The sequence below is a fragment of the Amycolatopsis sp. NPDC059657 genome (genome assembly GCF_042734395.1).
In the GTDB taxonomy this organism is placed as follows: Bacteria; Actinomycetota; Actinomycetes; order Mycobacteriales; family Pseudonocardiaceae; genus Amycolatopsis.
The window spans coordinates 46,239-101,373 of sequence record NZ_JBHWEB010000021.1; the positions used below are offsets into that span (position 1 = coordinate 46,239).

A 55,135-nucleotide genomic window follows, 5' to 3' on the forward strand; every position below is an offset into this window, starting at 1 on the left:
CCGCCGCCTCGCCCGGTTGTCACCTTTGGGGGGGTCGACCCACGGACAACCCCTACTCCCGGCGGGGTCCGTAGCCAGGCTCGTGGCCTGGCTCCGGACCCGCCAGATATCGGTCAATCGGTAGGAATGGGCATCATGACTACTTGTTGGTCTTCGCCCATTCGCCGACGTTCCACATCGCACCGAAGTACGACTGCATCCAGACCCGGTCGATACCGCGGAATGCCCACATCGACGGCACCGCGAACAGCGGCAGCGACGCGTGCTGGTCGGCGATCGCCTTGTCGGCGTCCTGGTACGCCTTGGTCGCCGCCGACTCATCGGTCGCCGAGACGGCGCGCTGCAGCGCCTCGTCGATCTTCGGGTCGCTCAGGCCCTGCCAGTTCTGCTCGCCACCCTTGTCGGCGGTGATGTAGATGGTCGAGGCTTCGGCCTTGAACGGAGCGGCCGACCACGCGAACAGCGCGACGTCGTAACCACCGTCGGAGACACGGCCCTTGAGGAAGTTCGGGTCGGTCTCTTCCTTGACCTCGATACCGGCCAGCTTCGCCTGGCTCTGGATGATCTCGACGGTCTTGGTGCGGCGCGCGTTGGTGTTGTGCGTGATCGTCACCGAGAAGCGCTTGCCGTCCTTGGCGAAGATGCCGTCGGGGCCCTTGGCCCAGCCGGCGTCGGTCAGGATCTTGGCGGCCTTCTCGGCGCCCAGCCCTGCCTTGTCGCTGTACAGGTCGACGTAACCGGCCTCGTTCGGGTAGAACTGCAGGCTGCTCAGCGGCTTCGCGTCGGCCTGGACGTTCTTGACCAGCTTGTCGACGATCTCGTTGCGGTCGATGGCCGCCATGAACGCCTTGCGCGCCGACTCGTCGGCGAAGATGCGCTTGTAGTTCAGGTCGAGGTGCTCGAACGAGAGCTGCGAAGCCGAGCCGTAGACGACGCCCTGCGAGGCGAGGCCCTTGAGCTTGTCGGCGGCGGTGTTGTCCGGCTGGGTCGACGCCGCGACGTCGATTTCACCGTTCTGCAGCGCCGAAGCCATCGCGTTGCGGTCCTTGATCGCACGCACGAGGATCTTCTTCGGGCCACCCTTGGCGCCGGCCCAGGTCGGGTTCTTCTCGAGGGTGACGGTCTCCTTGGACTTGTCGACCGCGGTGATCTTGTACGGGCCGGAGGCCGGGCTCAGCTCCGGCTTGAAGTCCGCTGCCCAGCCCTTGTTCCAGAACTCGGCCACCTTGCCGATGTCGGCCGCGTCGGTCGGCTTGACCTTGGAGATGTCCGCGACACCGGTCTGCTTCTCGACGATGTGCGCCGGCATCATCCACGCGGTCGTGAAGAGACCCTTGTAGTCGAGGTAAGGCTTCTCGAACGTGGCCACGAAGGTGGTCTCGTCCTTGCACTGGGCGTCGCTGATCAGGCTGTAGCCACTGGTGGAGGCGGGGTCGAACGCGGCCTTGCCGTCCGCACCCTTCGGCTTGCCGCTCTGGGCCAGCCAAGCGAGGTAGAAGTCCTTGCAGCCCCAGGTCGCGCCGTCAGACCACTTGACGTTCGGCTTGACCTTCCAGGTCACCACCTGCGGGTTCTGCGTGACAGTCACCGAGTCCATCACGTCCTGGTTCAGCAGGACCTTGTTGTCACCGTCCAGCACGTACGGCGTGGCCAGCGTCGTGATCAGCACGAAGCTGTTGTACGACGTGTTGGCGTCCGGCGTGTTCTGGTTGTACGCGGTGAACGAGTCATCGATGGCGACCGTGACCTGGTCGCTTTCCGGAGCGTTGGCCAACTTGTAGTTGTCGCCGCTCTCGGCCTTGCCGGTTTTCATGGTGTTGACGTCGGTGCTGGCGTTCTGCCCGCTCCCGTTATCGCCGCTTCCACCACCGCTGCAGGCGCTCAGAACGAGCGCGGCTGCCGCCACCATGGACCAGGCGGAGACTGCTTTTCTCCTCATGAAGTGTGCCCTCCTAGCACTGGGCCCTCGTAGGGGAACTAGAGCCCACACCGCTCCGGATAGATGGCCGGAGCTTATGACACGCCAAGCGACACTCAATTGGCGCACTGCGGGTGCACGCTAGAAAGGAAAGACACGAACAGTCACCAGTTCCGGGGCGATCGTGACCAAAGGGTGACTTGTACTTGACCGCCAGCGGTGACACCGGAAAACACGGTGGTTACCTGCTGGAATCAAGCGACCACCCGAACGTACGGTCAGGTCACACCGACGCGCCGGAAGTATTGGTCCACCTGGCCCAACGGTTACTTCGTTCCACGCGTCCAGTTCACCGCGGAGCCGAAAGGGCCCACCATCGGAGGACCAGGCGTAACACCCGAAATACCGGCGCCGATAGCTAACGTGTCAGCGAGCTGGAACAACGGGATCACAACATTTTTACGCCACAATTCGGGCTCGATCGCGGAAAGCGCGTCGTCGATCGTCTTGCCGCCTTGCAGCGCGGCGTCGATCGTCGGCTGAAGCGACGGGTCGCACAGCCCGGCGGCGTTCGACGGGACGGCAGGCTTGCTCTTGTCGGCCTCGGCCTGACCGGGCCTGCAGCCGAAGGTGGAGGCGAGCACGGTCGCCACGTCCCCGTCGACCGGTTGCGGCACAACGGCGATGTCCACGCCGACGGCACCGGCCGCGTCCGGGGTGGCCTGCTGCCTGCCGTTCACCACCGGCATGGCCAGCTGAAGGGCGAAAAGCTCCCTTGGCGGCGGCGCGACGGCGTTGACCTCGATCCCGGCCGCGACGAGCTGATCCTTGAGGCTCTTGGCGATCAGCGCGTACGGCTCCTGCTTACCGGGCGAGGCGACGACAACGGAAAGCGCTTTGCCCGACTTGCGCCAGGTACCGGCTTCCTTGGCGTATCCGGCGGATTTGAGCAGTTCCTCCGCCTGCGCGGCGTCCGGCGTCGCGGGCGGTCCGGACGGGATGGTGGCCGCGTAGCCCGGCACCGAGGGCGCGCGCACCTGGGCGTCGGCCTGCTTGGCAGGGCCGCCCGCGATGCCGTCGGAGATGAGCTTGTTGCGGTCCAGCAGCGCGGCGACGCCGGCGCGGACCTTGTCGTCGGAGAGCGCTCCGACCGGGCGGAGCAGCACGTCGGCGACCAGCGGCCGGGCCAGCGTGGTCAGCTGGATCGTCGGGCCGAGCGAACCGAGCCTGGTGACACCGGTCGCGTCCGTCCTGACGATGGCGAACTGGTCGTTCCCGCTGGCGAGCGCGTTCGCGATGCCCTGCTGGTCGGCACGGCGCAGCACCAGCCTGTCGACGGCGGCGGGCTTCTCCCAGTAGCGGTCGTTGCGCTCCAGGATGATCTCGCCGCGCGCGATGTCGATGCCCTTGAGCGAGAACGGGCCGCCGTACGCGGGGAAACTGCTCGCGAGCGCGCCCTTCCAGCTGCCGGGAGCGTCCTTGAGCAGGTGCGCCGGCAGCAGGTCGCCGAACAGCGTCTGCCAGCCGGGGTACGGCTTCGTGAAGGTGACTTCGACGCGCTTGCCGCCCTCACGCGACAGGACGTCCTGGATGAGCCGGTAGCCGGCAGGCGCGATGACCCCGGGCTCGTCCCTCATCGCGTCACGGAGGAACGCGAAGTCCTCGGCGGCGATGGGGGCCCCGTCGGACCACGACGCGTCCGGACGGATCTCGTAGGCCACCGTGAAGGGTGCTTCGGAGATGACCTGCGCCGACTTCATGAGATTCGTGTCGAGCGTGCGCGTGCCGTCGTCCTTGGTACGGAAAACCGAGGGCAGCAGCAGCTGCGCGAGCGCGGTGGTGACCGTGGAGGTGTCGGCGAGGTTGTGCGGGTTGTAACCGCCGATCACGTCGTCGACGCCGATGACGATCTGCGAAGGGGTCTTGGTCTGCGCGACCGTTGACGGGTTCGCGGTGGACGAGACGACCGGCGGCGGAGGCGTCGACGAGCACGCGCTCATCATCAGCGCAACGAGTCCCAGTCCCGCTGCCCTGCTCATCCGCACGCCGCTTACCTCCTGCAAATCGGGTTTGAGCCGCCATGCTGTCACGGCAGGGCTCCGCGTACACCCGAGATTCCCATATTGCCGGTGAACACCTGTTAAGGCGTATGGGAAAGGGCTCGTGAGTGGTATGGCCGGTTAGAACCGGCAATACCACTCACGAGCCCTGACCTGGGGTTTATCAGTCCTTGTCGCGGTTCTTGTTGCGGTTGCGCTCCTTGGCGCGCTGGTTGACGTCCAGCGTGACCTTGCGGATACGGACCACATCCGGCGCGACCTCGACGCATTCGTCGACCGAGCAGAACTCCAGCGCCTCTTCCAGGCCCATCTTGCGCGGGCGGGCCAGCGTCTCCATCACGTCGGCGGAAGACTGACGCATGTTCGTCAGCTTCTTCTCCTTGGTGATGTTGATGTCGAGGTCCTCGGCACGCGGGTTCTCGCCCACGACCATGCCTTCGTAGACCTCGGCGCCCGGCTCGACGAAGAAGGTGCCGCGGTCGGCGAGCTGGATCATCGCGTACGAGGTGATCGGGCCGGAACGGTCGGCGACCAGCGAGCCGCTGTGGCGGGTGCGGATCTCGCCGGCCCACGGGAAGTAGCCCTCGAACACGTGGTTCGCGATGCCGGTGCCGCGGGTCTCGGTGAGGAAGTCGGTGCGGAAGCCGATCAGGCCACGCGCCGGGAGCACGTAGTCGAGCTTGATGCGGCCGGAGCCGTGCCCGCCCATGTGCTCCATGCGGCCCTTGCGCGCCGCCAGCAGCTGGGTGATGCCGCCGAGGTGCTCCTCGGGGGCGTCGATCGACAGGCGCTCGAACGGCTCGTGGACCTTGCCGTTGACGATCCGGGTGACCACCTGCGGCTTGCCGACGGTCAGCTCGAAGCCCTCGCGGCGCATCTGCTCGACGAGGATCGCCAGCGCCAGCTCGCCACGGCCCTGGACCTCCCAGGTGTCGGGGCGCTCGGTCGGCAGCACCTTGATGCTGACGTTACCGATGAGCTCCTGGTCGAGACGGGCCTTCACCAGGCGCGCGGTGACCTTGTCGCCACCGGAGCGGCCTGCCAGCGGCGAGGTGTTGACGCCGATGGTCATCGAGATGGCGGGCTCGTCGACGGTGATCCGGGGCAGCGCCTCGGGGTTCTCGATGTCGGCGAGGGTGTCGCCGATGGTGATGTCGGGGATACCGGCGATCGCGACGAGCTCACCGGCGCTGGCCTCGGTCGCCGGGACGCGGGTGAGCGCCTCGGTGACCAGCAGCTCGGAGATGCGGACCTTCTGCGTGGTGCCGTCCTCGCGCATCCACGCGACGTCCTGGCCCTTGCGGAGGTTGCCGGAGAAGATGCGGATCAGCGCGATACGGCCGAGGAAGTTGGACGCGTCGAGGTTGGTGACCAGCGCGCGCAGCGGGCCTTCCTTGTCGGCGAAGGGCTCGGGCACGTGGCGCAGGATGACGTCGAAGAGCACGTCGAGGTTCTCGGCGTCGGGGATGTCACCGTCGGCGGGCTGCTCCATGCTCGCCTTGCCCGCGCGGGCGGAGGCGTAGACGACCGGCAGGTCGAGGATCGCGTCGTGGTCGGCGTTCTCGATGTCGCTGGCCAGATCGAGCAGCAGGTCGTGGGTCTCCTCGACGACCTCGGAGATCCGGGCGTCCGGCCGGTCGGTCTTGTTGACCAGCAGGATGACCGGCAGGCCGGCCTCGAGGGTCTTGCGCAGCACGAAGCGCGTCTGCGGGAGCGGGCCCTCGCTGGCGTCGACGAGCAGCACGACACCGTCGACCATGGCGAGACCACGCTCGACCTCGCCGCCGAAGTCGGCGTGACCGGGGGTGTCGATGACGTTGATGGTCACCGCGCCGTTCTCGGTCTCGCGGTGGATCGAGGTGTTCTTCGCGAGGATGGTGATGCCTTTTTCGCGCTCCAGTTCCCCGGAGTCCATCACGCGGTCGACGACCTCGGCCCGCTCGGCGAAGGCGCCGGACTGGCGAAGCATGGCGTCGACCAAGGTGGTCTTGCCGTGGTCGACGTGTGCGACGATGGCGACGTTGCGCAGGTCGGGCCGGGTCTTACCGGACGTCGACTTGCCGGTTTCGACCGCGAAGGCGCTGGCTGCGGGCACGCGTGGGCTCCTGAGACTCATTTAAGTGCGGGTGTGGGTGGCCGCGTCACCCGGTCACGGGCATGCAGCGGCCGACTTTGGCCACACGCGGACTACACAAGGATACCTGTTGCCCGATTGTGAGCAGGCCCACGCCCCAAGATCGGTAAGCCTCACCTAACCTGGGTCGACTGCTCAGAGAGGCGACACGTGGGTAAAAAGACCCCGCAGGACATCGTGCGGAAGTGGATGAAGGCCGGCAAGGTCAAGAAGAAGTGCTGCCGGTCGAAGTCGCGCTGCAAGAAGTGCCCGGTGCTCGCGCTGAAGAAGGCCAAGACGAAGCTGGCCGCCGCCGCTTGACGTTTCGTTTCCGGCCGCGGGGCCGCCAAGTGTCCCCGCGGCACACCCCTAGCTCGCGAGCGCCTCGTTGATGATCCGCAGTTCCGGTGCGGTCTTCGTCGGTGAAAACTCGATCACTTCGTACTTCGCCAGGTGCTGCAGCGAGAACGGATCCGTCGCCAGCAGCGCGTCCAGCTTTCCTCGCAGCATCGGCCTGGTGATGATCACCCCGCCAATCCGGGGGTTCCGCCTGCCGGAGGCGAGGAAATGGCCGTGCTCATACTGTTTGGCCAGCCATTCGACATGGTCTGGGAGCACGTAGTCGATCTCTTCGATGGGGGCTGTGTAGTTGAGCAATACGACGAACATCCTCTGACGGTAACCCCGATTTACGCGGTCGGCACACGGTCACCGGCGTGTCGATACGGTTTATTGACGCCGGGTGCCCGGAATGAGTGAAGTGATCGATTTTCCGTTGCGGCGCTTGACTTTCCCATTACTGACACGTGGGGGGGCTTGCCAGCACCGCTAGGATGAAGATCATGCGCACCGTGAGTACCCAGTGGTGGCCGTCGCCAGGCGGCCATTCGACTGTGCGCTGAAACAGACCACAGGCCGCCCGATCGGGCGGCCTTTTTCGTGTCCCCGCTCGGGCAACACCGAGAGGAAACGACCATGACCCGACTGTCCGGTGTCACCCCTTCAGGCCACATCACCCTGGGCAACTACCTGGGTGCCATCAAGCGCTGGGCAGCCGAGGGCACCGAGCACGATCTGTACTTCATGTCGGATCTCCATGCGATGACGACGAGCCATAATCCAGGCAGGCTCCGATCTCTGGCTACAGAGGGACTCGCCGTGCTCATCTCGTCCGGGATCTCGCCGGAGCGGCTGTTCGTGCAGTCCGATATCGCCCGCGAGCTGGGCGCGCTGACCTGGATCCTCGAGTGCACCTGCAGCTACGGCGAGGCCGCGCGGATGATCCAGTTCAAGGAGAAGGCGAAAGGCCAGGCCGGTGTCCGGCTCAGCCTGCTGACGTACCCGACGCTGATGGCGGCGGACATCCTGCTCCAGGGCGCCTCGGAGGTCCCGGTCGGTGAGGACCAGCGCCAGCACGTCGAACTCGCGCGGACCTTGGCGCGCCGGTTCAACACCACCTACGGCGAGGTCTTCACCATGCCGCAGGCGGTGCTCCCACCGGCGGCGGCACGCGTCCGCGACCTGAGCGACCCGACCCGCAAGATGTCGAAGTCCGCCCAGGACACGGCGGGCGTGGTCTCGGTACTCGACGAGCCCGACCTGATCGGCCGCAAGATCCGCCGCGCGGTCACCGACGGCGGCTCGGAGGTCGTCTACTCGCCCGAGGACCGCCCCGGCCTGGCGAACCTGCTGGAGATACTGGCGGGCTGCACCGGCGGCTCCCCCTCGGATCTCGCCGCGGAGCACACCACCTACGGCTCACTCAAGGACGCGACGGCCGAGGCGGTGATCGAGACCCTGCGTCCACTGCGCGAGGCGACGAACGCCCTGCTCCAAGACCCGGCCGAGCTCGACCGGGTCCGCAAAGCGGGCGCGGCCAGGGCCTCGGAGCGCGGCGACCACCGCCTGACCAGCGCACTCCGCCTGGTCGGCGCCGGCTGAACCCTGGGAAAAAAATCCCAATGCGGCATTCGTCAGGTTTCAGCCTCCCAATGCGGCATTCGTCAGGTTTCAGCACGCCAATGTGGCTTTCGTCAGCTCGGAGCTGACGAAAGCCACATTGGGATTTTTTTAGCTGGGCCGGGCAAGGAGGAGGCGCAGGTCGGGGAGGAGTTCCCGGTCGGCGGGGAGCCAGTCGACGTCGGTGAGGTCGTCGGGGGTGAGCCAGCGCAGGGCCTTGTGCTCGACGGCGCGAGGCTCGCCGCTCAGGAGCGAGGCCGCGTAGATGCGCAGGACCTTGCCGCCCGGCAAAGCGACGTCCGGGCCGACGCGGCCGCCGACGATGATGTCGACGTCCAGCTCCTCCTGGCATTCGCGGTACAGGGCGACGCCTTCGGTTTCGCCAGGCTCGACGCGGCCGCCCGGGAGTTCCCATTGGCCCGCGTGGTCCGCCGGCCAGGCGCGTTGCTGGGCGAGCAGGGCGCCATCACGGACCACGGCGGCACCGACGATCACAGTCACGGCGCGCAGCTTAACGACCGGCCCGCCAGGTCACCTGGAAGCGGGCGCCGCCCTCGGGTGACTCGCCGGCCTGGACCTGACCGCCGCGGCGGCGGACGGCTTCCGCGACCATCGCCAGGCCGAGGCCGGTGCCGCCCGAGGCGCGCGCCCGGTCGCCCGAGACCCGGTAGAACCGGTCGAAGACGCGTTCACGGTGCTCGGGCGGGATGCCGGGGCCGTCGTCGTCGACCACCAGCCGGACGGTCGACGGCCTGGCCAGCACCGACACCACGATCTGGCCTTCGGCGTACCGGCACGCGTTGCGGAGCAGGTTGTTGAGCACCAGCTCGACCTCGGCGTGCGTCGCCCACGCCCACACCTGGCCGGTCACACCGCTCAGGCGCGCGTCCGGTGAGCCCTGCGGCAGCCTGTTCAGCGCGGCGCGGGCCTCGGACACCAGCTCGACCGGCTCGGCGGGCGGCAGCTCGCCCGCGTCGGATCTGGCCAGCGAGAGCAGGCCGTCGAGCAGCGCGGACAGTCGCTCGGCCTCGGTGAGTATGTCCGCCAGCGTCTCCTGCGACAGCTCGGGATCCGGGTTGGCCACGGCGACCTCGGCCTGCACCCGGATCGACGCGACCGGCGAGCGCAGCTCGTGCGCGGCGTCGCCGGTGAACCGCCGCAGCCGGTCGTTGGCCTCTTCCTGACGCGACAGCAGCGCGTTGAACTCGGCGGCCAGCGCACGCAGCTCGTCATGCGCCTCGGGCAGCGGCAGCCGCTCGCCGGACGGCAGCGCGTGCAATGTCCGGCCCATCCGCGCGACCGGGCGCAGTGCCGACCTGACCACCAGCCAGGTGGTCAACGTCGCGACGAGCGCGCCGAGCAAAGCCGTCATGAGCAGCCAGAACGAGCCGCTGCGCACGGCGGAGGTGAACCCGACCCTGCCCGCGTAGGCGGCCACCAGCCGCTGCGAGCCGTCGGGCGCGCTCACCACCGCGCCACGCCAGCGCGCGCCATCGGTCTCGACGCGGTCGCCCGCCTTCAGGTCGTGCACGACGTGCGCGGACAGCCCCGGCGACGACTGGCCGTCGACCGGGTCGCCGACCGTGTCGAGCACGCGCACGGTCACGCCGGGCGGCGCCTGCGGCCGCTGGCCCGCGCTCACCGCGGTCGACGCCGAAGCGACCGCGGCGGCCAGCTCGTTGTCGACCGACTCCGTCAGCAGCGGGCCGAGCCCCTTGCCCGCGAGCAGTGACAAGCCCAGCAGGCAGGCGAACGTGATGGCGGCCGCCATCGACGCGATCCGGAACCGCAGTGACCTGCGCCACCACCACGTGCGGATCAACCCGGGCTCATCACTTCGTCCAATTGCGCATCGGAAGCAAGATAGCCGTGCCCCCTGACAGTCCGCAGCAGGGAACCGGCGCCGACCGCGTCCAGCTTGCGCCGCACATACCCGACGTAGACCTCGACGACGTTGCGCGTCGCCGCCTGCTCGTCACCCCACACCGCGCGCAGCAGCTCGTCCTTGGTCACCACGGTCCCCGCGCGCCCGACGAGCACCTCCAGCAGCGCGAACTCACGCGGGCTCAGCGCGACCGGCTCGTCGTTCCACCGCACCTCGCGGGTCGCCCTGTCGACGACCAGCGCGCCGATGCGCAGTGGCCCGCGCGCGCCGTCGGAGGTCGCGCGGCGCAGCACCGCGCGGATCTGCGCGACCAGCACGACGAACGAGAACGGCTTCACCACGTACCCGTCGGCGCCGAGGTCGAGGCCGTCCGCCTGGTCGATCTCGCCGTCCTTGGCCGACACCAGCAGCACCGGCGTCCGCACGCCGCCCGCGCGCAGATGCTGGAGTATCCGGTACCCGGACAGGCCCGGCAGCATGATGTCGAGCAGCAGCACGTCGAACGAGCCGGTCTGCGCGAGCCGCAGCCCGCTCGGCCCGTCCGCGGCGGTGACCACGTCCATGCCCTCCGCGCGCAGCCCGCGCTGCAGCGCCTTGCGCACGCCCAACTCGTCGTCGACGACCAGCACCCGAGGTTTCACATTTCTCAGCATGCACGGTTCTCGCTGCTCACGCGCGTCCTCTCAGCGCCATCTCAGTTCACAGCGCTGAGACTGAGCGGTATCTCAGCCTCGGGAGGGAAGCGTCGTGGCAGGGAGGCGAGCACACTGGAGCTCGTCAGACACAGGGAGAAACGATGAAACCGAAGACGAAGGCACTCACGGCCGCGGTCGTGGGCACCGCACTGGGGGCCGCGGGACTGGCCTTCATCGCGATGCCCGCCAGCGCGGGTGACGCGCCTGTCCTTCCGGCGGTCAGCGCCGACGACCTCGTGCAGTCCGTGCTGACGGCGAAGCAGCCCGCGTTCGACGGCACCGTCAAGGTCTCGGACAACCTCGGCCTGCCGATGCTCAACGCGATCCCGGGCGCCAGCTCGCTCAAGTTCGACGAGGCGCGGCTGTTCAACAGCGGCACCGGCAGCACGAAGCTGTCCATCAAGCAGGGCAACACCGAAGAGACCACGATCAACGACGGCAAGACCGTCTGGCACTACAGCTCGAAGACCAACACCGCCAGCAAGACGGTGTACCCGGTGGAGCCCGGCAAGGTCGAGGACAAGGCGAGCAGCGACCCGACGGCGGTGACCGCCGAACTGCTCGGCAAGGTGCGCGAGAGCAGCATCGTCAACGTCGACGGCACCGCCAGGGTGGCCGACCGCCCGGCGTACGAGCTGGTGCTGACCCCGAAGCCGACGGAAAAGACGCTGCTGCGCGAGATCCGCGTCGCCGTCGACTCCGAGACGCGGCTCCCGCTGCGGGTTTCGGTGCTCTCCAACGGTTCGAGTGAGCCGGCGCTGCAGATCGCGTTCAGCGACATCGAGTTCACCGCGCAGCCCGCGGAGCTGTTCCAGTTCACCCCGCCGAAGGACGCGAAGGTGACCGACGAGCAGCCCAAGCTCGACGACAAGACCTTGGCTCAGGCCGAAAAGGCGAGCAAGGACTTCAAGGTCGTCGGTGACGGCTGGGACACCGCGTTCACCGGCAAGTTCTCGGCAGACCTGCTCAAGCCGCAGCAGCTCAAGCCGTCCAAGGACGGCAAGACCGCCGACCCGAAGGCGCTGCTGTCGAAGCTCGGCAAGCCGGTCAGCGGCACCTGGGGTTCCGGCGTGCTGATCAGCACCAAGGTCGGCACGGCGCTGATCACCGACGACGGCCGCTTCGCCGCGGGCGCGGTGCCGGAGCAGGTCCTGTACGAAGCGCTGGCCGCCAAGTGACCAGTGGCACGACGATGAGCGGTGCGGGCGTTTCGCGAGAGGCGCCCGCCCCGTCGGTCCCGCTGGCCGCGCGGACCAGGGGGTTGCGCAAGGTCTACCGGGGCACGGTCGCGGTGGACCAGGTCGATCTGGAGGTGCCGGAAGGCGCCGTGCTCGGCATGCTCGGCCCCAACGGCTCGGGCAAGACGACCACCATCCGGATGCTGCTCGGCCTGGTCCGCCCGACCGAAGGCGAGGTCGAACTGCTCGGCCACGCCATGCCGGACGGCGCGGGCCAGGCGCTGCCGGACGTCGGCGCGCTCGTCGAGGGGCCGGGCTTCCACCCGTTCCTGTCCGGGCGCGAGAACCTGATGCGGATGGCCGCCGCCGAACCACGGCTGACCTCGGCGGGCATCCCCGGCGCTGTCGAGCACGCGATCGAACGCGTCGGCCTCGCCGGCGCCGCGCATCGCCGGTATCGCGGCTATTCGCTCGGCATGAAGCAGCGTCTCGGGCTCGCGAGCGCGCTGCTGGTGCCGCGCAAGATGATCGTGCTCGACGAGCCGACCAACGGCCTGGATCCCGCCGGCACCAGGGAAATCCGGCGGATCATCGGCGAGCTGCACGCCGAGGGCGTGACGGTGCTGGTCTCGTCGCACCTGCTGGCCGAGGTCGAGGCGACCTGCACGCACGTCGCGGTGCTGCACGACGGCACCGTGGTCGCCCAAGGTGAGCTCGCGGAGCTGCTGGAGTCCGGCAGCCCGTCGCTCGTGGTGTCCACTCCGGACGCCGACAAGGCCGTGGAAGCGTTGCGGGAACACAGGATCACCACCAGGCTCAGCCCCGAAGGCATCCGAGCGGACCTGACGTCCACGACCGCGCCCGAGGTGCTCTCGATCCTGATCCGCGCGGAAGTCGCGGTATACGAGGCGAAACGCGCGCGCACCGGCTTGGAGGATCTCTTCGCCAGGCTCACCCAGCACGACCCCGCCACCCCCGACGGCCTGCCCGTCATCGACGAAGGAGTGACGTCATGACGTCCGCCGTCGCTCCCGCGCGCGCGGGACACGACACGGTCCCGCTGACCAGGCTGCTGCGCGCCGAGCTCCGCTGGATCTTCCGGCGCCCGCGCACGCTGCTGGTGCTCGGCATGCTGGCGGCGATCCCGGTGGTCATCGGCGTCGCGCTCACGTTGGTCGATCCCGGCGCCGGTGGCGCCGGCCCCGATGACAGCGCGGGCCCGCTGCTCACGGCCGCGGTCGGCAACGCCTACGTGCTGCCGATCGCCGCGCTGACCATGACGCTGGCGTTGCTGCTGCCGCTGGCTTCGGCGATGGCGGGCGCGGACGCGATCGCGGGTGAGGCCGCGCACGGCACACTGCGCGGCTGGCTGCTCGCGCCGGTCAGCCGGGGACGGCTGCTGGGGGTCAAGGCGTTCGGCGTCGCGACGGTCTCGCTGGTCGCGGTGCTCTCGATGGCCACGACCGCCACGATCACCGGCCTGGTCATCAACGGCACCGACTCGCTGTTCACCATCTCCGGCTCCACGCTCTCGCTGCCCGAGGCGCTGGGCCGGGTGCTGATCGCGGTCGCCTGGGTGACCTTGCAGCTGTGGGCGGTCGGCGCGGTGGCGCTGGCGATCTCGGCGTGGACGGAACACCCGATGCTGGTGGTCGTCGCCGTGCTCGCCGGTGACGTGGTGTTCACCATCCTGACCTTCCTGTCCGCGGTGAAGTGGCTGCACCCGTTCCTGCTCACGCAGAACTGGTCCAGCGCGCTCACCGAGACGCTGCAGGACCCGATGCCGAGCGGCCAGCTCGCCGAGGGCGCGCTGCGAGCGGCCTGCTACATCGTCATCGCGCTGTCGCTGGCGTACTCCCGGCTCACCACCAGGGATGGCTGAACCGCCACTAGATCATCAGGGGTCGTGCGCCGTAAGGTCGGCGCACGGCCCCTTTGTTCGTTTTGCCTACTAATGCGACAGCGGCGTGACAGCAGAAAACGCTAACTTCCGAATTGGGGGTACTACCGAATACTGGGAGGAAACAGCATGTCCATCATGGCGAAGGCACTCATCGGCGCCGCCGGTCTCGGCCTGCTCATCGCACCCATGGCTTCCGCGAGCATCGAAGCCAAAGGCACGTTCGTCTACGGCGAGACCGTGTATCCCGACCCGGACAACGGGAAATGCCTCGGCCTGTTCAGCAGCAGCTCCACCCTGGTGGACAACGGCACGGACGCCACCGCACATGTGTTCACCGGTCGCAATTGCACCGGAACCGTCACCACGATCCCGCCACACGGTCATGGCAATTTCCCGCAGCAGAAGCTCTTGTCGGTCTATTTCAGCTTCTGACGACCCAGCCTCAGCAGGCATTTTAAAGCCAGCCTGAAATGAATACGGGGAGCAAATAACTCATGTCACCGCGCAAGTTCACCTCAGTGCTCGCCGGCGCCGCCGGTCTCGGCCTGCTCATCGCGCCCATGGCGCACGCGAGCACCGACGCGACCGGAACGTTCCGGTACGACGGGCAGACGATCACCAACCCGATCGACGGCCACTGCTACAAGCTGACCTCGGGGACCTCGGGCATCCACCGGATCAGTAACGCCACCGACAAGATCGCGGCGCTCTCCTCCGGGCCGAGCTGCCTCGGCCCGCGCATCGCCCAGGTGACACCGGGCACGGGAGAGATCGCCACTCAGCAGGCGTACGGCTCGGTCATCTTCCGCTAGTCCGAACGGGTCTCCCTGGTCCGATCACCGCGATCCCGTCCGGGTCGAGGGCCAGGGAGACCCGGTCTCCCACCTTGACGTCCGCGGTCACCGGCGCGACAGCGTCGACGGTCGACTCACCGATCACCACGACCAGCCGCACATGCTCGCGCCGGTGCACGACGGCGGTCACGTCACCGTGGATTCCCTGGTCCGCCAAGCGAAGCGCGTTCGGCCGCAAGCCGAGTGCGAGCTCGCCGTCGTGCACGCCGGGCATGGTCGTCTCGCCGAACGCGCAGCGGACCACGCCGTCTGCCGCGGTGCCGTCGGCGATCGTGGTGACGCCGAGGAACCGCGCGACCGTCTCGTCGGCCGGCCGGCTCCACACCTGGCGGACCGCGCCTTCCTGCCGGATCTCACCGCGGTCGAGCACCGCGACCCGGTCGGCGAGGGTGAACGCCTCCTCCTGGTCGTGCGTCACCAGCAGCGCGGTGATCTTGTTGCGGCGCAACAGATCCGCGACATCGATGGCCAGCTGCTCGCGCAGCCCGGCGTCCAGCCCGGAGAGCGGCTCGTCGAGCATCAGCAGCCGGGGTTCCGGCGCGAGCGCGCGGGCGAGCGCGACGCGTTGCGCCTCGCCGCCGGACAGCTCGGTGACCCGGCGCCGCTCGTAGCCTTCGAGGCCGACCAGCTTCAGCAGTTTCGCGATCCTGGCGGCGTGCTCGGCCTTGGGCACCTGGTGCATGCGCAGCCCGAACGCGAGGTTCCCCGCGACATCGCGATGCGGGAACAGCTGCCCGTCCTGGAACACCAGCCCGAAGCCGCGCCGGTGCACCGGCACCCCGCCGAGGTCCTCGCCGTCCCAGCGGACACTGCCCTCGACCTGCGGTTCCAGCCCGGTGATCGCGCGCAGCAGCGTCGACTTCCCCGACCCGGAAGGGCCCAGCAGCGCGAGCACCTCGCCGTCGGCGATCTCCAGTTTCGCGTCGCGCACGGCGGCGAACGTTCCATAGTGGACGGTCAGGCCCTCGACCTCAAGCGCCATCAGAACTCCCCTACGGCCGTGTGCCCGCGCACGGCGCCGAGCCGGTCGATCGCCGCCACCGCCAAGGCTGTCACGATCATGAGCAGCGCGCACGCGGCGTAGGCCATCTGGTTGTTGAGCACACCCGGCCTGCCGATGAGCGTGGCGACCGCGACCGGCAGCGTCGGCGACTCGGGGCGCGCAAGGAAGCTGGTCGCGCCGAACTCGCCGAGCGCGACGACATAGCCGAAACCGGCGGCGGCGACCAAAGACCGCAAGGTCAGCGGCAGGTCGACCTCGCGCCACACCCGCAACGGGCTCGCGCCGAGCGTGGCGGCGGCCTGGCGCAGCCGTTCGTCGACCGAGCGCAGCACCGGCAGCACCATCCGCACGATCAGCGGGATGATCACCAGCGCCTGCGCGAGCGGCACCAGCAGCGGCGACGTCCGCAGGTCGCCGGGCAGCATGTCCAGCGTCACCAGATAGCCGAAGCCGACCGTCACGGCCGAGACCCCGAGCGGGAGCATCAGCGCGGCGTCCATCGCCTCGCCCATCCCCCGCGCGACCCGGCCAGGCGTGCGGCGCAGTGAAACGAGCACCACCGAGGCGAGCACGCCGATGATCATCGCGAGCATGGTCGCGTCCGAAGCCGTGCGCAGTGAGTTCGACGCCGCCTGCCAGCCGGTGACCTGCAGCGCGCCCTGCGCGCCGCGCCCGGCCAGCCCGGTGTACCCGGCGAAACTCCAGCCGTCCACAGTGGACACCGAGCGGACGAGCAGCGCGATGATCGGCGCGAGCAGGAAGCCGAGCACGACCAGCGCCGCCACGACCACCCACCATTCACCGCCGACCGGCCGTCGCGCGGTGTCAGTACCGGACCTGAGTTTGAGCGCGGTCTCGCGGCGTTTGCGTGCCAGCGCGCCGGCAATCAGCGCGGCGAGCACGGCCGCGAACTGCACCAGTGACAACGCGGCGGCGCCCGAGAGGTCGAGCAGGTTGACCGTGCGGAGGTAGATTTCGGTTTCCAGCGTCCGGTACTTCGCGCCGCCCAGTATCAGCACGACGCCGAAACTGGTGGCACAGAACAAGAACACCACGGCGGCGGCGGACGCGATCGCGGGCGCGAGCGTCGGCAGCGTCACCGACCGGAAGGCGCGCCACGGCGAAGCGCCCAGCGCGCGGCCGGCGTCGGCGGCGCGGGAGTCGAGGTGTGACCACAGCCCGGCGACGGTCCTGGCGACCACGGCGACATTGAAAAAGGCGTTGGCCAGCACGATCGACACGAGCCCGCCGTCCGGCCACAGCGCCTTGAACGCGAGCCCGACGACGACCGTCGGCAGCACGAACGGCACCAGTACCAGCACGCGGACCAGCGCCAGCCCCGGCAGCCGGATGCGGGAAAGCAGGAACGCGACGGGCAGGCCCGCGACCACGGCGAGCACCGTGGACGCGGCCGCCTGCGCGAGGGTGAAACCGGCCAGTTTCCAGGTTTCCCCGGACGCGATGGCCGTCGCGACGCCGCCGCCGGAGAAGCCGCGCCCGATGATCGCGAGCACCGGCCAAGCGAAGAAGACCACCAGGAAACCGACCGGCACCAGCGCGATCAGCGCCAGCCCTGTCGTACGGCGAGTCAGCCCTCGAGCAGCGAGCGCCACTGGCCGATCCACTTTTCGCGGCCCGCCTGCACCTGATCGGGCGTCAGCGACGCCGCCTTGTCCGGCAGCGGCGCGACCTGCGCCCAGCCGGGCGGCAGCTCGACGCCCTGCCGCGAGGGGTAGACGTACATCTTCCCGGCCACGGTCACCTGGAACTGCTGCGTCAGCAGGAAGTCGACGACCTTGCGCGCCTTGTCGACCTGCTTGCCGCCCGCGAGCACGCCCGCGTACTCGACCTGGCGGTAGCAGGTGTCGAGCAGCGCCTTGGTGCGCGACTTGCCGTCCTGGCCGATCTCGGCGGCGGGCGACGACGCGTAGGAGACGACGATCGGGCGCGGTCCCTTGCCCGAGGAGCCGGAGAACTGCTGGGTGTACGCCTCTTCCCAGCCACTGACCGACTTCACGCCGTTTTCCTTGAGCCTGGCCCAGTAGTCCGGCCACGCCGTCTCGCCGTACTTCGCGATCGTGGCGAACAGGAACGCCAGGCCCGGCGACGAGGTGGCCGGGTTCTCGACGACCAGCAGGTCCTTGTACTTCGGGTCGGCCAAGTCCTCAAAGGACGCGGGCGGGGTGAGCCCCTTGCCCGCGAAATACCCGGTGTCGACGTTCACGCAGACGTCACCGAGGTCCACCGCGGACAGCCGGTGCTCCTGGTCGACGGCGTAGCGCTGCGGCCCGCGGTCGGCTTCGGGGCTGGTGTAGGGCTCGAAGACGCCTTCGCTGAGCGCGCGCGACGCGAACGTCGAGTCGACGCCGTAAGCGACATCGCCGATCGGGTTCGCCTTGGTCAGCACGAGCTTGTTGGTCAGCGCGCCGGCGTCGCCCGACTTCTGGACCACGATCTTGATCCCGGACTGCTTCTCGAACGCGTCGAGCACCTCCTGCGGCGCGTCGAACGAGTCGTGCGTGACGAGGGTGACGGTGGTCGGCCCCTGTGCGTCGTTCGACGAGCCGCCGACCAGCGTGCAGCCACCGAGGGCACTCGCCAGGCAGACGGCGGCCGCGGCCCGCACGGCACTGCTTTTCATTTCCCCTCCAGCGAATTCCCGTGGCAGGGGTGCAGCGTAGCTGGCGCTGTCCCACCATGGAGTCATGGCGGAACTATTGAGTGACTCAGAGGTCGACCAAGCACTCGCGAAGTTGCCCGAATGGCGGCGTGACGGCGACTCGATCGGGCGAAAAGCACAGCTGGCCAGCTTCCCGAAGGCCATCGAGGTGGTCGACCGGGTCGCCGACCTCGCCGAGGCGGCCGACCACCATCCGGACATCGACATCCGCTGGCGGACGTTGATCTTCCGGCTCAGCACCCACTCCGAGGGCGGCCTGACCGAGAAGGACTTCCTGCTCGCGGGCCAGATCGAGGAGCTGCTCGCGACGCACGGGTGATTTCGGGCACAGGTGCTAACAAAAGAGGTGATCAAGGCGCTGTGTACTGCGGAATCTCCCCGCGGTTAAAGGACCTGTCATGCACGTGCTCTCCCCTGCCCAGCGCACCTGGGTCACCCTCATCGCGACCGTGATCACCCTGCTCGCGCTCGTCGCGCTGGGCTTCGCGGCCTGAGCTGTCCGGCGTTATTCGGCCGCCTCGAAGGCTTCGCGGGCGGCCATCAGCTCGGGCAGATGCTTGGCCGCCCATTCCCGGCAGGCCGCGATCGGCTCGAACAGCGTGCGTCCCAGCGGCGTGAGCTCGTACTCGACGCGAGGCGGGATCTCGGGATACGCCGTGCGCGTGATCATGCCGTCACGCTCCAGCGCCCGCAGTGTCTGCGTGAGCACCTTGGGCGTGACGCCCTTGATCGGCCCCTGCAGTTCCGAGAACCGCCTGGGGCCGTGTTCCAGGCAGATGATGATCATCCCCGACCACTTGTCGCCGATCCGGAACGGCGTGACGCTCGACGGGCAGGCCGGGTCGAACATGTCAGGGTCGAGTGGCTCCAGCACTCTCCCGAGCGTAGTCAAGTATCGTTGAAGTAACCAGTATCCCGTGGATAGCGTCGTGCTCAGAAGCCATTTTCGAGCAGATGGGGTGTCCACAATGAGCAAGATCGCAATCCTCGGAGCGGGCGGCAGAGCAGGCCGTCGCCTGGTCGCCGAAGCGGCCAAGCGCGGCCACGAGGTAACCGCCTTCGTCCGCGACCCTGCCAAGCATTCGTTCGGCGTACCGGCACGCGCGGCCGACGTGACCAAACCGCTCGACCTCTCGGCCTACGACGTCGCGATCAGCACGGTCGGCGACATGACAGCGGACGCGACGGAGTTCTACACGGCCGCTTCGCGCACCCTGCTGGCCTCGGGGGTTCCTCGGGTCATCGTCGTGGGCATCTCGGTACTGCTCGACGACACGGTCCACTCACCCGAGTTCCCCGCCGAGCACAAGCCGTTCTGCCTCGGCCACCTGGCAGGCCTGGAGGTGCTGCGCGCGTCGACCGGCCCGGACTGGGTCTGGATCGCCCCGGTCGGCGACTTCGACCACGACGGCGAGCCCGTCGGCGGCTACCGGTTCGGCGGCGAACGCTACGTGCCCGACGAGCGGATCACGTACGAGGACTTCGCGCTCGCGGTCCTCGACGAGGCCGAGACACCCAAACACCATCGTCAGGTCGTCTCGGTGCTTTCCACTTAAGCGGAGCCCTACCAGCGCGTTTTCGGTGTAATCATGTAATCATGAAGACTCTGTACGAGTGGGCGGGTGGCGCCGAAGCGCTGGACCGCCTCACCGAGGTGTTCTACCGCCACGTCCACCAGGACCCCGTGCTGGCGCCGGTGTTCGCCCACGCGAGCCCAGACCACCCGCATCACGTGGCGCTCTGGCTGGGCGAGGTCTTCGGCGGTCCCGCTGTCTACACGGCCGAGCATGGCGGTTACCCCGCCATGCTCGGCCACCATCTTGGTCTCTCGATCACGCCCGAGCAGCGAGCCCGCTGGGTCGGCCTGATCTCGGAGGCCGCGGACGAGGCCGGATTGCCCTCGGACCCCGAATTCCGCTCGGCCTTCGTGGCCTACGTGGAATGGGGTTCCCGAATCGGCATGGAGAACTCGAAGCCGGGCGCGACGCCGCCGCCGAAGGCCCCGGTCCCGCGATGGGGCTGGGGCGAGGCTCCGCCCTACGAGGGCTAGTCGTGAGTGGTACGACCGGTTCTAACCGGCCGTACCACTCACGAGCCTTTAGCCATGCAGCCAGCCGAGAACATCGTCCAGCACAAAGCAAAGCGCCGAACTCAAGTCATCGGCGACATCCCCGACGACCCCATGCACGCCAAGCGAACTCCCGAGCTGGCAATAATTACTATGCTCGCACCCTCTGGGATCAGCCTGCGCGGACGCGGCGCCCACGAAAGCGAGCCCCGCGGCGAGTGCGGCGACGGTCAGCATCCTGCGGATCATGATCTCTCCCTGTGGTCCGGCGGGCGCCCTGCCCGGCCGACCAGTCGATCATGACCGTGAAAACGGTATTCATCGCCGAGTTGCCCCGGATCGGTGGTCACCCTCAGCTTTCACAAGAGCACCACCCCGCCAACAGGCGACCGGCCTCCTCGTAGGGAATCGAACCGGTGGCCATGGCGATCACCAGGTCGTAGGCATCGTCTTCGGGGGCGTCCAGGTCGAGCCCGTTCAACCCGTAGAAAACGAAAGCCGACATCCACGAAAGCCGCTTGTTGCCGTCGATCAGCGGATGATTGCGCACCACCGATTCGAGCAGCACCGCGGCTTTCTCATGAATGCCCGGATAAGCGTCCTGCCCCAGCAAAGACGATTGCGGACGATGCGCCGCCGCGTCGAGCAACCCGAGATCCCGGACCTTCGGCACGCCGAGATCAGCCGCGAGCGTCAGCAGATCATCCAGCGCGAGGTACTCGACGGTCACTGCGCCAGTCGATCGAGCAAGGAGGCATACCGCTCACGCCCATCCTGCGACAGCGCCCGAACCCGATCGTCGCGCACGGAACGCGCGGCGGCCTCGGCGATCGCCCGCACGATGGCCTCGTGCTTGCTCACCCCCTGCGCCTCGGCGAGCATCGCGAGCGCTCGCTCCTGCTCGTCGTTCAGCCTCAACGTCATCGCCATGCGGCCGATGATACCGCCGTGGTATCAAGATCAACTACGTCGACGCGCCTAGAGTCATCGAATGCTGAGCGAATGGCTCGGCGTGCGACTGTTCGGCACCCGAGTCCCGCCTTGACGGGACTCGGGCCAGCTAAAACCAGGCGTCGTGACCCATCGCAGAACTGGCCTAGGCCAATTATGTATAGTTAACCCGCATGACCATCGGTGAAATTGATTGCGCGACTACTGTTTCGCAAAGTAGCCTGTTTCGCGTGTCACGAAACACCGCTTTCCGCGAAACAGGGCTGCTTGAAAGGGCGGCGAACCGCCTGCGAGCCACGCTTCCGAGCACCTGGACGGCGGAGCTCGCCGGCGCACGAGCGCCCTTCGACGCCACACTGACGATCAGCAGCGGTTCGAGCGCCGCCACCTTCACCGTCGAAGCCAAGGCGAGCCTTCAGTCGTCCGCCCAGGTCATCGGCCAGCTTCGGCACCTCGCCGAAAGCAGCCCCCACCCGCTGCTGTTCGTCACCGAGTACATCAACAGCCCTCTTCGCAGGGAATGTGAAGCGAACGGGTTCGGCTATCTCGACACCACGGGCTGGACGTATATCGTCAGCGAGGAGCCACCTGTTCTCGTACGCTTGGCAGGGGCCGGCAAACCACCGAATCCTCGCGGTAACGCACCCACCGCGCGCCTCAACGGTCCAGCGGCAGGTAGGACGATCCGCTGCCTCCTCGAACTGACGCCGCCCATCGGCATCCGGCAGTTGGCAGAACGCGCGTCAAGCAGTCCGGCGGCCGTGTCGAAATTGATGCCCGCACTTGTCGAAGCGGGCGCCGTCGACCGTTCGGCCGAGGGCACCGTCATTCAGATACGGCGTCGCGCGCTTTTGGACCGATGGACCGCGGATTACACTTTTTTGAACTCCAATGGCCCGGTCTTCGACTATGTGGCACCGCGCGGCCTACCGTGGCTGATGAACCGGATTCGTGATCGTGACGACCTTTGCGTGACCGGTTCCGCGGCCGCGCGTGAGTATCTTCCGCCCACCACCACCTCCGTTGTCCCACTCACCCTTTTCACGATGTACGCCAAGGACATCGCAGGCATAGCGGAGAGCTTGGGTCTCGTGCGCACCAGCCGCGAAACCAGCAATGTCATCATCGCGGCGCTGCGGGACCCCTTGCTGCTGCGCGAACCCGCGATATCCGAAAAGGGTTTCCCGATCGCCCCCCTTGGCCAGGTGCTGGCAGACCTGCTCTCCCTCCCAGGGCGAATGGCCCAGGAAGCCGAGCAGCTCATCGACACCTTGGCCGTACAAGATCCGGCTTGGAGAGATTAGAAGTGCTTTACCCTGCCGAATACTCGGCGGCACGTACAGTCCTGCTCGACGCGCTGGAGGCGTTGAGCAGTCACCTCCCGAGCATCGTGCTGGTCGGCGCACAAGGGGTGTACCTGCACACAGGGTCCGCTGAACTGGCCCAGCCGCCCATGACAACCGATGCCGACCTCGCTCTCGACACCTCCGCACTGGCGGATGAACCAGAGATCACCAGCGCACTGAAAAGCGCCGGTTTCACACCCGGGCGTAATCCCGGTAGCTGGCTGAGCAGAACCGGAATCGCCGTCGACCTCATGGTCGTCCCAGCACAGTCGGGGACCACGAAGAAGGACGCACGCGCCGCCCGGATCTCGCCGCACGCTCGCGACACGGCACGCATCACACCCGGCCTCGAACCGGCACTGGTCGACCACTGCCTCCAGGTGATTACCGCGCTGGAACCGACGGACCCACGGCAGATCGAATTGAAGGTCGCCGGGCCTGCCGCGTTGCTGATCGCGAAATCGATCAAAATAGCGGAGAGGATCGCGGACGCCGAAGCCGGAAAGAGCGAGCGCCTCAAAGAAAAGGACGCGCTCGACATGTTCCGCCTCCTCCAAGCCATCGAAACCGAAGACCTGGCACGCGGGATTCAAAAACACTTCGCCGACCCGCAGGCGGCCGAGGTGAGCCGACGCGGTTTGGCGGCCATGCGGCACCACGGGACCACCACCAGGTCTCCCATGCCCGAACTGGCAACGCGGGCTGCCTCAGGCGACTCGACGGTCGCGCTCAGCTTTGTCACGCTGACTTTGGATCTGCTCGACGCAGTAAGCGAACTCAAGTGACTGTTCGGGCAGGTGCGCCCGCTACGTTGGGCGCACCTGTCGGCGAACAGTGTCCGAGCTAGACGTTGAAGCGGAACTCGACCACGTCGCCATCGGCCATGACGTAGTCCTTGCCTTCCATCCGGACCTTGCCGGCGGACCGCGCCGCGGCCATCGAACCGGCCGACGTCAGGTCGGCGAACGACACGACCTCCGCCTTGATGAAGCCGCGCTCGAAGTCGGTGTGGATGACCCCGGCCGCCTGCGGGGCGGTGGCGCCCTGCGGGATCGTCCAGGCGCGGGACTCCTTCGGGCCAGCCGTGAGGTACGTCTGGAGGCCCAGGGTGTGGAAGCCCGCGCGGGCGAGCGAGTACAGGCCCGGCTCGGCCTGGCCGACCGACTCGAGCAACTCGCGGACCGACTCTTCGTCGTCCAGCTCCAGCAGCTCGGCCTCGACCTTGGCGTCCAGGAACACCGCGTCGGCCGGGGCGACCAGCTTGGTCAGCTCGGCTCGGCGGGCCTCGTCCGTCAGCACCGCCTCGTCGGCGTTGAAGACGTACAGGAACGGCTTGGTGGTCAGCAGCGAGAGCTCGCGCAGCGCCTCGAAGTCGACCTCTTTCTGGGCCTGGAACAGGGTGCGGCCCGCGTCGAGGATCTCCTTGGCCTTGACCGCGTTGTCGAGCGCGGGCTTGGCCTCCTTCTTGGTCCTGGCCTCCTTCTCGAGGCGGTGGAGCGCCTTGTCGAGGGTCTGGAGGTCGGCGAGGATGAGCTCGGTGTTGATCGTCTCGATGTCGCTGGCCGGGTCGATGCGGCCGTCGACGTGGATGACGTCCTCGTCGTCGAAGACGCGGATGACCTGGCAGATGGCGTTGGCCTCGCGGATGTTGGCGAGGAACTTGTTGCCGAGGCCCGCACCCTCCGACGCGCCCTTGACGATGCCCGCGATGTCCACAAAGGACACTACGGCGGGCACCGTCTTCTCGGAGCTGAAGACCTTGGCGAGCTCGTCCAGCCTGGGGTCCGGGAGCGGCACGACGCCGACGTTGGGCTCGATCGTGGCGAACGGGTAGTTCGCCGCGAGCACGTTGTTGCGGGTCAGCGCGTTGAACAGGGTGGACTTGCCGACGTTGGGCAGGCCGACGATACCGAGGGTCAGACTCACGGCCGCAAAGTCTACGGGCCTGCTGGAACACCTCGTCAGCTAGCCTGGAACGTCGTGGCGGATTTCCGCCAGTCAAGGCCTGGACCTGCTGGCATAGTGAATCGCATGACCGAACTGACACTGTGGCGCGACACCGAGCGCTGCTACCGGGCCGTCGCCTCGCGCGACTCGCGGTTCGACGGGCAGTTCATCATGGCCGTCCGCACCACCGGCATCTACTGCCGCCCGTCCTGCCCTGCTCAGACGCCCAAATCCAAGAACGTCAGCTTCTACCCGACCTCGGCCGCGGCGCAGGCAGGCGGCTACCGCGCGTGCCGCCGGTGCCTGCCGGACGCGGTGCCGGGGTCGCCAGAGTGGAACGTGCGCGCCGACCTGGCCGCCCGTGCCATGCGGCTGATCTCCGACGGGCTGATCGAGCGGGAGGGGGTGCCGGGGCTCGCCAAGCAGCTCGGGTATTCCGAACGCCAGCTCGGCCGCGTGCTCACCTCCGAGCTCGGCGCCGGGCCGCTCGCGCTGGCCAGGGCGCACCGCGCGCACGCAGCGCGGCTGCTGATCGAGATGTCCGAGCTGCCGCTGACCGACGTCGCGTTCGCCGCGGGGTTCGCCAGCGTGCGGCAGTTCAACGACACCATCCGTGAGGTCTTCGCGACCACGCCGTCGCAGCTGCGGACCGGCAGGCGAGGTTACGTCGAGGGCGGCACCAAGCTCACACTGCGGCTGCCCTACCGCGAGCCGTTCGACGACGGCGTCTTCGGCTTCCTCGCCGAGCACGCGGCGCCCGGCGTCGAAAGCGGCGCGTACGGCCGCACACTGCGGCTCGCGCACGGGACCGGCACGGTCCGGGTGCGGCCCGCCGACGGGCACGTGCGCTGTGAGCTGCGGCTTTCCGATTTACGGGACCTCAGCAGTGCCGTCTCCCGGGTGCGCAGGCTGCTCGATCTCGACGCCGACCCCGAAGCCGTGCGGCGCGTGCTGCGCGCCGATCCGGCGCTGGCACCGATGGTCGAGGCAGCGCCGGGGATCCGGGTGCCGGGCGCGGTCGACGGTGAAGAGCTGCTGCTCCGCACCATGATCGGCCAGCAGATCTCCGCCGCGGCCGCCCGCACCACGACCGCCCAGCTCGCCGAAGCGCTCGGCGAGCGGCTCAACGAGCCTGACGAAGACCTGACCACACTCTTCCCGACGGCCGCGAAGATCGCCGAGAACAGCGAGGTCCTGCGTGGACCCCAGCGCCGCATCGACGCGATCCGCGCGGTGGCGGAAAAGCTGGCAGCCAGGGAAATCGAAGTCCACATCGGACGCGACCCCGACGAGCTGCGCGAGGAACTTCTCGCGCTGCCCGGTGTCGGCCCGTGGACAGCGGACTACGTGCTGATGCGCCTGCTCGGCGTCCCGGACGTCCTGCTCAGCGACGATCTGGCGTTGCGCAAGGGCGCCGAGGCGCTGGGCGTCGACGACCTCGGCGAGCGAGCGCAGGCCTGGCGGCCGTGGCGCTCCTACGCCGGAATGTACTTGTGGCGCAAGGCCACCGGGAAAGGAACAGCATGACTGCGCACTGGTCCACAGTGGACACCCCGATCGGCCCGTTCACCGCCGTCGTCGCCGAGGACGGCGCGGTGCTGGCCTCCGGCTGGACGGGCGACGCCGGGGAGCTGTCCTCCCTCATCTCCCCGGCGCTGGCCCCCGCCTCGCTCGCCGAGGCCGCGGACCTCGGCGACGTCACCCGTGCGATCGTCCGGTACCACGACGGCGAACTCGACGCCGTCAGCGAGATCCCGGTCCGCCAGAAATCCGGCGAATTCCGCGAACGCGCCTGGGACGTGCTGCGAACCGTGAAAGCAGGCCATCCCGTGTCCTATGCCGACTACGCGACCCTCGCGGGCAATCCCGCAGCGGTTCGTGCTGCGGCATCAGCCTGCGCCCGCAACGCGGCGGCGTTGTTCGTGCCGTGTCACCGGGTGGTCAAGTCGGGTGGCGGGCTCGGCGGCTTCCGCTGGGGTGTCGACGCCAAGCGCTGGCTGCTCAACCACGAGACCAGCTGACCGTCAGGTCGATGTCGAGCAGGTCGCCGATCACCGGCCGCCCGTTCGGCACCCCGAGCGCGGACCGGCTGACCTGCCCGTGCGCCCGTACGTCCACTTTGGACCCCTGCGTGCGCACCTGGTCCACGATCAGCTCGACATCGGCCGAGTCGCGGAAGGTGAGCACACCGGACACCGTGTCCCGGGAGACCATGCCCTCGAAGATGATTTTCGGATGGTTCGCGGTGTCGAGGAAGCGCCGGCCGCGTACCTGCTTGTCCCGGTGCTTGTTGCCGGTCACGAAGCTCGCGGCGTCGATCTCGGCGAAGACGGTGATGCCCTCTTCGCCGACCACACCGTGGCCGGAGCGGACATCGAAGCCACCGTGGATGGTGAAGATCCCGAGCTTCTTGATCGCGAACGAGATCGAAGACAGGCTGGGGACCAGCTGGTAGGTGCCCACCTGGGGCAGCGTCGCGGCGGTCATGACTCGACCCGGTACAGCTCGACGTGGTCGGGGCCGGGCAGCAGCTCGGGGTCCTCGCCTGGCAGCAGCGGCAGCTCACTGATCCGCTTGCCGCCCTCCTCCAGCGACTCGATGGACGTGGCCAGCACGATCATCACCTGCTGCCGGGCGCGGGGGTCCCACAGGCCCAGCACCCGCACGGTGCCGGGGAAATCCGCCATCGCGGGCGCCACGCGCTCCCGGTGCGCCCGGTCGCCTGCCTGCTTGACCGCGTCGCTCGCCGGGCCCGCGAAGGTCAGGACGGTCGCGAACGACGGCCGCTCGCCCACGTCGCGCATCGGGGTGTCGTCGTCCACCCGGTAGCCGCCGCTCTCGGGCTCGTTTTCCCACAGCCGCAGCGTTTTCTGTCCCGGTCCTGCCACCTGCCGCAGCCGGATCTCCTCGACGGCGGCGCCGCCGGATCCCTTGCCGAATGTCGCGTACATGGTCCTCCTCCTTCGACGAGGACCACGATCTCCGTTCCCGCGCGCGTGCGGATCCGGGTAAGTACGGAGGCGGCTACGTAAGTCCGTGCGTCGCCGCCCACGCGGCCGCCTGCGTGCGGTTCGCGAGGCCGAGTTTGCCCAGCACGTTGGCCACGTGGGTCTCGATGGTGCGTTCCGAAAGCACCAGCTCGCTGGCCATCTCGCGGTTCGACCGGCCGTCCCCGAGCAGCGCGAGCACCTCGCGTTCGCGAGGCGTGAGCTTGATCGAGTGGTCCTTGCGCAGCTCGGCGAGCACTTCCTTCGCGCGCCGCGCGGCCGGTCGCATGCCGATGCGCTCCGCGGTGGCCAGCGCGCGTTCGGCGTATCCGGTCGCGCGGGTCAGGTCGCCGCGCGCGCCGCGTTCGCGCAGCACGTTCGCCAGGTCGATTTCGGACAGCGTCCGGTACGGCAGCGCGCCGACGCGATCTTCGAGCTTCACGGCGTCGGTGAAATGGCGGTCCGCCTCGTCGAGGCTGCCCAGCGCGGCCGAAAGCATGCCGACGACGCGGGACACCGACCCCGTGCACAACACCGACCCCGAGCCACCCGCGATGCACAGGCCCGTGTGCGGCAGCAGGAGTTCGAGGCAGAGTTCCATCGCGTCGCGCTCGCCGAGCGCGATGGCGAGGTCCCCGGCGTACCCCACCGTCGCCAGCCATCGGCCGTCGCGATCCAGTGACCTCAGCACCGGCCGCAGGTCGTCGAAATTCTCGCGCGCGCCCGCCAGATCACCGGCGTCCGCGAGGAAGCGGCCGATCGACGACCAGAAGATCGGCAGCCGGACGATCGGGCGCGCGGCGATGACCGCGTCCATGATCTCGTCGTGACGGCCCTGCAGCAGGAGCATCTCCACGCGGAACGCGGTGTCGACGCCGATCGCGCTCCAGTCCTCGGTGCGCTTGGCCCAGTCGAACGCCTGGTCCGCGGCGGCCTCAGCGGCGGCGAACCGGCCTGCCACCAGTGCGCGCATCGCACTCAGGCGATGGAGGTGCCAATGCGCGAGCGGCCAGCGGATCCGTTCTGCCAGCACCTTGAGCGCGGCCAGTTCGACGTCGACCATGTCGAACTGGCCGAGCTCGCACGAAGCGTCGATGCGCCACAGCCGTCCCCACAGCTCGGCGTCTTCCGGCTCGGGCAGCTCGATCATCCGGCGTGCCAGTGCGAGCCGCTCCCGCAGCCCGGCGGGGCCACTGATCGCGTGCTGCCGCGCGCGGAACGCGTCCGCCAGCGCCAGCGGGTCGCCACTCAGCTCGGCCAGCCGCAGCGCCTCTTCGCTGCCTTCGATCACCTCGGCGAACCCCAGCGCTTCCGAGGCCGCGAGCGCGCGCTGCGCGAGCACCCGTGCCCGGCCCGCCACCGCCTCCTCCGGCAGCACCGCGAGCGCGCGGTCGCACAGCCCGAGCAGTTCGAGGTTCGCCGGGCCGCCGACGCCGTGCACGATGAGCGCCGCGCGGACCCACTGCTCAGGCCGCGTCGCGAGGTCCATCGCGGCACCGCACCTGGCCAGCGCCGCGTCGATCTGCCCACCGCCGTACTCGGCTTCGGCACACGAAAGCAGCAGCTCACAGCGGTCGTCGTGGGCGATCCCCGGCAACGCGAGCGCGGCTTCGAGAATCGTCACGGCCCGATCAGGCGCGAGCCGAACGGCATCGGCGGCGGCGCGGCGGCAGGCTGCGACGGCGAGCTCACGGCTCACGTCATCGATGGCCGACCGCAGCCGGTGCGCGGCGGATTCGCCGGCCAAACCGTTGGTCTCCATGGCTTCGGCCGCGCGCCGGTGCCAGGCCAGACGCTGCTGGACGGGCAGTTGCGTGTAGACGGCTTCGCGGAGCAGCGCGTGGGTGAAGCCGAACTTGGCGGGCATGTCGCCGACCAGTGTCAGCAGACCGGCGGCGGTGGCTTCTTCCAACGCCGTGAGCGCCGTTTCGGGGTCCTCGCCGAGCGCCACGAGTTCGGCGTGTCCGCAGTCGGTGCCCAGCACGCCGGCGATGGCCACCGCACGCTGGGCGGCCGGGGACAGCTCGGCCACCCTGGCGGTGGTGATCGCGGCGAGGGTCTCCGGGATGCCGAAGGGCCAGCCGCCGTCTTCCGGCGCGGGTTTTCCCGCGATACCGGCATGTTCGAGCGCGGCCAGCAGTTCGACCACGAACAGTGGGTTGCCGCCGCCGGCTCGCAGGAGCATCGGGTGCCAGGTCGGATGTGCCGCTTTGGCCGCGGCAGCGACATCCTGGGCCTGCCAGGCGCGGGGGCTGATGCGACTGACCGCGCCTGTTCTGCCCAAAGTGGTCAGAGTCTCGCGAAGTGCCTGGGCCGGCCGGTAAGTCCCCACCAGCAGGAGACCCGGTTTTCCGGCTCCCTGGCAGAAAAGCGTCAGCGTCGCCTCATCGGCCCATTGGAGGTCTTCGAGGACGATGACGAGACCTTGGGTCGCCGACGCGCTCAACGAGGCGAGCACCGACGCGAACGCGAGCATGCGCTGGACACGGTCTTCGCCGACTTCGCGGAGTAGGTCGAGTTCGGGGCGGCCGACGAGGGCCTCCCACCAAGGCCAGAGCGCCGGGGCGGTCTCTTCCTGCAGCGTGCGGCCGAGCAGTACCGGGACGTCCTGGGCCGCCGCGAGCCTGGTCAGCTCGGTGACCAGGCGGGTTTTGCCGATGCCAGGCTCGCCGCCGACCATGACCACGCGGCCTTCGCCGCCGCGCGCCGCGTCGAGGGCCGCGCTCAAAGCCGCCAGTTCGGGGTCTCTGCCGACCAACATGAGGTCAGTATTGACTAGTCGTGAGTGGTAATGCCGGTTCTAACCGGCGTAAACACTCACGACCCCATGCTTTAGGCGGTCTGGATTTCCAGGGTGGAGCCTGTCCGTGCCTTGCGGACCCGGAGGCGCGTGGGGATGCGGTGGCGGAGTTCCTCCACGTGGGACACGAGGCCCACGACACGGCCGCCTGCCCTGAGTTCGTCGAGGACGTTCATGACTATGTCGAGGGTTTCGGCGTCCAGGGTGCCGAAGCCCTCGTCGACGAAGAGGGTGTCGAGAAGCGCCCCGCCCGTCTCGGCGGCCACGACATCGGCGAGCCCCAGTGCCAGCGCGAGTGAGGCCAGGAAGGACTCGCCGCCCGAGAGGGTCTTGGCGGGGCGGACCGTGCCGGAGTAGTCGTCGAGGACATCGAGGCCGAGGCCGCCGCGAGTTCCCCGTGAACCTGCGGCGTCGGAGTGGACGAAGGAGTAGCGGCCCTGGCTCATCGTGCTCAGGCGGAAGGTGGCCGCGAGCGCGACCTCCTCCAGGCGCGCGGCGAGCACGTACGAGCGCAGCGACATCTTGCGCGCGTTCTGACCGCGGCCGTTGACCACCTCGGCCAGGGCCTTGAGCTCGGCGAACTCCTCCTCCACCGGTGCCAGCTCCGTCATCGCCTCACTCATCTTGCCCGCGAGGTCCGACAATTCCCGCGACCGCGACTCGGCGGCCTGGAGTGTGGACACGGCGAGTTCGGCTTCGGCCCGTGCGCGGCGGGCGGCGTCCATGGCGGACTCCAGGTCGACCACGTCGTCGGGTGTGACGCCGGTGAGTTCGGGTTCGGCGAGCACGGACCGCACGTGTGCCTCTTCGGTCCGCGCGCTCGTGATCCGGGCTTCGAGGTCCGCGATGACCTGGGCGGGTTTGGCCGCGGCCTGCGCCTCTTCGAGGGTGGCGAACTCGGCCTGGCGCACCGCGGCGTCGACGGCCTCGCGCTGCTCCTCGCACTCGCGCTCGGCTGTCGCGACGGCCGTCCTCGCCTCGGCCAGCGCGTCCAGCGCGCTCACCACGGACAGCAGATGCGCGCGCCGGGCGCCGACGTCCGCGTGCTCGCCGCGGGCCTCTTCGAGCCGCCGGTCGCGCTCGGCGACCTGCTCGGCCAGGGAGTTCTGGCCGGTTTCGGCCTTCACCACGTCTTGCTCGGCCTGGTTCAGCTGGTCGGCGAGCTGGCCGGACTCGGCTTCGGCCTGACGGGTTTCGCGTTCCCAACGCGCGCGCAACGCTGCCAGCTCGGACACCGAACTGAGTTCGGCACGAGCAGCCGCGACCTCGGCGGCGAGGTCTTCGCGGGTACGTCCATGTAGGCGTTCTTCAAGCGCAGCAACGAGTTTCTCGGCGTCGAGCTTCGCGATCTGCGCGTGTTCGCGGGCGGCTTCCGCGCGCTTCTCGGCTTCTTCGGCCGCTTTTTCCTGCTTCTCGTCGACCAGTGCCAGCATCGGCATCGCGGGCGCGGGGTGCTCGGCGGAACCGCACACCGCGCAAGCCTGGCCTGGCACCAGATCGGCGGCGAGTTCGGCGGCCATGCCATCGAGACGCCGCTCGCGCAGGTTCTGCCGATGGTCACGGGCGTGCTGGTGCGCGTCGACCGCGTCTCGCAGCGCGGTTTCGGCCAAGGCGAAGGACTTCTGGGCACCCGGAAGCTCTTCCGCGTCACGCAACGCCTTGGCGAGTTCCTCGGCGGCCAGACGCAGACCGGCGAGCTTCGCTTCGGCGGCGAGAGCGTCGTTCGCCTTGCCACGTAAGCGTTCCAGACGCGCGGGCAGTTCCTCGATCTTGCCGGTGAGCTCCTCGACGCGCTTGCCCGCGTACCGCGCGGCGTCCGCGAGTTCGCTGATGCGCACGCGATCCTGGCGCTGCTGCTCGGCTTCGGCGACGAGACCGGCGAGCGTGCCCGCTTCCTCACGCAGCGCGCCCGCGGTGGCGCGCAGTTCGGCCGCGGACCCGGTCGCGGACTGGCGCAACGTTTCGAGCGCGCGCTCCTGAACCTGCTCAAGACGACGGGCTCGCGTCAGCTGGTCGGCACGTTTGCGCAGCTGTGCCGCGGCATCCGCGACGCCTGCGGCACGTTTGGCCGCCGCGACCTCGGCACCCCACAGCTCACGCTGCCCCTCGGTGGCGGCCAGCTCGGCCAGCTTGGCGTGCGCCGTCCTGACCCGGCGGACGCGCTCGGCCATCGCCTTGCGCTCGTCGAGGACGGCTTCGGCCTTCTCTCGGATCCCGCGTGCCTGGTATTCGGCGAGTTTGGCGGCCTCGACCTGGGAAACGGCGTCGAGGCAGATGCCGGCGACCCAGTCGATCTGCTCGTCTTCCGGCGCTTCGGCCTTGGCGACCTGGGCGAATCGGGTCACCCAGTTCTGCGTGGCCAGGCGTTGTTTCTGCAGCTCCTGGTACCGCTCGGTGCGCAGGTTCACGAACCAGTGCTCGATGTCGCCGAAGCGCTCGGTGCTGAAAAGCCGCTCGAGCAGGTCCTCACGCTCGGCCGTGTCGGCGCGCAGGAACCGGGCGAACTCGCCCTGCGGCAGCAGTACCACCTGGAAGAACTGCTTGTGGTTCATGCCGAGCAGCCGCTCGACGGTCCTGGCGACCTCGTCGTTGCGGGTGACGCCGTCCGCCGCGTAGCCGCTCGGCGCGGCGCCGACCCAGGTCAGCGACACCTTGGCCTGCTGCTTGGTGAACCCGTCGCCCCGGCGTTTCGGGCGGAGGTACTCGGGATTGCGGACGATGCGCAGGCGTTGCCCCTGCACGGTCAGCTCCAGCGCCACTTCGGTGACCTGGTCGGGGTCCGCGAGATCGCAGCGCAGCCGCTTGGTCTCGCCGCGCGCGCCGGGCACGGAGTTGAACAGGGCGAACGCGACCGCGTCGAGCAGGGTGGTCTTGCCCGCGCCGGTGTCGCCGTGCAGGAGGAAGAGGCCATCGGCGCCGAGCACGTCGAAGTCGACCACCTCGCGCCCGGCATACGGGCCGAAGGCGGTGACCTCCAGCCGATGCAACCTCATTTCGACTCTCCTCTGCCCGCGGCTTCCATGGCCATCCGTAGCAGGCCTTCCTCCCGCTCGTTGGGAGGCGCGCCACGGCAGTCGTCGAGGAAATTGCGGGCGATCTCTTCGTCCGTCCGGTTTTTGACGGCTTCGGCGTACTTCAGCACCGAGCCGATACCGCCGCCTTCCGGCTGCCAGTCGAGGTGAACCGCGTGCGGGAAACGATCTTTGAGCTTGCGCATGGCGTCGATCGGGCGGACGCGGTCGGTCAGCGTGACCGACAGGTAGCACTCGACGAGATCCTCGAACCCGGGGTTTTCGAGCAGGTCCGCGAGCTCCCCGGTGGCGGTCGCGAGCTTGCGCGGGACGGGCAGTTCGTGGCGCCGGACCTCACGCAGGCCATCGGCGTCGAAGTCGATCAGCCAGACGGATTTGCGGTGCCTGGCTTCGGAAAACGAGTACGCGAGCGGGCTGCCAGAGTACCTAAGGTGCTCGGCGAGCACCTGCGGGCCGTGCAGATGCCCGAGCGCGACGTAGTCGATGCCGTCGAAGATCGCTCCGGGCACGTGCTCGACCGTGCCGACGGAAATCGGGCGCTCGGAGTCACTGCCTTCGCCACCGATGACGAACGCGTGCGCGAGCACGACGGACCGCGTGTTTTCCCTCGCGCCAAGGTCTTCTTTGATGCGGCGCATGGCTTCGGAGAGCACCGCGACGTGCCCCTTGCCCTCGATGCCGAGCGCGTTGCGCGCCGGATCCGGCTCCAGGTAAGGGATTCCGTACAGCGCGACCGGGCCGTGCTCGTCTTGGAGCAGCACCGGCTCGTGCAATCCGGCGATGGTGCTGCACAGGTGCAGCCCGCCCGCTCTGGCGAACTCGGCGAACGCGCCGAGCCGGGCGGCGGAGTCGTGATTCCCTGGCGTGAGAACGATGTGTGCCCCGGCCTCGTGCAGCCTCGCCAGCGCCTGCGCGGCGACACGGACCGCTTCGGCCGACGGGACCGCGCGGTCGTAGACGTCCCCGGCGACGAGCACGACGTCTACCCGCTCCTCGGCGACGACCTCCGCGAGATGCTCGAGGACGGCCTGCTGCTCGGCGAGCAGATCGGCGCCGTGGAAGGTGCGGCCGATGTGCCAGTCGGAGGTGTGCAGCAGTCTCACGGTCATCAAGGTAAGCCGCCAGACCGACAACATGTGGGAGGCGGGCACCCGCGTGTCCCCCACATCATGTGCTACCGAAGCGCGTGAAGCCCCACCCCGAACTGCGTGAAGGGAGCCTTCATCCAGCCAGCGTGGATGAAGGCTCCCTTCACACAGGCAGCCCGGAGCACGCCACCTTGCTTTCCGCGCGATAGCCGCGCACCGGAGCGCCCTCCCCGGTTTTGTCGGTGCACTGCGCCATGATGCGTAGGCGGTCGGACACGGATGGGAGTTGTTTCGGGTGACGGTCTTCACCACGGCGGCGGTCGTGGTCGCGGTGCTGCTGGCGGTGGCGGTCGCCTTGCTGTGGCGGCTGTACAACGACGGCATGCGCCGGGTGGACGCGGCGGCCAAGCAGGTCGAGGCCGAGCGCGCCCGCGGCGATGAGCAGCAGCTGTCACTGCGCCGGTACGAGGTGGCGTTCGCGTCGATCAGCGGTCGCGGCGAGCTGGGTGAGCAGGTGCTGCTGGAGACGGCGCGCGCGCTCGGCCTGCGCGAGGAGCTGCACTTCACGCTGCAGACGGACCTGGCAGGCGGCGGTTCGGTCAAGCCGGACATGGTGCTGCACGTCGGCGGCGGCCGGAGCGTTCCGGTGGATGCCAAGGCTTCGATGGCCTGCTGGGCCGAAGCGGTCGAGACCGACAACCCGGACGAGCGCCTCGACGCGCTGCGCGTGCACGTCCGGCACCTGCGCTCGCGTGCCGCGGAGCTGGCGGGAAAGGGTTACCAGCGCTGGGCCGACGCCATCTACGGCACGATCATGTTCGTGCCGTCGGACGCGGCCGTGGTCGCCGCGCTCGACACCGATCCCGAACTGCTGCGCTGGATGCTCGACCGCCGCGTCTTCGTCTGCGGCCCGACCGGCTTCGCCGTGCTGGCCTCGGCGGCCTTGTTCGCGGCCAGTGACCGTGCGCTGCTCGAAGACGTCGAACAGGTCCGCGCGGGCGCCTCTGCCGCGCACCGGGCCGCCGGCAACGCGGTGGACGCCGTCAACCTGTCCAGCACCCACCTCCAGCGTTTCCTCTCGGCCCGCCGCCGCGAACTCGACGCCTTGGAGATGTTCCGCTCCACCGTCGCCCCGCTCACCGACGCCGCCGCCGCGCCCGCCCCGGTCACCCAGATCCGCCGCCCCGACGAACTCACCGGCTGACCCCCTGGTCAGGCGCACGGGCAAGCCAGCGGGAGATCACTATGGGGTGATTCCGGCGCGGGTGTCACACAACCAGGAAGGAGTGCTAGCAGGATCTTCACAACCAGGGGATACGGTGTGGACTTGTGACCGCGATACGCGATCGCCAGAGCGATCCTGATGCCGACGACATCCCCGTTCCGTGGGACGAGCGTCCCATCATCGGCGACCGGCGCGGTCTGCCCTGGTGGGGGGCGGTGCTGGTCGGCTTCGGCATGGCCGTCCTCGGCGCCTTCATCGACCAGAAGCTCCAAGGGCACCTGACACTGCTGTTCCAGGCCTGTTACTGCCTGGGCGCCGTCGCCGCCGTGTGCGCCGTGCAACGCCGTGGGCTGTTCGGGCCGATGGTGCAGCCGCCGCTGGTGCTGGCCGTGACCGTGCCGGGTGTGGTGCTGCTGGCCGCCGACCTCTCCCAAGACACCGACATGCTGTCGAAGGCGCTCAAGATCGGCCGTCCGCTGATCGACGGGTTCCCGACGATGGCCATCACCACCGGCGTGACGCTCGCGATCGGGATCTTCCGGATCTTCCGCGAACGCGACCCGGACGCGGGCGTCAAGGCCAAGAAGGCGAAGCCGGTCAAGCGCGAGGACGACGAGGAGCGCCCAGCGCGCAACACCGCCGCCTCCCGCGTGCCGGCAGGCACCGCGAAGACTCCGGAACGCCGTTCGCGCCGCCCGGCTTCGGAGACCGGCTCCGCGCCCGTCCGCCGCACACGACCGGCACCGGCCGACGAAGCGGCACCGCGACGCCGCACGCCCCGCGAGGAGCCCCGTCAGCGCCCGCGCGCTCCCCGTGACGGCGAAGAGCCGCCACGACGTCGCGATCCCCGCGGCGACACCCCGCCGCCCCGGCGTCGCACCCCGCGCGCCGAGCCACCGCGGAGCGACAGCCCGCCGCGTCGCGCGCCCAGGCGCGAGCCGCAGCGCCGCCCCTGGGACGAGGACTAAGCACACGAAGAGGCCCCCTTGGAACGCTCCAAGGGGGCCTCTTCGTGTAGTGCGGGCTACTTGGCCTTCTCGGCCCGCCGGATCTCCGGGGGCAGCGCGAAGGCGATCTTCTCGTTGGCCGTGGTGACCTCGTCGACGTCGGAGTACCCGTGCTTGTCAAGCCACGCGAGCAGGTCCATCACCAGCACCTCGGGCACCGAAGCGCCGCTGGTGACGCCGACCGTGGTGACGCCTTCGAGCCACGCCTCGTCGACCTCGTGCGAGAAGTCGACCAGGTGCGAGGCGCGGGCGCCCGCCTTCAGCGCGACCTCGACCAGGCGCTTCGAGTTGGACGAGTTCTGCGAGCCGACCACGATCACCAGGTCGCACTCGGCGGCCATCGCCTTGACCGCGACCTGACGGTTGGTCGTCGCGTAGCAGATGTCGTCGCTCGGCGGGTCGGCCAAGCTGGGGAACCGGTCACGGAGCTGGTCGACCCGCTCCATGGTCTCGTCGACCGAAAGCGTGGTCTGGGACAGCCAGATGACCTTCGACGGGTCGCGCACGGTGACCTTGTCGACGTCCTCTGCGGTGTCGACCAGCTGCACGTGCTCCGGCGCCTCGCCCGCCGTGCCCTCGACCTCTTCGTGGCCTTCGTGGCCGATCAGCAGGATGTCGTAGTCGTCCTTGGCGAACCGGTTGACTTCCTTGTGCACCTTGGTGACCAAGGGGCAGGTGGCGTCGATCGTCCGCAGGTTCCGGTCGGCGGCCTCGGCGTGCACCATCGGCGAGACGCCGTGCGCGGAGAACACGACCAGCGCGCCCTCGGGCACCTCGGTGGTCTCGTCGACGAAGATCGCGCCGCGCTCGCGCAGCGTCTCGACCACATGCCGGTTGTGCACGATCTCCTTGCGCACGTAGACCGGCGGTCCGTACAGCTCGAGTGCCTTCTCGACCGCGATCACCGCGCGGTCGACGCCCGCGCAGTACCCGCGCGGCTTGGCCAGCAGCACCCGCTTGCGCCCGTCGGCGCGCGGGACGTCGACGGTGCCTGCGGGCTCGATTCCGGGGCTTGAGGAGCTCATGACCTCTAGGGTACGGGCTCACTTCATGTGCGCGGAGTCACGTCGGTTGGCCCGACACACCCATTCGGTTGGGCAGGATGGCTTAAATGCGGCAGGCTAGGCGTATGAAGCCACTCCCGCTCCCCCTCCGGGTCGCCGCGGGCCTCGCCGTCACCACCGCCGAGCGGGTTCGTGAACTTCCCAAGCAGCTGCTGGGCCTGCCGGTCACGGCCGTGAGCCAGGTGCTGCAGTTCTCGATGCGCGTCCAGCAGCACGTCACCGAACTGGCGATCAAGGGCGACGACGCGCTGTCCGCGCTGCGCCCGGTCGAAGACACCCCGAGCTGGGCGACCTTCGATGAGGACGTCGACGTTCCCGCGCCGCGCCCGGAGACAAACGGTCACGCTCAGCCACTACCCGAGTTCGACGAGTCACCTGATCCGTGGGCCGAGGAGGAGCGCGCGCTCGCCGAGGACCATCGCGACGGCGAGAACGACAGCGCCGAGGGCCCGGCAGGCATCGCGGGCTACGACGAGCTCACCCTGCCCCAGCTGCGCGCCCGCCTGCGCCAGTTCTCGCTGGAGCAGCTGGAAGAGATCCTCGCGTACGAGCACACCCACCAGGCACGCGCCTCGTTCATCGGCATGCTCGCGCGCCGCATCGGGAACGTCCACAAGACCGGCGACGAAGAAGGCCAGTGAGCGAAACCACCGCGGAAAACCCATGGCCGGTCCGCACGGTCGCGCGCAAGATCGGCGATTGGGTGCACCGCCTCGGCGCGGTGTGGGTCGAAGGCCAGGTCACCCAGATCTCGGCGCGGCCTGGCACTTCGACGGCGTTCCTGACGCTGCGCGACCCGTCGGCGGACGTGTCGATGACGGTCACCTGCCCGACCGGGCTGCTGCGCACCGTCGAGCCGCCGCTGCGTGAAGGCGCGAGTGTGGTCGTCTTCGCGAAGCCTGCGTTCTTCCTCGGCCGGGGCACGATCAGCTTGCGTGCCACCGAAATCCGCGCCGTCGGCATCGGCGAGCTGCTCGCCCGCATCGAACGGCTGCGCAAGCTGCTCGCCGCCGAAGGCCTGTTCTCCTCGCAGCGCAAACGCAAACTTCCCTTTCTCCCCAAGGGGATCGGGCTCATCACCGGCCGTGCGTCCGCCGCGGAGCACGACGTGCTCGTCAACGCGCAGGCCCGCTGGCCGCATGTCGCGTTCAAGGTCATCAACACCGCCGTGCAGGGCCCGTCCGCGGTGCCGCAGATCATCAAGGCGCTGTCCACATTGGACAAAGACCCCGCGGTCGAGGTCATCGTGATCGCGCGCGGCGGCGGCAGTGTCGAGGACCTGCTGCCGTTCTCCGACGAGGCTTTGTGCCGCGCGGTCTCGGCCGCGGGCACGCCGGTCGTCAGCGCGATCGGCCACGAGCCCGACACCCCGTTGCTCGATCACGTCGCGGACCTGCGCGCCTCGACGCCGACCGACGCGGCGAAGCGAATCGTCCCGGATGTCAGGGAAGAAACCCAGCGAGTCCGTCAAATGCGGGACCGGGGACGGCGTGCCTTGCACGGCTGGGTGGACACCCAGACCCGGCTGCTGAACCAGCTGCGCAGCCGCCCGGTGCTCGCCGACCCGCTCGGCCCGATCGGCAGGCGGTCCGACGACGTCGAGATGCACCGCGAACGGGCGCGGCGCGCCGTGCTCACCACACTTTCGAGGGAACAGGCCGCTCTGGCGAGTGCCCGTGCGCGACTCACCGCGCTCGGCCCGGCCGCCACGATGGCCCGCGGTTACGCGGTCGTGCAGTTTTACGACGAGGCAGGCAACCCGCACGTGCTCCGATCGGTCTCTGAAGTAAAGGACGGCGCGAAGCTGCGAGTGCGCGTCGCGGATGGCGCGGTGAGCGCCGTCGTCCAGGGTGATCCGGAAAGCGAGTAAGCGTGCGGGAAACCACGTTCCTCCCGCTCACGGTCGACGCGGCCATCAACGCGCAGGCGTCCGCTGTGCTGCGCAAGGCGCTCGAGACCAACAACGCCGCGCTGGAGTGCTGGACGTCACTGCTGGCCGGGTGCACGCAGGGCCGCGATCTCGGGCCCCGGCTGCGGCAGCTCTCCGCGGCGACGTCGGAGCACGTCGGTGCCCGCTGGTGGGCGGCGGAAGGTTCCGCCTATCGGCGCAAGGTCGCCAGCGCGCAGTCCGACATCGAGGACGCGATCGCGGACGGTGACGGCAGCGAGTTCGCGCGTGCCTTCGTCGGGTACGACCACGCGATGGCCAGCGCGGTAGTCTGCGCGAACACCGCGAAGCACAGGAGCCCCCACGCGTGAGCAATCCCGAACTCGGCTACGAGCAAGCCCGCGACCAGCTGGTAGAGGTGGTCCGCGAGCTGGAGGCAGGCGGCAAGTCGCTCGAGGAATCCCTTGCGCTGTGGGAAAAGGGCGAGCGGCTTGCGAAGATCTGCGAACATCACCTCGAAGGCGCCCGCGAGCGGATCGAGACCGCGCTGGCGTCGGTCGAAGAGGGTGACAGCGACTCCGAGTGACCTTCGCCATGCGGAGATCCGGCGGGTATCTGAGAGACTGGGTTCCCCCCGAGCACGGTGAACCCGGAGGCAGGAATGTCCAGCGGCAACGAAGCCAGCACGACCAAGGAACTCCCCGACCGCAACCTCGCGATGGAGCTGGTGCGGGTCACGGAGGCCGCGGCGATGGCCGCGGGCAGGTGGGTCGGCAAGGGCGACAAGCTCGGCGGTGACGGTGCGGCCGTCGACGCCATGCGACAGCTGATCAGCACCGTCTCGATGAACGGCGTCGTGGTGATCGGCGAGGGCGAGAAGGACGAAGCGCCCATGCTGTACAACGGCGAAGAGGTCGGCAACGGCGACGGGCCCGCGTGCGACGTGGCGGTCGACCCGATCGACGGCACCACGCTGATGGCCAAGGGCATGCCGAACGCGCTGGCGGTGCTCGCGGTCGCCGAGCGCGGCGCGATGTTCGACCCGTCCGCGGTGTTCTACATGGAAAAGCTCGCCGTCGGCCCCGAGGCCGCCGGGCTGGTGGACCTGTCGGCGCCGATCGCGGAGAACATCCGCCGGGTCGCGAAGGCCAAGCACAGCGGCGTGTCCGACGTCACCGTCTGCATACTCGACCGGCCGCGCCACGAGCGGATCATCAAAGAGGTCCGCGAGGCGGGCGCCCGTATCCGGTTCATCTCCGACGGCGACGTCGCCGGCGCGATCGCGGCCGCCAGGCCGACCACGGGCGTCGACATGCTGATCGGCATCGGCGGCACCCCCGAAGGCATCATCGCGGCCGCCGCGATGAAGTGCCTCGGCGGTGAGCTGCAGGGCCGGTTGTGGCCGAAGGACGAGGCCGAGCGCGAGAAGGCGCTGGCGGCGGGCCACGACCTCGACCGCATCCTGTTCACCGACGACCTCGTGACCGGCGAGAACGTCTTCTTCTGCGCCACCGGCGTCACCGACGGCGACCTGCTGCGCGGCGTCCACTACCGCTCCGGCGGCGCGACGACCCAGTCGATCGTGATGCGCTCGAAGTCGGGCACGGTCCGCTTGATCGACGGTTATCACCGCTTGAACAAGCTGCGCGCGTACGCTTCCATCGACTTCGACGGCCACCTCGACGCGGTGCCGGACGATGAGGCCATCGTCCCGCCACTGCCTTAGGAGACCTTGTTCTATGAAGAAGCGTGCTCTGGCACTCCTTCTCGCTCTCGTCGCCATGGTCGGCTTCGTGCAGCCCGCTTCGGCGGCGCAGCCGGACATCGTCGGCGGCGGTGACGCCCCCGACCAGGCGTACCCGTTCTCGGTGGCGCTGCTGCGTGCTTCGGGCAGGCTGTTCTGCTCCGGCTCACTGGTGGCGCCGACCTGGGTGCTGACCGCCGCGCACTGCGTGGACGGCAAGAACCCCGAGGTGCTCAGCGCCCGCGTGGGCAGCAACGACGCGACGGCAGGCGGCGAGATCGCGCAGCCGGTCGAGTTCGTCATCCACCCGGACTACAACGCGGTCGCGGGCGGCGACGTGGCGCTGATCCGCCTGGAGAACCCGGTGAAATCCGCGCCGATCACTCTCGGCGCGGTCACCGTGCCCGGCACACCGACGCGCCTGCTCGGCTGGGGCCAGACCTGCCCGACGCTGAGCTGCGCGCCGACGCCGTCGAAGCTGCAGCAGCTGGACGCTTCGATCGTGGAGCCGACGGACTGCACGGCGGCGTTCGACCTCGACCACGAGCTGTGCACGGAGAACCCCGGCGGCGACAAGGGCACCTGTTACGGCGACTCCGGCGGCTCGCAGGTCGGGAACGTCGACGGCGTCTGGGTGCTGCTGGGTGTCATCAGCCGCCCCGGCAACGGCGACCCGGTCTGCGCGACGGCCCCGTCGATCTCGTCCTCGGCGGTCGCCTACGCGGAGTGGATCAAGGGAAAGATCGCACCGCCCGCGGTTGCTCCATAAAGGTGAAGGTGTCTTAGGGACCCCCGAATTCAACGTTACCTCGGGGGTCCGACAACTTTTGGCTTACTCGGCGTTGCTCGAGTGCCCCGGGAACAGGTGGGCATCGGGATCCAGCTTGACCGCGATGTTGTTGACCGCCGTCGCCGCCTCGCCGAAGCCCGTCGCGATCAGCTTCACCTTGCCCGGGTAGGACGCGACGTCGCCAGCCGCGTAGACCCGCTCCCGCGCCGTCGCCATGGTCGAGTCGACGGCCACCGCCCGGTGATCGATCTCCAGGCCCCAGCTTTCGATCGGGCCGAGATCCGCGGTGAAGCCCAGCGCCGCGACCACCGACTGCGCGGGCAGCACGATCGGCTCGGACCCCTTGACCGCGATCTCGACCGCGTCGAGCGCGCCGTCGGAGTCGATGAACCTGGTGACCTCGGCGTCGGTGATGATCCGGACGCCGAGTGCCCGCGCCTCGCGCACGATCGACTCGGCCGCGCGGAACTTGGCGCGGCGGTGCACCAGCGTGACGCTCGCGGCCACCGGGTGCAGCGCGAGCACCCAGTCGAACGCCGAGTCGCCGCCGCCGACCACGACCACGTGCTGACCGGCGTGTGCCTGCAGCGAGGGCACGAAATGCACCATGCCGCGGCCGAGCCAGCCGTCACCGGCGGGCAGCGGGCGCGGGGTGAACTCGCCGATGCCCGCGCTGATCAGGATCGACCTGGCCCGCACGATCTCGCCGCCGTCGAGCACGACGTCGAAGCCGTCGCCGTTCTCCGTGACCGTCTCGGCCTTGCGCCCGAGCAGGTACGTCGGCTTCCACGGCGCGGCCTGGTCGACCAGTCCCTGCACCAGATCACGGCCGCGCACCGCGGGGAACCCGCCGACGTCGTAGATCATCTTCTCCGGGTACATCGCGGTGACCTGCCCGCCCGCCTCCGGCAGCGAGTCCACGATCGCCGTCGACAGTCCGCGGAACCCCGCGTAGTAGGCGGCGAACAGCCCGGTCGGCCCGGCGCCGACGATCAGGATGTCAAAAGGATCCCCCGTGGGCATGGGTGTGCCCCTCTCAGCCAGTGGTGGTTGGCGGTGTGATCGAGAACACGGCAATCCTATAGTGGCCAGGGGTGCTCAAGGCCACCACGCACCACCCCCTGACTTGCGCGAAACTTGAGTCATGGCTGAACAGGAATACCGGATCGAACACGACACGATGGGTGAAGTGCGGGTGCCCGTCGACGCTCTCTACCGGGCGCAGACGCAGCGCGCGGTCGAGAACTTCCCGATCTCCGGCCGGGGCCTGGAGCGCGCCCAGATCCGCGCGCTCGGCCTGCTCAAGGCGGCCGCCGCGCGGGTCAACGCGAAGCTCGGCGTGCTCGACGCCGACGTCGCCGAGGCGATCGCCACGGCGGCCGACGAGGTCGCCGAGGGCCGCCACGACGCGCATTTCCCGATCGACGTGTTCCAGACCGGGTCCGGCACCTCGTCGAACATGAACGCCAACGAGGTCATCGCGACGCTCGCGTCCCGCGCGCTGGGCCGCGACGTGCACCCGAACGACCACGTCAACGCCTCCCAGTCGTCCAACGACACGTTCCCGACGACCATCCACGTCGCCGCGACCGAGGCCGTGCTGAGCGACGTCATCCCGGCGCTCGACCACCTCGCGTCGACGATCGAAGCGCGTGCCGCGGAATGGGCCGACGTCGTGAAGTCCGGCCGCACGCACCTGATGGACGCCGTCCCGATCACACTCGGCCAGGAAGCGGGCGCGTGGGCCTCGCAGGTCCGCTTCGGCATCGAGCGGCTGCGCTCCGGGCTGCCCAGGCTGGGTGAGCTGCCGATCGGCGGCACCGCGGTCGGCTCCGGCCTCAACGCCCCCGACGGCTTCGGCATGGCCGTCTCGCTGGAACTGGCTTCGGTCACCGGGTTGCCGCTGACCGAGGCACGCGACCACTTCGAGGCGCAGGCGACGCAGGACAGCGTCGTCGAGACGTCCGGGCACCTGCGCACGGTCGCGGTGTCGCTGAACAAGATCGCGAACGACCTGCGCTGGCTGGGTTCCGGCCCGCGCACCGGCCTCGCCGAGATCGCGCTGCCGGACCTGCAGCCGGGTTCGTCGATCATGCCCGGCAAGGTCAACCCGGTCATCCCGGAGGCGACACTGCAGGTCGTCGCGCAGGTCATCGGCAACGACGCGGCCGTCGCGTTCGCGGGCGCGGCAGGCAACTTCCAGCTCAACGTGAACCTGCCGGTGATCGCCCGCAACGTGCTGGAGTCGGCGCGGCTGCTCGCGGCGGTCTCGCGTTTGCTGGCGGACAAGGTGTTCGCGGGCATCACGGTCAACACCGACCGCACGCGCACGTACGCCGAGGGCTCGCCGTCGATCGTCACGCCGCTGAACAAGTACATCGGCTACGAAGAGGCGGCCGCCGTCGCGAAGCAGGCGCTCAAGGAGCTGAAGACGATCCGCGAGGTCGTGCTGGAACGCGGCCACGTCGCCAGCGGCAAGCTGACCGAAGCCCAGCTGGACGAGGCGCTCGACGTGCTCCGGATGGCACGCGGCGGCAAGTGAGGTCGTGAGTGGTATTGCCGGTTAGAACCGGCAATACCACTCACGACCCCAGGGTCCGGATCGCGGCCGTCAGCGCGGGGGCCAGTGCCCGCACGGGTCCCATGGGTTCGCCGAGCAGGTGGATCCAGGTGTGGACCGTGCCGAGCAGGATCGCGTGCACCGCAACGGGATCCGGGCGCCGGGCGAGCTCGCCGCGTGCGACCGCGCGGTCCAGCATCTCGATCAGGTAGGCACGCTCACGGCCGATGAAGCGTTCGCCGAAACCCGCCAGCAGATTCGGGTCCGCGCGCAGGTCGGCGACCAGTCCCGGCAACGCCTCGCGCACTCCCGGTCCGTCCAATGAGGACTTGATGACCGCGAGCACCTCGGCCACATCCCCTTGCAGCGCACCGGTGTCCGCCGGGCCGGCCATCGCGTCGTCGTGGACGACGGCCGCGAACACCAGCTCGGCCTTCGATCGCCAGCGCCGGTAGAGCGCGGCCTTGCCGACACCCGCGCGCCCCGCGATCGCGTCCACGGTGCACTTGGCGTAGCCGGCTTCGGCCAGCAACTCCTTGACCGCGCGGCGCACCGCGCCGTCGATGCCGTCTTCCCTGGGGCGTCCTCGCATGAACCCAGTTTACGGAACTGTCAGTTCCGTATATGTTCGGGGTCATGAACTGGACCAGAACGTCACGCAAGACCATCCCGCTCGCCCCCGAAAGCCTGTGGGCGGTCATCGGTGACATCGAAAACTGGCCGGACTGGGATCGCGACCTCACCAGCGTGAAACTCGACGGGCCCGCCGAAGCGGGCACGACGGGCTTCATCGTGCCCTCCGGCGGTTTCCGTGGCCGCGTGCACTCACTGATCGCGAAGCCGTTCACGATCACGAAGTACGAGCCCGGCCTCGGGATCGGCATACGCCAGCCGATTCCCGGCGGGAACATGGACATCACGCTCACCCTGGACGAGGGCGAGCTCGTCCAGGAGGTCACGCTCGACGGGCCGCTCCGGAAGCTGATGGTCAAGATCATCGGCGAAGACGTCGTCACGCACTTCGACGACAAGTGCGCGCGGCTGGCGAAGGCCTGCCACAACGCCTAGCGAAACCAGCCCGACCCCGACCAGCTGGGCAGGCCGAAACGCTTGCGTGCCAAGGACAAGCGCGACGGCCAAGCCTGACGCGGGCATCAGCCCGATCAGCAGCCCGGCGCGATCCGCACCCAGCTGCGATACCGCGAAGTACCAGAGGCAGAACGCCACCGCGGTGACGATCACGGCGAGCACCAGCAGTGCCGCGAGTTCCCGGCCGTCCGGCGCTCGCCAGCCACCGACGAAAGTGCCCAGCACCGCGCTGCCGATCGCGGCGGTCAAGCAGCTGCTCGCAGCCGTGCCGAGCGGACCCATCCGCTTGACCAGCACGGCCGCGAGCAGCGTGAACGACGCCTCGCACAGCATCGCGAGCACCGCCAGCGCCAGGCCGGGACCGTGGCTCGCGCCGCCACCGGCGAGCACCACGATCCCGGCGGCGGCGAGCACGGCGCCCACCACGGGTGCCGCTGCCGGACGCCTGCGTTCGAGCACCGGCGCCACGAGCGCCAGCACCAGCGGGCTTCCGCCGAGCAGCGCCGCCACGAGCCCCGGTTCCGCGTGCCGCTGCGCGAGCAGCAGGCAGGCCTGGAACCCGACCATCCCGGTCACCCCCAGCGCGACCAAGATCGGCAGATCCTTCAGCCCCGGCAGCGGCAAGCGGATACCCCTGAGCCACGCGTAGCCGAGCAGCAGCACCCCGCCGAGCGCGTAGCGCAGCGCTTGCCCGGTGAGCAGCGGATACGCGTCGAGCAGGCCGGTCACGGGCACCGATCCCCCGACGATCACCGAAGCGGAGATCCCGGCGAGCAGTCCACGTGCGGCAGGCGTCATGCGCCCAGCCTGGCGCGCCGAGTGGTCGAGATGTCAGAGCCAATCGCCGCACTCGAAATTGGACCACTTAGCGACGACGCAACGCCTTGTCAGCCAGCGCGGGCGGCGTGTAGTCGGCGTCGAGCCGGTTGAGGTCGGTGCCGGGCGGCACGATCTCGTCGATCCGGTCGAGCACGTCGCCGCTGAGCTCCAGATCGGCGCCGTCGAGCAGGTCGGCGAGCTGCTCGTGGGTGCGCGGGCCGATGATCGCGGACGTCACGCCGGGGTGCGCGCGCACGAACGCGAGCGCGAGGTGGGTCAGCGGGCGCCCGAGGTCGCTCGCCAGCTTCTTCAGCTCGGCGACCACCTCCAGCTTGACCGCGTTCTCTGGCAGCGCCGGGTCGAACTTGTGCTGCTGCAACGCCTTACGGCCCTCGGTGAGGTCCACATCGGACGCCTTGTCGTACCGGCCGGACAGCCAGCCGCTGGCGAGCGGGCTCCAGGTGAGCACGCCCATCCCGTACTTCTGGGCCGTCGGCAGCACGGCGGCCTCGATGGCGCGGTTGAAGATCGAGTACGGCGGCTGCTCGGTGCGGAACCGCACGAGCCCACGCTTCTCGGAAACCCATTGCGCTTCAACGATCTGCTCGGCGGGGAACACCGAGGACCCGACAGCGCGGACCTTGCCCGACCGCACGAAGTCGGTCAGCACCGACAGCGTCTCCTCGATGTCGGTCGTCGGGTCGGGCCGGTGAATCTGGTACAGGTCAACGTAATCCGTGTCGAGCCTGCGCAGGCTGTCGTCGAGCGCGCGGGTCAGCCAGCGCCGCGAGTTGCCGCCGTGGTTGGCGTCCGGCCCCATCGGGAAGAAGCCCTTGGTCGCGAGCACCACGTCGTCGCGGCGGCCCTTGAGCGCCTTGGCGACGATCTGCTCGCTCTCGCCGTCGGAGTACATGTCCGCGGTGTCGATGAAGTTGATGCCGCCGTCGATCGCGGCGTGCAGCATGCGGATACCGTCCGCGTGATCCGGATTGCCCCATTTGCCCAGCATCATCGCGCCGAAGGTGTATTCACTGACGGAGATGCCGGTACCACCGAGAATTCGTCGTTTCATGCCACCGACTTTGCTCCGCGCCCACGACCTGAACCAGGTCGTGTCCAACCCTGGGTCTGTCAGTACCAGGCAGGCCGCTTGCGTTTCCTGAATACTCGGAGTCATGAAAGAACTGGGCGATTTCCTCAAGACACGCCGCGCGGCGCTCGACCCCGCCGAGCTGGGCCTGCCCCAAGGCGTCACCCAGCGTCGCGTGGCCGGGTTGCGCCGCGAGGAGCTGGCGCAGCTGGCCGGCATCAGCGTCGACTACTACACGCGCCTCGAACAGGGCCGCGCCCGCAACGTGTCCCCCGCCGTGCTCGAGTCGCTCGCCCGCGCGCTGCGCCTGCACGCGGACGAGGAGCGGTACCTCACCAACCTCGCGGCCCCGAAACGCAAGCGCGTCGCCAAGCCCAAGCCGCAACGCGTCCGCCCCGAGCTGCAGCTCCTGCTCGACACGATCCAAGCGCCCGCGTTCATCTTCGGCCGCTACCTCGACGTGCTCGCCTGGAACGCGCTCGGCGCCGCGATCGGCTTCGACTTCGCCGCGGGCGAGCGCAACATCCCCAAGGCGTTCTTCCTCGACGAAGCCGCCCGCGAGATGCACCCCGAGTGGGAATCGGTCGCCAAAGAGGTCGTCGCGAACCTGCGCTCGGAGGTCGGCAAGTACCCGGACGACCCCCGCCTGGCCCAGCTCGTCGGCGAACTTTCCATGCACAGCGCGGATTTCCGCAAGCTGTGGGCCGGGCAGTCGGTGCGCGAGAAGGCCAGCGGTGTCAAGGTGATCAACAACCGTATCGTCGGCGAGCTCCGGCTGAACTACGAGACGATGCGCCTGCAGGGCGACACCGACCAGGGCATGGTGATCTACACGGCCGACCCCGGCTCCGAGTCCGAGAACGGCCTGCGCCTGCTCGCGAGCTGGATCGCCGCTCCGGACGCGCCCAGCCCGGCCCACGAGACCGCACGCTGACTTGCGCCGGGGTCGTGAGCGTTGCGGGCGGCCAGAACCCAATGCTGGGTAGTTGAGGCTTGGCCTGCGTTGTCAATCGGCACGTGAGCACGCGAAACCCGAGTCGGTCAGGCCGTCGTCGGCGGTCCGACCGCATCTAACGTCCACAAAGGACTCAAGCGACTGAATTTCGCCCCGCAATGTCGCATTTGCCTGCTTTGTGGGGTGGGATGGACGGAATGAACGGGGCGTATGTGTCGCTCAGCGTTGCGAACGCCCCGTTCGCAACGTTCAACCACCCCTGCGGCACCCGCCGGGCAGCGGGCTCGACCAACCTGCCCGACCCTTAACTACCCGGCATGGATCTAACCGCCCGCAACGCTCACGACCCCGCACTAGTGGTCCAAGAGTAGATTCAAACTCGATGGCGACCGAATGGACCACTTTGCACGAGCTGCTCCTGCCCGCGACGGCAGGCGCCGGTGGCAGGCGGGGCAAGGCGGTCGAGTCCGCGCTGCGGGAAGCCGTGCGTTCCGGGGTGCTCGCCGCCGGGACGCGGCTGCCGTCGAGCCGTGATCTCGCCGGGCAGCTGGGTCTGTCGAGGGGCACCATCACCGCGCTGTACGAGCAGCTCGTCGCCGAGGGATACCTGATCGGCAAGCACGGCTCCGGGACCACGGTCGCCGAGCTCGACCAGCCGGAGCGGGCGGGCCCGCCCGCCGCGGAACCGGCGGCGACCTGGGCGTTCGATCTCAGGCCCGGACTGCCCGCGCTCTCCGCGTTTCCCCGTGCCGAGTGGCTGCGGCACGAACGCGAGGTGCTCACCACCGCGCCCGACACGATGCTCGGCTATCCCGATCCGGCCGGGCATCCCGAACTGCGGGCGGAGCTCGCGAGCTATCTCGGCCGGGTCCGCGCGGTGCCCGCGAGCGCGAGCGACATCGTCATCACGAACGGGGCGGCCGAGGCACTGTCGCTGCTCGCCACCGCGCTCCACGCACGCGGGCAGCGCCGGATCGCCGTCGAGGACCCCAGTCACCGCGGCCAGGCGGAACTCCTTGCCGCGCATGGTTTACGACCGATCGGGATACCGGTGGACGACAACGGCATCCAGCCGGATCATCTGTCCACATCGGACTGCGGAACGGTCATGGTCACCTCGGCGCACCAGTTCCCGCTCGGCGTCCCGCTCGACCCGGATCGCCGCCACGCGCTGCTGAAATGGGCCAGGGACACCGACGGACTCGTCATCGAGGACGACTACGACGCCGAGCACCGCTACGACCGGCCCGCGCTCGGCGCGATCAAGGCGCTCGATCCCGATCGGGTGGTGTATCTCGGCAGTGTCAGCAAGGTGCTCGCGCCCGCGCTGCGGATCGGCTGGCTGGTGCTGCCGCCCGCCATGAGGGCCGAGATCGTCGCGGCGAAGTACACGCACGACCTCGGCTGCGCGCCACTGCCCCAGGCCACGCTCGCCCGCATGCTGCGCTCCGGCGGTTACGACCGGCATCTGCGGCGCACCCGCCGTCTCTACCGCCAGCGCCGCGACGCGCTGCTCGACGCGCTCGCCACCAGGTTCCCCGGCTGGCAGCCGATCGGCATCGCCGCGGGCCTGCACGTCGTCGTCCGGCTCCCCGACGGCATCGACGACGTGGAACTCAGCCGGGAGCTGGCCGGACGCGGCGTCAACGCACCGAGCCTGGCGAGCTACGCGACCGGCAGGCTCTTCCCCGGCCTCGTGCTCGGGTACGCCGCGCTGACCCCGGACCGGCTGCGTGCCGCTGTCGACGCGATGGCTTATTGAGGCCCGGCCCGAGCGAGTGGCCCTCACCCGGTGACCTGCTTAACAAGCGTCTTCGATGAGAACCTTGGCGACCGTCTTGGCCTGCGCCACCGCGCCGGGCACGACGCCGAGCGACGCCGTCACCGTGGCGCCTTCCATCAGGATGAGCAGCGAATACGCCAGCCGTCGCGGGTCGCGGGCGCCTGCTTCTCCTGCCAGCGAGCGCAGGCAGGTGAGCATCCAGACCTTGTTCGCGCCGATGACATGGCGGCCGGGATGCGCGCCGTCCGGCAGCTCCGCGTGCGCGTTGACGAAGGCGCAGCCGCGGTGGTTCTCGAGCGCCATCCAGGCGTCGAGCGCGTCGAACACCCGCAGCAGGCGACGGGCGGGCGGGTCGCGCGGGCTGCGGTCGAGCACCTTCGTGACATGCTCGCGCCAGTGCTCGTCGCGGCGGACGAGGCACTGCTCGACCAGCTTGTCCTTGGAGCCGAAGCGCGCGTACAAGGTCTTCTTGGTGACCCCGGCCCGCTGGGCGATCAACTCCACCCCGACCGCGTGGATCCCGTTCTCGTAGAAGAGCCGTCCAGCGACGTCGAGCACCTTTTCCGCCGCCGGAGTAAGAGCCGAGCGCTTCATAGCGCACCTCCGGTCATCTGAAATTGTCGGTGCCGAGGCGCATGATGTCGAACATGCTGCTCACCGACGTCGTCTCCGCGTCAGCCGCGATCGCCGCCACGCGCTCGCGCAAGACCAAGACCGAGGTCATCGCCGGGGTGCTGCGGGCCGCCGAAGCCGCCGAGCTGCCCGCGGTCACGGCGATCCTCACCGGCCAGATCCGTCAGGGCCGGATCGGCACCGGCTGGCGCAGGCTCGCCGAGCTGGGGATGACGCCTGCCCAGGAAGCGTCGCTGACCATCGGTGAGGTCGACGCCGCGCTGGCCGAGCTGTCCGTCACGGCGGGGGCCGGCTCGGCGAAGCGGCGTACCGAGGTGCTCGGCGAGCTGTTCGGGCGCGCGAGCGCGGACGAGCAGAACTTCCTGTTCCGGCTGATCACCGGGGAGCTGCGGCAGGGTGCGCTGGAGGGGGTGATGGTCGACGCGGTGGCCGCCGCCGCGGGTGTTCCCGTGGACGCGGTGCGCCGGGCGTTCATGCTCTCGGGTGAGCTGCCGGTGACCGCCGAAGCCGCGATCAACGGCGGCGAGGCGGAGCTGGCCGGGTTCCGGCTCCGGCTCGGCAGGCCGGTCCGGCCGATGCTGGCCTCGCCTGCCGAGTCGATGGACGAGGCGATCGCCGAGCACGACGGCAAGATCGTCGAGTACAAAATGGACGGTGCGCGGATCCAGGTGCACCGCGACGGCGACGAGATCCACATCTACACCAGGACCTTGCGCGAGATCACCGGCAGCGTCGCCGAGCTGGTCGAGCTGGTGCGCGCGCTGCCCTGCGAGTCGGTCGTGCTCGACGGCGAGACGCTCGCGCTCACCGACGACGGCAGGCCGAGGCCGTTCCAGGAAACGCAAAGCCGCTTCGGCAGCACCCGCGAGGAGCAGGTCCGCGCGCTCCTGTTGCGGCCGTACTTCTTCGACTGCCTGCACCTCGACGGCGTCGACCTGCTCGACGCGCCGCTGGCCGAGCGCAACGTCGCGCTGCGCAAGGTCGCGGGCGAGCATGTCATCCCCGGCGAGATCAACCCGGCCGACCCGCAGCGCGTGCTCGACGAGGCGATGACCGCCGGGCACGAGGGCGTGATGGTCAAGGCGCTCGGCTCGCCGTACGCGGCGGGCCGCCGCGGCCGCGCGTGGCTCAAGGTGAAGCCGGTGCACACCATCGACCTGGTGGTGCTCGGCGCCGAATGGGGCCACGGCAGGCGCACCGGCACCCTGTCCAACCTGCACCTCGGCGCCCGCGACCCCGACGGCGGCCCGCCGATCATGGTCGGCAAGACGTTCAAGGGCATGACCGACGAGCTGCTCGCGTGGCAGACCACCCGGTTCCAAGAGATCGAAACCGGCCGTGACGACTGGGTGGTCTACGTCCGCCCCGAGCTGGTCGTCGAGATCGAGCTCGACGGCGCGCAGGCCAGCACCCGCTATCCGGGTGGCGTGGCGCTGCGTTTCGCCCGCGTCGTCCGCTACCGCCCCGACAAGGACCCGGCCGACGCCGACACCATCGACACCGTCCGCTCCCTGCGCAAAGGCGGCTGACTCCGGCGCGTCGTCCAGCTGTACACGTGTGGAACGCGCGGGCCTGGGGGGTCGGGGCAGACGTCGAACACGGGATTTAGCCGCGCACCCGCCGGAAGGCGTTGAAGGGGTCGTTGACGCCCGCGGTGACCAGCGACCGCCAGGCCCCGCGCCGCGTGTCGACCGGCTTCCCTGCGGCGACGCGGTGCATCTGCTGGGTGTGCCATTGGATCTCCAGCAGGCTGTCGGCCAGCCGGATCCCGGTCTTGGGGCACAGCCGTTCGGCGCGGACGTCTTCGCCGCCCAGCAGCCGCCGGGGCAGCTCGGGGTCGACGATCATCGGCCTGCCGAGCCCGATGACGTCCAGCGCGCCGGAACGCAGCGCCTCGTTCATGCCGCCCGCTGTGGCGAACCCGCCGGTCACCATCAACGCGACATCGGAAACCTTGCGTGCTTTGGCCGCGTAGCCGAGGAAATAGGCCTCGCGACGCACCGAACTCTCGCGCGTCACGCCCATCATCACGGCCTTCTCATAGGTGCCACCGGAAATCTCCAGCAGGTCGAGCCCTTCCTCGCCGAGCTCACGCACGACCTCGAGTGACTCGTCTTCAGTGAAGCCGCCGCGCTGGAAGTCGGCGCTGTTGAGCTTCACCGAAAGCGGTACGCGCGCGGGCAGCTCGGCACGGATGCGGCGGACCAGTTCCAGCAGGAACCGGCGCCTGCGGACGGCGTCGCCACCCCACTCGTCGGTGCGCTGGTTCGTCAGCGGGGACAGGAACTGCGAGATCAGGTACCCGTGCGCGCCGTGCAACTGGATGCCGGCGAACCCGGCGTCGGCGAACGTCAGCGCCGCCAGCACGAACCGTTCGATCAGCGCCTCGACCTCGTCCGAGGTCAGCGCGCGCGGTGTCGCGAACACCGAGCGGATGCCGCGGTCACCGAACGGGACGGCCGACGGCGCGACCGGCTCCCGCGACAGGAACCGCGGGCTCTGCCTGCCGGGGTGGTTCAGCTGCACCCAGAGCTGCGCGCCGGTGCCCGCGACCGACTCGGCCCACGGCTTGTAGTCGACCGGGTCGGGCGCCACAGGGACCGCGACGTTGCGCGGCTCACCGAGCGCGGCCGGGTCGACCATCACGTTTCCGGTGATCAGCGCGCCGGAACCACCCTGGGCCCAGGTCCGGTAGAGGGCGACGAGGTCCGCGCTCGGCCGGTTGCGGCGGTCGCCGAGCTGTTCGCTCAGCGCCGACTTCACGATCCGGTGCGGGAGCACGGCGCCACAACGCAGTTCGAGCGGCTCGGCCAGCATCGTGGACCCCTTTCTTACCGACAGTAAGTCTACTCTCCAGTACGTACCGACGGTATGTCAAACGGTCGCTAAAGTCATATTTATGACGGCAGTGGTACAGAACGTGGTCACTTCGGGCACCTTCGAACTCGACGGCGGCAGCTGGGCGGTGGACAACAACGTCTGGCTGATCGGTGACGAGGACGAGGTGCTGGTGATCGACGCGGCGCACGACGCCGAGGCCATCGCCGACGTCATCGGCGACCGCAGGCTCGTCGCGATCGTCAGCACCCACGCGCACAACGACCACGTCAACGCCGCGCCCGCGCTCGCCGAGCGCACCGGCGCGCCGATACTGCTGCACCGCGAAGACCGGGTGCTCTGGAACCTCACGCATCCGGACCGCGCGCCCGACGGCGAACTCGCCGACGGCCAGTCGCTGACCGTCGCGGGCACCGAGCTCCAGGTGCTGCACACGCCCGGACACGCGCCGGGCGCCGTCTGCCTCTACGCGCCGGAACTCGGCGTGCTGTTCACCGGCGACACGCTGTTCCACGGCGGGCCCGGTGCCACCGGCCGGTCCTATTCGGACTATCCCACCATCGTGAAGTCCATCCACGACAAGCTTTTCGCGTTGCCGGACAGCACCGAGGTGCGCACCGGCCACGGCGAGAGCACGACGATCGGCGCCGAGAAGGCCGCCTCGACCGGGTGGGACTGAGCGGTTTGTCGACGGAACTGGCCGAGCTGCTCCGTGCCGCCAGGCGCACCGCGGGCCTGACGCAGGAAGAACTCGCGGAACGCTCGGGCATCAGCGTGCGCGCGATCAGCGACCTCGAACGAGGCCGCGCCCGCGCGCCTCAGCGGCGTACCGTCGAAGCGCTCGTGGCGGCGGCCGAGCTCGGCTCCGCCGAACGGCTGCTCATCCACCGCATCGCGAAGACCGCCAGGACCGGTCAGGAGACCGCGCTTCCCTGCTTCACCAAAGCATTGTGCGAGCCGCCGTGCGCGATCGGCGACTTCGCGGGCCGTGACGCCGAACTCGGCTGGCTGGTCGAGCTCGGCAAGGACCCGGCGACGTCGACGGCCGTGCTCACCGGCCCGCCCGGCATCGGCAAGACCAGTCTCGCGATCCGCGCCGGCGCCACGCTCGCGCCGATCTTCCCCGGCGGTTTCCTGTTCCTCGAGCTGGACGGGCTCGCCGAGCAGCCACCCGCGCCGACCC

The 55,135-nt window shown here is 69.2% G+C and carries 55 protein-coding genes and 1 pseudogene (1 of these 56 running past the window's edge); 29 read left to right on the forward strand and 27 right to left on the reverse strand.

What is annotated here, in order from left to right; all coding sequences use genetic code 11:
• Positions 1-139 precede the first annotated feature (139 nt).
• The 3 genes from ACFV15_RS14345 to typA form a co-directional block, all read right to left on the reverse strand.
• Positions 140-1,939 carry an ABC transporter family substrate-binding protein gene (locus tag ACFV15_RS14345; RefSeq protein ID WP_378350737.1) on the reverse strand — a complete coding sequence of 600 codons (1,800 nt, stop codon included), beginning with the start codon at positions 1,937-1,939 and terminating at the stop codon, positions 140-142.
• Positions 1,940-2,244: 305 nt separating this feature from the next.
• Positions 2,245-3,957, reverse strand: a complete 1,713-nt coding sequence (locus ACFV15_RS14350; RefSeq protein ID WP_378350849.1) for an ABC transporter substrate-binding protein — start codon at positions 3,955-3,957, stop codon at positions 2,245-2,247.
• 184 nt (positions 3,958-4,141) lie between these two features.
• A complete protein-coding gene (typA, locus tag ACFV15_RS14355) occupies positions 4,142-6,073 on the reverse strand; it encodes a translational GTPase TypA (protein ID WP_378350739.1) in 1,932 nt (643 codons plus the stop codon).
• Between the two features lie 189 nt (positions 6,074-6,262).
• On the opposite strand from typA, the gene ACFV15_RS14360 reads away from it, so the two are divergent.
• Positions 6,263-6,412 carry a hypothetical protein gene (locus ACFV15_RS14360; RefSeq protein WP_176968655.1) on the forward strand — a complete coding sequence of 50 codons (150 nt, stop codon included), beginning with the start codon at positions 6,263-6,265 and terminating at the stop codon, positions 6,410-6,412.
• A 48-nt stretch (positions 6,413-6,460) separates the two neighbouring features.
• On the opposite strand, the gene ACFV15_RS14365 is transcribed toward ACFV15_RS14360, so the two are convergent.
• Positions 6,461-6,760 (reverse strand): YciI family protein, encoded by a 300-nt coding sequence (locus ACFV15_RS14365; RefSeq protein WP_378350741.1) that lies wholly within the window; start codon positions 6,758-6,760, stop codon positions 6,461-6,463.
• 306 nt (positions 6,761-7,066) lie between these two features.
• Here ACFV15_RS14365 and trpS point away from each other — a divergent pair, with 306 nt between their 5' ends.
• Entirely contained in the window at positions 7,067-8,032 is a 966-nt protein-coding gene (gene trpS / locus ACFV15_RS14370) for a tryptophan--tRNA ligase (RefSeq protein WP_378350743.1), read from the forward strand.
• A 129-nt stretch (positions 8,033-8,161) separates the two neighbouring features.
• Here the strand turns inward: trpS and ACFV15_RS14375 are convergent, their stop codons facing one another.
• Genes ACFV15_RS14375 through ACFV15_RS14385 form a run of 3 tightly spaced genes read right to left on the reverse strand, consistent with a single transcriptional unit; the run spans position 8,162 to position 10,588 of the window.
• A complete protein-coding gene (locus ACFV15_RS14375; RefSeq protein WP_378350851.1) occupies positions 8,162-8,545 on the reverse strand; it encodes a (deoxy)nucleoside triphosphate pyrophosphohydrolase in 384 nt (127 codons plus the stop codon).
• Positions 8,546-8,561: 16 nt separating this feature from the next.
• The gene (locus ACFV15_RS14380; protein WP_378350853.1) at positions 8,562-9,821 is read right to left on the reverse strand and encodes a sensor histidine kinase; all 1,260 of its coding nucleotides are present in this window, start codon (positions 9,819-9,821) and stop codon (positions 8,562-8,564) included.
• Positions 9,822-9,868: 47 nt separating this feature from the next.
• On the reverse strand, positions 9,869-10,588 hold the full coding sequence (locus ACFV15_RS14385) for a response regulator transcription factor (RefSeq protein WP_378350745.1): 720 nt from the start codon (positions 10,586-10,588) through the stop codon (positions 9,869-9,871).
• Positions 10,589-10,731: 143 nt separating this feature from the next.
• On the opposite strand from ACFV15_RS14385, the gene ACFV15_RS14390 reads away from it, so the two are divergent.
• The 5 genes from ACFV15_RS14390 to ACFV15_RS14410 all read left to right on the forward strand — a co-directional run bounded on the left by ACFV15_RS14390 (position 10,732) and on the right by ACFV15_RS14410 (position 14,523).
• A complete protein-coding gene (locus ACFV15_RS14390) occupies positions 10,732-11,808 on the forward strand; it encodes an outer membrane lipoprotein carrier protein LolA (protein ID WP_378350747.1) in 1,077 nt (358 codons plus the stop codon).
• Positions 11,809-11,822: 14 nt separating this feature from the next.
• Positions 11,823-12,824 carry an ABC transporter ATP-binding protein gene (locus ACFV15_RS14395; protein WP_378350855.1) on the forward strand — a complete coding sequence of 334 codons (1,002 nt, stop codon included), beginning with the start codon at positions 11,823-11,825 and terminating at the stop codon, positions 12,822-12,824.
• A complete protein-coding gene (locus tag ACFV15_RS14400; RefSeq protein WP_378350749.1) occupies positions 12,821-13,690 on the forward strand; it encodes an ABC transporter permease in 870 nt (289 codons plus the stop codon). Before ACFV15_RS14395 ends, ACFV15_RS14400 begins: the two co-directional genes overlap by 4 nt.
• Before the next feature lie 147 nt (positions 13,691-13,837).
• Positions 13,838-14,143: a hypothetical protein gene (locus ACFV15_RS14405; protein WP_378350750.1), complete on the forward strand. Its 306-nt coding sequence runs from the start codon at positions 13,838-13,840 to the stop codon at positions 14,141-14,143.
• A gap of 62 nt (positions 14,144-14,205) precedes the next feature.
• Positions 14,206-14,523 carry a hypothetical protein gene (locus ACFV15_RS14410; protein ID WP_378350752.1) on the forward strand — a complete coding sequence of 106 codons (318 nt, stop codon included), beginning with the start codon at positions 14,206-14,208 and terminating at the stop codon, positions 14,521-14,523.
• On the opposite strand, the gene ACFV15_RS14415 is transcribed toward ACFV15_RS14410, so the two are convergent.
• The 3 genes from ACFV15_RS14415 to ACFV15_RS14425 are packed head-to-tail and all read right to left on the reverse strand — an operon-like array spanning position 14,510 to position 18,209.
• A complete protein-coding gene (locus ACFV15_RS14415) occupies positions 14,510-15,547 on the reverse strand; it encodes an ABC transporter ATP-binding protein (RefSeq protein WP_378350755.1) in 1,038 nt (345 codons plus the stop codon). The two genes, ACFV15_RS14410 and ACFV15_RS14415, sit on opposite strands and share 14 nt — an antisense overlap.
• Positions 15,547-17,181 (reverse strand): ABC transporter permease, encoded by a 1,635-nt coding sequence (locus ACFV15_RS14420; RefSeq protein WP_378350757.1) that lies wholly within the window; start codon positions 17,179-17,181, stop codon positions 15,547-15,549. Before ACFV15_RS14420 ends, ACFV15_RS14415 begins: the two co-directional genes overlap by 1 nt.
• On the reverse strand, positions 17,157-18,209 hold the full coding sequence (locus ACFV15_RS14425) for a thiamine ABC transporter substrate binding subunit (RefSeq protein WP_378350759.1): 1,053 nt from the start codon (positions 18,207-18,209) through the stop codon (positions 17,157-17,159). The genes ACFV15_RS14420 and ACFV15_RS14425 overlap by 25 nt, the downstream gene beginning before the upstream one ends.
• Before the next feature lie 64 nt (positions 18,210-18,273).
• Here ACFV15_RS14425 and ACFV15_RS14430 point away from each other — a divergent pair, with 64 nt between their 5' ends.
• Positions 18,274-18,567 (forward strand): 4a-hydroxytetrahydrobiopterin dehydratase, encoded by a 294-nt coding sequence (locus ACFV15_RS14430; protein ID WP_378350763.1) that lies wholly within the window; start codon positions 18,274-18,276, stop codon positions 18,565-18,567.
• 186 nt (positions 18,568-18,753) lie between these two features.
• Here the strand turns inward: ACFV15_RS14430 and ACFV15_RS14435 are convergent, their stop codons facing one another.
• Complete coding sequence (locus ACFV15_RS14435) at positions 18,754-19,098, reverse strand: winged helix-turn-helix transcriptional regulator (RefSeq protein WP_378350857.1); 345 nt, start codon at positions 19,096-19,098, stop codon at positions 18,754-18,756.
• A 118-nt stretch (positions 19,099-19,216) separates the two neighbouring features.
• Here ACFV15_RS14435 and ACFV15_RS14440 point away from each other — a divergent pair, with 118 nt between their 5' ends.
• Positions 19,217-19,804 carry an NAD(P)-dependent oxidoreductase gene (locus tag ACFV15_RS14440; protein ID WP_378350765.1) on the forward strand — a complete coding sequence of 196 codons (588 nt, stop codon included), beginning with the start codon at positions 19,217-19,219 and terminating at the stop codon, positions 19,802-19,804.
• 41 nt (positions 19,805-19,845) lie between these two features.
• On the forward strand, positions 19,846-20,298 hold the full coding sequence (locus ACFV15_RS14445; RefSeq protein ID WP_378350767.1) for a group II truncated hemoglobin: 453 nt from the start codon (positions 19,846-19,848) through the stop codon (positions 20,296-20,298).
• A gap of 48 nt (positions 20,299-20,346) precedes the next feature.
• Here ACFV15_RS14445 and ACFV15_RS14450 read toward each other — a convergent pair whose 3' ends face one another.
• The 3 genes from ACFV15_RS14450 to ACFV15_RS14460 all read right to left on the reverse strand — a co-directional run bounded on the left by ACFV15_RS14450 (position 20,347) and on the right by ACFV15_RS14460 (position 21,246).
• Positions 20,347-20,565, reverse strand: a complete 219-nt coding sequence (locus tag ACFV15_RS14450; protein WP_378350769.1) for a hypothetical protein — start codon at positions 20,563-20,565, stop codon at positions 20,347-20,349.
• Between the two features lie 103 nt (positions 20,566-20,668).
• On the reverse strand, positions 20,669-21,046 hold the full coding sequence (locus ACFV15_RS14455; RefSeq protein ID WP_378350771.1) for a type II toxin-antitoxin system death-on-curing family toxin: 378 nt from the start codon (positions 21,044-21,046) through the stop codon (positions 20,669-20,671).
• Positions 21,043-21,246, reverse strand: a complete 204-nt coding sequence (locus ACFV15_RS14460) for a CopG family transcriptional regulator (protein WP_378350772.1) — start codon at positions 21,244-21,246, stop codon at positions 21,043-21,045. The genes ACFV15_RS14455 and ACFV15_RS14460 overlap by 4 nt, the downstream gene beginning before the upstream one ends.
• A 194-nt stretch (positions 21,247-21,440) precedes the next feature.
• Here ACFV15_RS14460 and ACFV15_RS14465 point away from each other — a divergent pair, with 194 nt between their 5' ends.
• Both ACFV15_RS14465 and ACFV15_RS14470 read left to right on the forward strand, forming a co-directional pair.
• Positions 21,441-22,571, forward strand: coding sequence for a hypothetical protein (locus ACFV15_RS14465; protein ID WP_378350774.1), 1,131 nt, complete (start codon positions 21,441-21,443; stop codon positions 22,569-22,571).
• 2 nt (positions 22,572-22,573) lie between these two features.
• Positions 22,574-23,398 carry a hypothetical protein gene (locus ACFV15_RS14470; RefSeq protein ID WP_378350776.1) on the forward strand — a complete coding sequence of 275 codons (825 nt, stop codon included), beginning with the start codon at positions 22,574-22,576 and terminating at the stop codon, positions 23,396-23,398.
• Between the two features lie 58 nt (positions 23,399-23,456).
• Here the strand turns inward: ACFV15_RS14470 and ychF are convergent, their stop codons facing one another.
• Positions 23,457-24,539, reverse strand: coding sequence for a redox-regulated ATPase YchF (gene ychF, locus ACFV15_RS14475; RefSeq protein WP_378350778.1), 1,083 nt, complete (start codon positions 24,537-24,539; stop codon positions 23,457-23,459).
• A gap of 105 nt (positions 24,540-24,644) precedes the next feature.
• On the opposite strand from ychF, the gene ACFV15_RS14480 reads away from it, so the two are divergent.
• Both ACFV15_RS14480 and ACFV15_RS14485 read left to right on the forward strand, forming a co-directional pair.
• Positions 24,645-26,087: a DNA-3-methyladenine glycosylase 2 family protein gene (locus ACFV15_RS14480; protein WP_378350780.1), complete on the forward strand. Its 1,443-nt coding sequence runs from the start codon at positions 24,645-24,647 to the stop codon at positions 26,085-26,087.
• Positions 26,084-26,581 (forward strand): methylated-DNA--[protein]-cysteine S-methyltransferase, encoded by a 498-nt coding sequence (locus ACFV15_RS14485; RefSeq protein WP_378350782.1) that lies wholly within the window; start codon positions 26,084-26,086, stop codon positions 26,579-26,581. Before ACFV15_RS14480 ends, ACFV15_RS14485 begins: the two co-directional genes overlap by 4 nt.
• Here ACFV15_RS14485 and ACFV15_RS14490 read toward each other — a convergent pair.
• The 5 genes from ACFV15_RS14490 to ACFV15_RS14510 form a co-directional block, all read right to left on the reverse strand.
• Positions 26,562-27,047 carry a YceI family protein gene (locus tag ACFV15_RS14490; RefSeq protein WP_378350784.1) on the reverse strand — a complete coding sequence of 162 codons (486 nt, stop codon included), beginning with the start codon at positions 27,045-27,047 and terminating at the stop codon, positions 26,562-26,564. The two genes, ACFV15_RS14485 and ACFV15_RS14490, sit on opposite strands and share 20 nt — an antisense overlap.
• Complete coding sequence (locus ACFV15_RS14495) at positions 27,044-27,511, reverse strand: hypothetical protein (RefSeq protein ID WP_378350785.1); 468 nt, start codon at positions 27,509-27,511, stop codon at positions 27,044-27,046. The genes ACFV15_RS14490 and ACFV15_RS14495 overlap by 4 nt, the downstream gene beginning before the upstream one ends.
• 73 nt (positions 27,512-27,584) lie before the next feature.
• Positions 27,585-30,308, reverse strand: a complete 2,724-nt coding sequence (locus tag ACFV15_RS14500) for an AAA family ATPase (RefSeq protein WP_378350787.1) — start codon at positions 30,306-30,308, stop codon at positions 27,585-27,587.
• Positions 30,309-30,379: 71 nt separating this feature from the next.
• Positions 30,380-33,340, reverse strand: coding sequence for an AAA family ATPase (locus tag ACFV15_RS14505; RefSeq protein WP_378350789.1), 2,961 nt, complete (start codon positions 33,338-33,340; stop codon positions 30,380-30,382).
• Complete coding sequence (locus tag ACFV15_RS14510) at positions 33,337-34,482, reverse strand: exonuclease SbcCD subunit D (RefSeq protein WP_378350790.1); 1,146 nt, start codon at positions 34,480-34,482, stop codon at positions 33,337-33,339. The genes ACFV15_RS14505 and ACFV15_RS14510 overlap by 4 nt, the downstream gene beginning before the upstream one ends.
• A 280-nt stretch (positions 34,483-34,762) precedes the next feature.
• On the opposite strand from ACFV15_RS14510, the gene rmuC reads away from it, so the two are divergent.
• Together rmuC and ACFV15_RS14520 are read left to right on the forward strand one after the other, a co-directional pair.
• A complete protein-coding gene (rmuC, locus tag ACFV15_RS14515) occupies positions 34,763-35,671 on the forward strand; it encodes a DNA recombination protein RmuC (RefSeq protein ID WP_378350792.1) in 909 nt (302 codons plus the stop codon).
• A gap of 125 nt (positions 35,672-35,796) precedes the next feature.
• On the forward strand, positions 35,797-36,660 hold the full coding sequence (locus ACFV15_RS14520; RefSeq protein WP_378350794.1) for a DUF6542 domain-containing protein: 864 nt from the start codon (positions 35,797-35,799) through the stop codon (positions 36,658-36,660).
• Between the two features lie 56 nt (positions 36,661-36,716).
• Here the strand turns inward: ACFV15_RS14520 and ACFV15_RS14525 are convergent, their stop codons facing one another.
• On the reverse strand, positions 36,717-37,724 hold the full coding sequence (locus tag ACFV15_RS14525; RefSeq protein ID WP_378350796.1) for a 4-hydroxy-3-methylbut-2-enyl diphosphate reductase: 1,008 nt from the start codon (positions 37,722-37,724) through the stop codon (positions 36,717-36,719).
• Positions 37,725-37,828: 104 nt separating this feature from the next.
• On the opposite strand from ACFV15_RS14525, the gene ACFV15_RS14530 reads away from it, so the two are divergent.
• The 6 genes from ACFV15_RS14530 to ACFV15_RS14555 all read left to right on the forward strand — a co-directional run bounded on the left by ACFV15_RS14530 (position 37,829) and on the right by ACFV15_RS14555 (position 42,164).
• Positions 37,829-38,404 (forward strand): lipid droplet-associated protein, encoded by a 576-nt coding sequence (locus tag ACFV15_RS14530; RefSeq protein ID WP_378350798.1) that lies wholly within the window; start codon positions 37,829-37,831, stop codon positions 38,402-38,404.
• Positions 38,401-39,633 (forward strand): exodeoxyribonuclease VII large subunit, encoded by a 1,233-nt coding sequence (gene xseA / locus ACFV15_RS14535; protein ID WP_378350800.1) that lies wholly within the window; start codon positions 38,401-38,403, stop codon positions 39,631-39,633. The genes ACFV15_RS14530 and xseA overlap by 4 nt, the downstream gene beginning before the upstream one ends.
• Before the next feature lie 2 nt (positions 39,634-39,635).
• Positions 39,636-40,022 carry a hypothetical protein gene (locus ACFV15_RS14540; RefSeq protein WP_378350801.1) on the forward strand — a complete coding sequence of 129 codons (387 nt, stop codon included), beginning with the start codon at positions 39,636-39,638 and terminating at the stop codon, positions 40,020-40,022.
• Entirely contained in the window at positions 40,019-40,237 is a 219-nt protein-coding gene (locus tag ACFV15_RS14545) for an exodeoxyribonuclease VII small subunit (protein ID WP_378350803.1), read from the forward strand. The genes ACFV15_RS14540 and ACFV15_RS14545 overlap by 4 nt, the downstream gene beginning before the upstream one ends.
• Positions 40,238-40,312: 75 nt before the next feature.
• Positions 40,313-41,377, forward strand: coding sequence for a class II fructose-bisphosphatase (gene glpX / locus ACFV15_RS14550; RefSeq protein WP_378350805.1), 1,065 nt, complete (start codon positions 40,313-40,315; stop codon positions 41,375-41,377).
• Between the two features lie 13 nt (positions 41,378-41,390).
• Complete coding sequence (locus tag ACFV15_RS14555) at positions 41,391-42,164, forward strand: S1 family peptidase (protein ID WP_378350807.1); 774 nt, start codon at positions 41,391-41,393, stop codon at positions 42,162-42,164.
• 63 nt (positions 42,165-42,227) lie between these two features.
• Here ACFV15_RS14555 and ACFV15_RS14560 read toward each other — a convergent pair whose 3' ends face one another.
• Positions 42,228-43,208 (reverse strand): NAD(P)/FAD-dependent oxidoreductase, encoded by a 981-nt coding sequence (locus tag ACFV15_RS14560; RefSeq protein WP_378350809.1) that lies wholly within the window; start codon positions 43,206-43,208, stop codon positions 42,228-42,230.
• A 121-nt stretch (positions 43,209-43,329) separates the two neighbouring features.
• On the opposite strand from ACFV15_RS14560, the gene ACFV15_RS14565 reads away from it, so the two are divergent.
• Positions 43,330-44,727 carry a class II fumarate hydratase gene (locus tag ACFV15_RS14565; RefSeq protein ID WP_378350811.1) on the forward strand — a complete coding sequence of 466 codons (1,398 nt, stop codon included), beginning with the start codon at positions 43,330-43,332 and terminating at the stop codon, positions 44,725-44,727.
• 40 nt (positions 44,728-44,767) lie between these two features.
• Here the strand turns inward: ACFV15_RS14565 and ACFV15_RS14570 are convergent, their stop codons facing one another.
• Positions 44,768-45,337, reverse strand: coding sequence for a TetR/AcrR family transcriptional regulator (locus ACFV15_RS14570; protein ID WP_378350813.1), 570 nt, complete (start codon positions 45,335-45,337; stop codon positions 44,768-44,770).
• Between the two features lie 44 nt (positions 45,338-45,381).
• On the opposite strand from ACFV15_RS14570, the pseudogene ACFV15_RS14575 reads away from it, so the two are divergent.
• Positions 45,382-45,654: pseudogene (locus ACFV15_RS14575) on the forward strand (SRPBCC family protein); the annotation flags it as partial.
• Here ACFV15_RS14575 and ACFV15_RS14580 read toward each other — a convergent pair.
• Complete coding sequence (locus tag ACFV15_RS14580; protein ID WP_378350815.1) at positions 45,571-46,632, reverse strand: DMT family transporter; 1,062 nt, start codon at positions 46,630-46,632, stop codon at positions 45,571-45,573. The pseudogene ACFV15_RS14575 and the gene ACFV15_RS14580 overlap by 84 nt on opposite strands.
• Positions 46,633-46,699: 67 nt before the next feature.
• Complete coding sequence (locus tag ACFV15_RS14585; protein WP_378350817.1) at positions 46,700-47,725, reverse strand: aldo/keto reductase; 1,026 nt, start codon at positions 47,723-47,725, stop codon at positions 46,700-46,702.
• A 103-nt stretch (positions 47,726-47,828) separates the two neighbouring features.
• Here ACFV15_RS14585 and ACFV15_RS14590 point away from each other — a divergent pair, with 103 nt between their 5' ends.
• Together ACFV15_RS14590 and ACFV15_RS14595 are read left to right on the forward strand one after the other, a co-directional pair.
• On the forward strand, positions 47,829-48,677 hold the full coding sequence (locus ACFV15_RS14590; protein WP_378350818.1) for a helix-turn-helix transcriptional regulator: 849 nt from the start codon (positions 47,829-47,831) through the stop codon (positions 48,675-48,677).
• A 403-nt stretch (positions 48,678-49,080) separates the two neighbouring features.
• On the forward strand, positions 49,081-50,460 hold the full coding sequence (locus tag ACFV15_RS14595) for a PLP-dependent aminotransferase family protein (protein ID WP_378350820.1): 1,380 nt from the start codon (positions 49,081-49,083) through the stop codon (positions 50,458-50,460).
• 39 nt (positions 50,461-50,499) lie between these two features.
• On the opposite strand, the gene ACFV15_RS14600 is transcribed toward ACFV15_RS14595, so the two are convergent.
• Positions 50,500-51,075, reverse strand: a complete 576-nt coding sequence (locus ACFV15_RS14600) for a TetR/AcrR family transcriptional regulator (protein ID WP_378350822.1) — start codon at positions 51,073-51,075, stop codon at positions 50,500-50,502.
• Between the two features lie 53 nt (positions 51,076-51,128).
• On the opposite strand from ACFV15_RS14600, the gene ACFV15_RS14605 reads away from it, so the two are divergent.
• Positions 51,129-52,643, forward strand: coding sequence for an ATP-dependent DNA ligase (locus tag ACFV15_RS14605; protein ID WP_378350824.1), 1,515 nt, complete (start codon positions 51,129-51,131; stop codon positions 52,641-52,643).
• Positions 52,644-52,719: 76 nt separating this feature from the next.
• Here the strand turns inward: ACFV15_RS14605 and ACFV15_RS14610 are convergent, their stop codons facing one another.
• A complete protein-coding gene (locus ACFV15_RS14610; protein WP_378350826.1) occupies positions 52,720-53,931 on the reverse strand; it encodes an NADH:flavin oxidoreductase/NADH oxidase family protein in 1,212 nt (403 codons plus the stop codon).
• Between the two features lie 82 nt (positions 53,932-54,013).
• Here ACFV15_RS14610 and ACFV15_RS14615 point away from each other — a divergent pair, with 82 nt between their 5' ends.
• Both ACFV15_RS14615 and ACFV15_RS14620 read left to right on the forward strand, forming a co-directional pair.
• Positions 54,014-54,631 carry an MBL fold metallo-hydrolase gene (locus ACFV15_RS14615; protein ID WP_378350828.1) on the forward strand — a complete coding sequence of 206 codons (618 nt, stop codon included), beginning with the start codon at positions 54,014-54,016 and terminating at the stop codon, positions 54,629-54,631.
• A gap of 5 nt (positions 54,632-54,636) precedes the next feature.
• Positions 54,637-55,135 carry the 5' end (the start) of an ATP-binding protein gene (locus ACFV15_RS14620; protein ID WP_378350830.1) on the forward strand. 1,865 nt of this gene lie beyond the right edge of the window, so only the first 499 of its 2,364 coding nucleotides appear in the window; its start codon is at positions 54,637-54,639; the stop codon falls past the right edge of the window.

Coding starts and splice junctions, on each gene's coding strand:
- ACFV15_RS14345 (WP_378350737.1), bottom strand. CDS start 1,939: ATGAGGAGAAAAGCAGTCTCCGCCTGGTCCATGGTGGCGGCAGCCGCG.
- ACFV15_RS14350 (WP_378350849.1), bottom strand. CDS start 3,957: ATGAGCAGGGCAGCGGGACTGGGACTCGTTGCGCTGATGATGAGCGCG.
- ACFV15_RS14365 (WP_378350741.1), bottom strand. CDS start 6,760: ATGTTCGTCGTATTGCTCAACTACACAGCCCCCATCGAAGAGATCGAC.
- trpS (WP_378350743.1), top strand. CDS start 7,067: ATGACCCGACTGTCCGGTGTCACCCCTTCAGGCCACATCACCCTGGGC.
- ACFV15_RS14380 (WP_378350853.1), bottom strand. CDS start 9,821: ATGGCGGCCGCCATCACGTTCGCCTGCCTGCTGGGCTTGTCACTGCTC.
- ACFV15_RS14385 (WP_378350745.1), bottom strand. CDS start 10,588: ATGCTGAGAAATGTGAAACCTCGGGTGCTGGTCGTCGACGACGAGTTG.
- ACFV15_RS14390 (WP_378350747.1), top strand. CDS start 10,732: ATGAAACCGAAGACGAAGGCACTCACGGCCGCGGTCGTGGGCACCGCA.
- ACFV15_RS14395 (WP_378350855.1), top strand. CDS start 11,823: ATGAGCGGTGCGGGCGTTTCGCGAGAGGCGCCCGCCCCGTCGGTCCCG.
- ACFV15_RS14400 (WP_378350749.1), top strand. CDS start 12,821: ATGACGTCCGCCGTCGCTCCCGCGCGCGCGGGACACGACACGGTCCCG.
- ACFV15_RS14405 (WP_378350750.1), top strand. CDS start 13,838: ATGTCCATCATGGCGAAGGCACTCATCGGCGCCGCCGGTCTCGGCCTG.
- ACFV15_RS14410 (WP_378350752.1), top strand. CDS start 14,206: ATGTCACCGCGCAAGTTCACCTCAGTGCTCGCCGGCGCCGCCGGTCTC.
- ACFV15_RS14415 (WP_378350755.1), bottom strand. CDS start 15,547: ATGGCGCTTGAGGTCGAGGGCCTGACCGTCCACTATGGAACGTTCGCC.
- ACFV15_RS14425 (WP_378350759.1), bottom strand. CDS start 18,209: ATGAAAAGCAGTGCCGTGCGGGCCGCGGCCGCCGTCTGCCTGGCGAGT.
- ACFV15_RS14430 (WP_378350763.1), top strand. CDS start 18,274: ATGGCGGAACTATTGAGTGACTCAGAGGTCGACCAAGCACTCGCGAAG.
- ACFV15_RS14435 (WP_378350857.1), bottom strand. CDS start 19,098: ATGTTCGACCCGGCCTGCCCGTCGAGCGTCACGCCGTTCCGGATCGGC.
- ACFV15_RS14440 (WP_378350765.1), top strand. CDS start 19,217: ATGAGCAAGATCGCAATCCTCGGAGCGGGCGGCAGAGCAGGCCGTCGC.
- ACFV15_RS14445 (WP_378350767.1), top strand. CDS start 19,846: ATGAAGACTCTGTACGAGTGGGCGGGTGGCGCCGAAGCGCTGGACCGC.
- ACFV15_RS14450 (WP_378350769.1), bottom strand. CDS start 20,565: ATGATCCGCAGGATGCTGACCGTCGCCGCACTCGCCGCGGGGCTCGCT.
- ACFV15_RS14460 (WP_378350772.1), bottom strand. CDS start 21,246: ATGGCGATGACGTTGAGGCTGAACGACGAGCAGGAGCGAGCGCTCGCG.
- ACFV15_RS14465 (WP_378350774.1), top strand. CDS start 21,441: ATGACCATCGGTGAAATTGATTGCGCGACTACTGTTTCGCAAAGTAGC.
- ACFV15_RS14480 (WP_378350780.1), top strand. CDS start 24,645: ATGACCGAACTGACACTGTGGCGCGACACCGAGCGCTGCTACCGGGCC.
- ACFV15_RS14485 (WP_378350782.1), top strand. CDS start 26,084: ATGACTGCGCACTGGTCCACAGTGGACACCCCGATCGGCCCGTTCACC.
- ACFV15_RS14490 (WP_378350784.1), bottom strand. CDS start 27,047: ATGACCGCCGCGACGCTGCCCCAGGTGGGCACCTACCAGCTGGTCCCC.
- ACFV15_RS14495 (WP_378350785.1), bottom strand. CDS start 27,511: ATGTACGCGACATTCGGCAAGGGATCCGGCGGCGCCGCCGTCGAGGAG.
- ACFV15_RS14500 (WP_378350787.1), bottom strand. CDS start 30,308: ATGTTGGTCGGCAGAGACCCCGAACTGGCGGCTTTGAGCGCGGCCCTC.
- ACFV15_RS14505 (WP_378350789.1), bottom strand. CDS start 33,340: ATGAGGTTGCATCGGCTGGAGGTCACCGCCTTCGGCCCGTATGCCGGG.
- ACFV15_RS14525 (WP_378350796.1), bottom strand. CDS start 37,724: ATGAGCTCCTCAAGCCCCGGAATCGAGCCCGCAGGCACCGTCGACGTC.
- ACFV15_RS14530 (WP_378350798.1), top strand. CDS start 37,829: ATGAAGCCACTCCCGCTCCCCCTCCGGGTCGCCGCGGGCCTCGCCGTC.
- glpX (WP_378350805.1), top strand. CDS start 40,313: ATGTCCAGCGGCAACGAAGCCAGCACGACCAAGGAACTCCCCGACCGC.
- ACFV15_RS14555 (WP_378350807.1), top strand. CDS start 41,391: ATGAAGAAGCGTGCTCTGGCACTCCTTCTCGCTCTCGTCGCCATGGTC.
- ACFV15_RS14560 (WP_378350809.1), bottom strand. CDS start 43,208: ATGCCCACGGGGGATCCTTTTGACATCCTGATCGTCGGCGCCGGGCCG.
- ACFV15_RS14565 (WP_378350811.1), top strand. CDS start 43,330: ATGGCTGAACAGGAATACCGGATCGAACACGACACGATGGGTGAAGTG.
- ACFV15_RS14570 (WP_378350813.1), bottom strand. CDS start 45,337: ATGCGAGGACGCCCCAGGGAAGACGGCATCGACGGCGCGGTGCGCCGC.
- ACFV15_RS14580 (WP_378350815.1), bottom strand. CDS start 46,632: ATGACGCCTGCCGCACGTGGACTGCTCGCCGGGATCTCCGCTTCGGTG.
- ACFV15_RS14585 (WP_378350817.1), bottom strand. CDS start 47,725: ATGAAACGACGAATTCTCGGTGGTACCGGCATCTCCGTCAGTGAATAC.
- ACFV15_RS14590 (WP_378350818.1), top strand. CDS start 47,829: ATGAAAGAACTGGGCGATTTCCTCAAGACACGCCGCGCGGCGCTCGAC.
- ACFV15_RS14595 (WP_378350820.1), top strand. CDS start 49,081: ATGGCGACCGAATGGACCACTTTGCACGAGCTGCTCCTGCCCGCGACG.
- ACFV15_RS14600 (WP_378350822.1), bottom strand. CDS start 51,075: ATGAAGCGCTCGGCTCTTACTCCGGCGGCGGAAAAGGTGCTCGACGTC.
- ACFV15_RS14605 (WP_378350824.1), top strand. CDS start 51,129: ATGCTGCTCACCGACGTCGTCTCCGCGTCAGCCGCGATCGCCGCCACG.
- ACFV15_RS14610 (WP_378350826.1), bottom strand. CDS start 53,931: ATGCTGGCCGAGCCGCTCGAACTGCGTTGTGGCGCCGTGCTCCCGCAC.
- ACFV15_RS14615 (WP_378350828.1), top strand. CDS start 54,014: ATGACGGCAGTGGTACAGAACGTGGTCACTTCGGGCACCTTCGAACTC.